The 54,832-nt window shown below is 66.1% G+C and carries 60 protein-coding genes and 1 tRNA gene (2 of these 61 running past the window's edge); 27 read left to right on the forward strand and 34 right to left on the reverse strand.

What is annotated here, in order from left to right; translation table 11 throughout:
* Both AC5L38_RS24905 and AC5L38_RS24910 read right to left on the reverse strand, forming a co-directional pair.
* Window positions 1-1,263, reverse strand: the 5' portion of a protein-coding gene (locus AC5L38_RS24905) for a helix-turn-helix transcriptional regulator (RefSeq protein ID WP_495245228.1). 177 nt of this gene lie to the left of the window's left edge; 1,263 of the gene's 1,440 nt are visible here — the first part of the coding sequence; the start codon lies at window positions 1,261-1,263; its stop codon lies off the left edge, out of view.
* A 21-nt stretch (window positions 1,264-1,284) separates the two neighbouring features.
* The gene (locus AC5L38_RS24910) at window positions 1,285-2,154 is read right to left on the reverse strand and encodes a hypothetical protein (protein ID WP_495245229.1); all 870 of its coding nucleotides are present in this window, start codon (window positions 2,152-2,154) and stop codon (window positions 1,285-1,287) included.
* Between the two features lie 987 nt (window positions 2,155-3,141).
* Here AC5L38_RS24910 and AC5L38_RS24915 point away from each other — a divergent pair.
* The 6 genes from AC5L38_RS24915 to AC5L38_RS24940 all read left to right on the forward strand — a co-directional run bounded on the left by AC5L38_RS24915 (window position 3,142) and on the right by AC5L38_RS24940 (window position 7,060).
* Window positions 3,142-3,702, forward strand: coding sequence for a hypothetical protein (locus AC5L38_RS24915; RefSeq protein WP_495245230.1), 561 nt, complete (start codon window positions 3,142-3,144; stop codon window positions 3,700-3,702).
* Window positions 3,703-3,943: 241 nt separating this feature from the next.
* Window positions 3,944-5,182 (forward strand): DUF4365 domain-containing protein, encoded by a 1,239-nt coding sequence (locus AC5L38_RS24920; protein ID WP_495245231.1) that lies wholly within the window; start codon window positions 3,944-3,946, stop codon window positions 5,180-5,182.
* 26 nt (window positions 5,183-5,208) lie between these two features.
* Window positions 5,209-5,496, forward strand: coding sequence for a hypothetical protein (locus AC5L38_RS24925; RefSeq protein ID WP_495245232.1), 288 nt, complete (start codon window positions 5,209-5,211; stop codon window positions 5,494-5,496).
* Window positions 5,497-5,580: 84 nt separating this feature from the next.
* Window positions 5,581-6,108, forward strand: coding sequence for an Imm21 family immunity protein (locus AC5L38_RS24930; RefSeq protein WP_495245233.1), 528 nt, complete (start codon window positions 5,581-5,583; stop codon window positions 6,106-6,108).
* A 152-nt stretch (window positions 6,109-6,260) separates the two neighbouring features.
* Window positions 6,261-6,689 (forward strand): SCO4402 family protein, encoded by a 429-nt coding sequence (locus tag AC5L38_RS24935; RefSeq protein ID WP_495245234.1) that lies wholly within the window; start codon window positions 6,261-6,263, stop codon window positions 6,687-6,689.
* Window positions 6,690-6,799: 110 nt separating this feature from the next.
* Window positions 6,800-7,060, forward strand: coding sequence for a hypothetical protein (locus AC5L38_RS24940; protein WP_495245235.1), 261 nt, complete (start codon window positions 6,800-6,802; stop codon window positions 7,058-7,060).
* A 321-nt stretch (window positions 7,061-7,381) separates the two neighbouring features.
* On the opposite strand, the gene AC5L38_RS24945 is transcribed toward AC5L38_RS24940, so the two are convergent.
* Entirely contained in the window at window positions 7,382-7,600 is a 219-nt protein-coding gene (locus AC5L38_RS24945) for a tyrosine-type recombinase/integrase (protein ID WP_495245236.1), read from the reverse strand.
* A gap of 211 nt (window positions 7,601-7,811) precedes the next feature.
* Between AC5L38_RS24945 and AC5L38_RS24950 the strand changes: the two genes are divergently transcribed.
* A complete protein-coding gene (locus AC5L38_RS24950; protein WP_495245237.1) occupies window positions 7,812-8,408 on the forward strand; it encodes an RDD family protein in 597 nt (198 codons plus the stop codon).
* A 189-nt stretch (window positions 8,409-8,597) separates the two neighbouring features.
* The gene (locus tag AC5L38_RS24955) at window positions 8,598-9,137 is read left to right on the forward strand and encodes a DUF6461 domain-containing protein (RefSeq protein ID WP_495245238.1); all 540 of its coding nucleotides are present in this window, start codon (window positions 8,598-8,600) and stop codon (window positions 9,135-9,137) included.
* Window positions 9,138-9,482: 345 nt separating this feature from the next.
* Here AC5L38_RS24955 and AC5L38_RS24960 read toward each other — a convergent pair whose 3' ends face one another.
* Window positions 9,483-9,998: a winged helix-turn-helix transcriptional regulator gene (locus AC5L38_RS24960; protein WP_495245239.1), complete on the reverse strand. Its 516-nt coding sequence runs from the start codon at window positions 9,996-9,998 to the stop codon at window positions 9,483-9,485.
* Here AC5L38_RS24960 and AC5L38_RS24965 point away from each other — a divergent pair.
* Window positions 9,967-10,830, forward strand: a complete 864-nt coding sequence (locus tag AC5L38_RS24965) for an SDR family NAD(P)-dependent oxidoreductase (RefSeq protein WP_495245342.1) — start codon at window positions 9,967-9,969, stop codon at window positions 10,828-10,830. The two genes, AC5L38_RS24960 and AC5L38_RS24965, sit on opposite strands and share 32 nt — an antisense overlap.
* A gap of 56 nt (window positions 10,831-10,886) precedes the next feature.
* Here the strand turns inward: AC5L38_RS24965 and AC5L38_RS24970 are convergent, their stop codons facing one another.
* The 4 genes from AC5L38_RS24970 to AC5L38_RS24985 form a co-directional block, all read right to left on the reverse strand.
* On the reverse strand, window positions 10,887-11,138 hold the full coding sequence (locus tag AC5L38_RS24970; RefSeq protein WP_495245240.1) for a Clp protease N-terminal domain-containing protein: 252 nt from the start codon (window positions 11,136-11,138) through the stop codon (window positions 10,887-10,889).
* Window positions 11,139-11,541: 403 nt separating this feature from the next.
* On the reverse strand, window positions 11,542-12,051 hold the full coding sequence (locus tag AC5L38_RS24975) for a hypothetical protein (protein ID WP_495245241.1): 510 nt from the start codon (window positions 12,049-12,051) through the stop codon (window positions 11,542-11,544).
* A gap of 467 nt (window positions 12,052-12,518) precedes the next feature.
* Entirely contained in the window at window positions 12,519-13,937 is a 1,419-nt protein-coding gene (locus tag AC5L38_RS24980; RefSeq protein ID WP_495245242.1) for a WD40 repeat domain-containing protein, read from the reverse strand.
* 130 nt (window positions 13,938-14,067) lie between these two features.
* Window positions 14,068-15,084, reverse strand: coding sequence for a TrmB family transcriptional regulator (locus AC5L38_RS24985; RefSeq protein ID WP_495245243.1), 1,017 nt, complete (start codon window positions 15,082-15,084; stop codon window positions 14,068-14,070).
* Window positions 15,085-15,205: 121 nt separating this feature from the next.
* On the opposite strand from AC5L38_RS24985, the gene AC5L38_RS24990 reads away from it, so the two are divergent.
* Window positions 15,206-18,514 carry a S8 family serine peptidase gene (locus tag AC5L38_RS24990; protein ID WP_495245244.1) on the forward strand — a complete coding sequence of 1,103 codons (3,309 nt, stop codon included), beginning with the start codon at window positions 15,206-15,208 and terminating at the stop codon, window positions 18,512-18,514.
* A 159-nt stretch (window positions 18,515-18,673) separates the two neighbouring features.
* Here the strand turns inward: AC5L38_RS24990 and AC5L38_RS24995 are convergent, their stop codons facing one another.
* From AC5L38_RS24995 to AC5L38_RS25010, 4 genes are read right to left on the reverse strand one after another with little or no spacing between them, the layout of a single operon-like run.
* A complete protein-coding gene (locus tag AC5L38_RS24995; RefSeq protein ID WP_495245245.1) occupies window positions 18,674-19,897 on the reverse strand; it encodes an ABC transporter permease in 1,224 nt (407 codons plus the stop codon).
* Window positions 19,888-20,694 (reverse strand): ABC transporter ATP-binding protein, encoded by an 807-nt coding sequence (locus AC5L38_RS25000; RefSeq protein WP_495245246.1) that lies wholly within the window; start codon window positions 20,692-20,694, stop codon window positions 19,888-19,890. The genes AC5L38_RS24995 and AC5L38_RS25000 overlap by 10 nt, the downstream gene beginning before the upstream one ends.
* Complete coding sequence (locus tag AC5L38_RS25005) at window positions 20,691-21,806, reverse strand: efflux RND transporter periplasmic adaptor subunit (protein WP_495245247.1); 1,116 nt, start codon at window positions 21,804-21,806, stop codon at window positions 20,691-20,693. The genes AC5L38_RS25000 and AC5L38_RS25005 overlap by 4 nt, the downstream gene beginning before the upstream one ends.
* Window positions 21,806-22,318, reverse strand: coding sequence for a hypothetical protein (locus tag AC5L38_RS25010; protein WP_495245248.1), 513 nt, complete (start codon window positions 22,316-22,318; stop codon window positions 21,806-21,808). Before AC5L38_RS25010 ends, AC5L38_RS25005 begins: the two co-directional genes overlap by 1 nt.
* Window positions 22,319-22,516: 198 nt before the next feature.
* Here AC5L38_RS25010 and AC5L38_RS25015 point away from each other — a divergent pair, with 198 nt between their 5' ends.
* Both AC5L38_RS25015 and AC5L38_RS25020 read left to right on the forward strand, forming a co-directional pair.
* Window positions 22,517-23,173, forward strand: coding sequence for a response regulator transcription factor (locus AC5L38_RS25015; RefSeq protein ID WP_495245343.1), 657 nt, complete (start codon window positions 22,517-22,519; stop codon window positions 23,171-23,173).
* Window positions 23,170-24,375 carry a sensor histidine kinase gene (locus tag AC5L38_RS25020; RefSeq protein WP_495245249.1) on the forward strand — a complete coding sequence of 402 codons (1,206 nt, stop codon included), beginning with the start codon at window positions 23,170-23,172 and terminating at the stop codon, window positions 24,373-24,375. The genes AC5L38_RS25015 and AC5L38_RS25020 overlap by 4 nt, the downstream gene beginning before the upstream one ends.
* 200 nt (window positions 24,376-24,575) lie before the next feature.
* On the opposite strand, the gene AC5L38_RS25025 is transcribed toward AC5L38_RS25020, so the two are convergent.
* From AC5L38_RS25025 to AC5L38_RS25035, 3 genes are all read right to left on the reverse strand, one after another.
* The gene (locus AC5L38_RS25025) at window positions 24,576-25,295 is read right to left on the reverse strand and encodes a hemerythrin domain-containing protein (RefSeq protein ID WP_495245250.1); all 720 of its coding nucleotides are present in this window, start codon (window positions 25,293-25,295) and stop codon (window positions 24,576-24,578) included.
* A 1,947-nt stretch (window positions 25,296-27,242) separates the two neighbouring features.
* Window positions 27,243-27,665 carry a hypothetical protein gene (locus tag AC5L38_RS25030; protein ID WP_495245251.1) on the reverse strand — a complete coding sequence of 141 codons (423 nt, stop codon included), beginning with the start codon at window positions 27,663-27,665 and terminating at the stop codon, window positions 27,243-27,245.
* A gap of 252 nt (window positions 27,666-27,917) precedes the next feature.
* Window positions 27,918-29,192: an esterase-like activity of phytase family protein gene (locus AC5L38_RS25035; protein ID WP_495245252.1), complete on the reverse strand. Its 1,275-nt coding sequence runs from the start codon at window positions 29,190-29,192 to the stop codon at window positions 27,918-27,920.
* A 171-nt stretch (window positions 29,193-29,363) separates the two neighbouring features.
* Here AC5L38_RS25035 and AC5L38_RS25040 point away from each other — a divergent pair, with 171 nt between their 5' ends.
* Genes AC5L38_RS25040 through AC5L38_RS25050 form a run of 3 tightly spaced genes read left to right on the forward strand, consistent with a single transcriptional unit; the run spans window position 29,364 to window position 31,742 of the window.
* The gene (locus AC5L38_RS25040) at window positions 29,364-29,840 is read left to right on the forward strand and encodes a SigE family RNA polymerase sigma factor (protein ID WP_495245253.1); all 477 of its coding nucleotides are present in this window, start codon (window positions 29,364-29,366) and stop codon (window positions 29,838-29,840) included.
* Window positions 29,840-31,267 carry a hypothetical protein gene (locus AC5L38_RS25045; protein ID WP_495245254.1) on the forward strand — a complete coding sequence of 476 codons (1,428 nt, stop codon included), beginning with the start codon at window positions 29,840-29,842 and terminating at the stop codon, window positions 31,265-31,267. Before AC5L38_RS25040 ends, AC5L38_RS25045 begins: the two co-directional genes overlap by 1 nt.
* Before the next feature lie 10 nt (window positions 31,268-31,277).
* Complete coding sequence (locus tag AC5L38_RS25050) at window positions 31,278-31,742, forward strand: MaoC family dehydratase (RefSeq protein WP_495245255.1); 465 nt, start codon at window positions 31,278-31,280, stop codon at window positions 31,740-31,742.
* A gap of 123 nt (window positions 31,743-31,865) precedes the next feature.
* Here the strand turns inward: AC5L38_RS25050 and AC5L38_RS25055 are convergent, their stop codons facing one another.
* The 3 genes from AC5L38_RS25055 to AC5L38_RS25065 form a co-directional block, all read right to left on the reverse strand.
* Window positions 31,866-32,501, reverse strand: coding sequence for a response regulator (locus AC5L38_RS25055; protein ID WP_495245256.1), 636 nt, complete (start codon window positions 32,499-32,501; stop codon window positions 31,866-31,868).
* 43 nt (window positions 32,502-32,544) lie between these two features.
* Window positions 32,545-33,675: a sensor histidine kinase gene (locus AC5L38_RS25060; RefSeq protein WP_495245257.1), complete on the reverse strand. Its 1,131-nt coding sequence runs from the start codon at window positions 33,673-33,675 to the stop codon at window positions 32,545-32,547.
* A 145-nt stretch (window positions 33,676-33,820) separates the two neighbouring features.
* Window positions 33,821-34,450, reverse strand: a complete 630-nt coding sequence (locus tag AC5L38_RS25065) for a nitroreductase family protein (protein ID WP_495245258.1) — start codon at window positions 34,448-34,450, stop codon at window positions 33,821-33,823.
* Window positions 34,451-34,541: 91 nt separating this feature from the next.
* Here AC5L38_RS25065 and AC5L38_RS25070 point away from each other — a divergent pair, with 91 nt between their 5' ends.
* The gene (locus AC5L38_RS25070) at window positions 34,542-34,841 is read left to right on the forward strand and encodes an ArsR/SmtB family transcription factor (protein ID WP_495245259.1); all 300 of its coding nucleotides are present in this window, start codon (window positions 34,542-34,544) and stop codon (window positions 34,839-34,841) included.
* Between the two features lie 123 nt (window positions 34,842-34,964).
* Window positions 34,965-35,037: transfer RNA gene (locus tag AC5L38_RS25075), tRNA-Arg, on the forward strand.
* Window positions 35,038-35,173: 136 nt separating this feature from the next.
* Here the strand turns inward: AC5L38_RS25075 and AC5L38_RS25080 are convergent.
* The 9 genes from AC5L38_RS25080 to AC5L38_RS25120 all read right to left on the reverse strand — a co-directional run bounded on the left by AC5L38_RS25080 (window position 35,174) and on the right by AC5L38_RS25120 (window position 41,933).
* On the reverse strand, window positions 35,174-35,797 hold the full coding sequence (locus tag AC5L38_RS25080; RefSeq protein WP_495245260.1) for a hypothetical protein: 624 nt from the start codon (window positions 35,795-35,797) through the stop codon (window positions 35,174-35,176).
* Between the two features lie 354 nt (window positions 35,798-36,151).
* The gene (locus AC5L38_RS25085) at window positions 36,152-37,393 is read right to left on the reverse strand and encodes a site-specific integrase (protein WP_495245261.1); all 1,242 of its coding nucleotides are present in this window, start codon (window positions 37,391-37,393) and stop codon (window positions 36,152-36,154) included.
* On the reverse strand, window positions 37,393-37,578 hold the full coding sequence (locus AC5L38_RS25090; RefSeq protein ID WP_495245262.1) for a helix-turn-helix domain-containing protein: 186 nt from the start codon (window positions 37,576-37,578) through the stop codon (window positions 37,393-37,395). Before AC5L38_RS25090 ends, AC5L38_RS25085 begins: the two co-directional genes overlap by 1 nt.
* A complete protein-coding gene (locus AC5L38_RS25095) occupies window positions 37,575-38,963 on the reverse strand; it encodes a replication initiator (RefSeq protein ID WP_495245263.1) in 1,389 nt (462 codons plus the stop codon). The genes AC5L38_RS25090 and AC5L38_RS25095 overlap by 4 nt, the downstream gene beginning before the upstream one ends.
* A 98-nt stretch (window positions 38,964-39,061) precedes the next feature.
* Window positions 39,062-39,220, reverse strand: coding sequence for a hypothetical protein (locus AC5L38_RS25100; RefSeq protein ID WP_495245264.1), 159 nt, complete (start codon window positions 39,218-39,220; stop codon window positions 39,062-39,064).
* Window positions 39,210-39,554, reverse strand: coding sequence for a hypothetical protein (locus AC5L38_RS25105; protein ID WP_495245265.1), 345 nt, complete (start codon window positions 39,552-39,554; stop codon window positions 39,210-39,212). The genes AC5L38_RS25100 and AC5L38_RS25105 overlap by 11 nt, the downstream gene beginning before the upstream one ends.
* Before the next feature lie 18 nt (window positions 39,555-39,572).
* Window positions 39,573-40,229 (reverse strand): DUF2637 domain-containing protein, encoded by a 657-nt coding sequence (locus tag AC5L38_RS25110; protein WP_495245266.1) that lies wholly within the window; start codon window positions 40,227-40,229, stop codon window positions 39,573-39,575.
* Between the two features lie 35 nt (window positions 40,230-40,264).
* Window positions 40,265-41,587, reverse strand: a complete 1,323-nt coding sequence (locus tag AC5L38_RS25115; RefSeq protein WP_495245267.1) for an FtsK/SpoIIIE domain-containing protein — start codon at window positions 41,585-41,587, stop codon at window positions 40,265-40,267.
* Window positions 41,580-41,933 (reverse strand): SCO3933 family regulatory protein, encoded by a 354-nt coding sequence (locus AC5L38_RS25120; RefSeq protein ID WP_362899569.1) that lies wholly within the window; start codon window positions 41,931-41,933, stop codon window positions 41,580-41,582. Before AC5L38_RS25120 ends, AC5L38_RS25115 begins: the two co-directional genes overlap by 8 nt.
* Before the next feature lie 127 nt (window positions 41,934-42,060).
* Between AC5L38_RS25120 and AC5L38_RS25125 the strand changes: the two genes are divergently transcribed.
* On the forward strand, window positions 42,061-42,399 hold the full coding sequence (locus AC5L38_RS25125; RefSeq protein WP_362899571.1) for a winged helix-turn-helix domain-containing protein: 339 nt from the start codon (window positions 42,061-42,063) through the stop codon (window positions 42,397-42,399).
* Window positions 42,400-42,407: 8 nt separating this feature from the next.
* Here AC5L38_RS25125 and AC5L38_RS25130 read toward each other — a convergent pair whose 3' ends face one another.
* Window positions 42,408-42,584, reverse strand: a complete 177-nt coding sequence (locus AC5L38_RS25130; protein WP_364237547.1) for a hypothetical protein — start codon at window positions 42,582-42,584, stop codon at window positions 42,408-42,410.
* Window positions 42,581-42,802 (reverse strand): hypothetical protein, encoded by a 222-nt coding sequence (locus AC5L38_RS25135; RefSeq protein ID WP_495245268.1) that lies wholly within the window; start codon window positions 42,800-42,802, stop codon window positions 42,581-42,583. The genes AC5L38_RS25130 and AC5L38_RS25135 overlap by 4 nt, the downstream gene beginning before the upstream one ends.
* Window positions 42,803-42,955: 153 nt before the next feature.
* Between AC5L38_RS25135 and AC5L38_RS25140 the strand changes: the two genes are divergently transcribed.
* Both AC5L38_RS25140 and AC5L38_RS25145 read left to right on the forward strand, forming a co-directional pair.
* On the forward strand, window positions 42,956-43,696 hold the full coding sequence (locus AC5L38_RS25140) for a DUF5919 domain-containing protein (protein WP_362899577.1): 741 nt from the start codon (window positions 42,956-42,958) through the stop codon (window positions 43,694-43,696).
* A 3-nt stretch (window positions 43,697-43,699) separates the two neighbouring features.
* Entirely contained in the window at window positions 43,700-44,176 is a 477-nt protein-coding gene (locus AC5L38_RS25145; protein ID WP_495245269.1) for an NUDIX hydrolase, read from the forward strand.
* On the opposite strand, the gene AC5L38_RS25150 is transcribed toward AC5L38_RS25145, so the two are convergent.
* The 3 genes from AC5L38_RS25150 to AC5L38_RS25160 form a co-directional block, all read right to left on the reverse strand.
* Complete coding sequence (locus AC5L38_RS25150) at window positions 44,144-44,710, reverse strand: HD domain-containing protein (RefSeq protein ID WP_436758303.1); 567 nt, start codon at window positions 44,708-44,710, stop codon at window positions 44,144-44,146. The two genes, AC5L38_RS25145 and AC5L38_RS25150, sit on opposite strands and share 33 nt — an antisense overlap.
* A 67-nt stretch (window positions 44,711-44,777) precedes the next feature.
* Window positions 44,778-45,254: a GntR family transcriptional regulator gene (locus AC5L38_RS25155; protein ID WP_495245270.1), complete on the reverse strand. Its 477-nt coding sequence runs from the start codon at window positions 45,252-45,254 to the stop codon at window positions 44,778-44,780.
* 4 nt (window positions 45,255-45,258) lie between these two features.
* Window positions 45,259-45,603, reverse strand: a complete 345-nt coding sequence (locus tag AC5L38_RS25160; protein ID WP_495245271.1) for a hypothetical protein — start codon at window positions 45,601-45,603, stop codon at window positions 45,259-45,261.
* A 163-nt stretch (window positions 45,604-45,766) separates the two neighbouring features.
* Here AC5L38_RS25160 and AC5L38_RS25165 point away from each other — a divergent pair, with 163 nt between their 5' ends.
* The 6 genes from AC5L38_RS25165 to AC5L38_RS25190 all read left to right on the forward strand — a co-directional run bounded on the left by AC5L38_RS25165 (window position 45,767) and on the right by AC5L38_RS25190 (window position 50,894).
* Window positions 45,767-46,501 (forward strand): XRE family transcriptional regulator, encoded by a 735-nt coding sequence (locus AC5L38_RS25165; protein ID WP_495245272.1) that lies wholly within the window; start codon window positions 45,767-45,769, stop codon window positions 46,499-46,501.
* Window positions 46,502-47,290: 789 nt separating this feature from the next.
* Window positions 47,291-47,800 (forward strand): TIR domain-containing protein, encoded by a 510-nt coding sequence (locus AC5L38_RS25170; protein WP_495245273.1) that lies wholly within the window; start codon window positions 47,291-47,293, stop codon window positions 47,798-47,800.
* Window positions 47,797-48,657 (forward strand): macro domain-containing protein, encoded by an 861-nt coding sequence (locus AC5L38_RS25175; protein WP_495245274.1) that lies wholly within the window; start codon window positions 47,797-47,799, stop codon window positions 48,655-48,657. The genes AC5L38_RS25170 and AC5L38_RS25175 overlap by 4 nt, the downstream gene beginning before the upstream one ends.
* On the forward strand, window positions 48,654-49,109 hold the full coding sequence (locus AC5L38_RS25180; RefSeq protein WP_495245275.1) for an HIT family protein: 456 nt from the start codon (window positions 48,654-48,656) through the stop codon (window positions 49,107-49,109). Before AC5L38_RS25175 ends, AC5L38_RS25180 begins: the two co-directional genes overlap by 4 nt.
* 397 nt (window positions 49,110-49,506) lie before the next feature.
* Window positions 49,507-50,289, forward strand: a complete 783-nt coding sequence (locus AC5L38_RS25185) for a hypothetical protein (RefSeq protein WP_495245276.1) — start codon at window positions 49,507-49,509, stop codon at window positions 50,287-50,289.
* Window positions 50,286-50,894 (forward strand): metallophosphoesterase, encoded by a 609-nt coding sequence (locus tag AC5L38_RS25190; protein ID WP_495245277.1) that lies wholly within the window; start codon window positions 50,286-50,288, stop codon window positions 50,892-50,894. Before AC5L38_RS25185 ends, AC5L38_RS25190 begins: the two co-directional genes overlap by 4 nt.
* Before the next feature lie 21 nt (window positions 50,895-50,915).
* Here the strand turns inward: AC5L38_RS25190 and AC5L38_RS25195 are convergent, their stop codons facing one another.
* Entirely contained in the window at window positions 50,916-52,349 is a 1,434-nt protein-coding gene (locus tag AC5L38_RS25195) for a tetratricopeptide repeat protein (RefSeq protein ID WP_495245278.1), read from the reverse strand.
* A gap of 921 nt (window positions 52,350-53,270) precedes the next feature.
* Between AC5L38_RS25195 and AC5L38_RS25200 the strand changes: the two genes are divergently transcribed.
* A complete protein-coding gene (locus AC5L38_RS25200; RefSeq protein ID WP_495245279.1) occupies window positions 53,271-54,251 on the forward strand; it encodes a hypothetical protein in 981 nt (326 codons plus the stop codon).
* 256 nt (window positions 54,252-54,507) lie between these two features.
* Here the strand turns inward: AC5L38_RS25200 and AC5L38_RS25205 are convergent, their stop codons facing one another.
* Window positions 54,508-54,832 carry the end of a hypothetical protein gene (locus AC5L38_RS25205; protein WP_495245280.1) on the reverse strand. The gene runs 1,400 nt beyond the window's last position, so 325 of the gene's 1,725 nt are visible here — the last part of the coding sequence; its start codon lies beyond the right edge, outside the window; it ends in the stop codon at window positions 54,508-54,510.

Consider the following 54,832-nt stretch of genomic DNA (forward strand, 5'->3'; position numbering starts at 1 on the left):
GTAGGAGGGGCCAGTGCCGGAGTAACCCCATGTGGCCGTGATGCCGTCAGAACCACCAGGGGCAAGGTATGTTCTTCCGTCGTAGGTGCAGATCCATACATCCTTGTCCAGAACAATAGATTGAAGAGGTGATGTCGATGGTAGCTTTTGTGGAACAGCTGCGAAATAACGCCCGTCATTGGCGCGGTAGGCCGGTAGGTTTGTTAATGGATCTCGAAGGAGGATGTCGTCGGAAGACGCGCCCAGCCATACAAATTCAGCACACCATGGGGTTTCGCAGAGAGATCCCAACCAGTTATCGACTATGGTGGAATTCCCAGGAATCAGTTGGGTTACAGAGGAAAACGAAAGAATTTTTTTATCGATCCATCCCTTTGTTTCATCGATGCATTGAGCTGCGAGCTCATCGGTTCGCGCACCGATTTTCACCCATGCTTGCCTGCGAATCTCTAGACTTGGAACAGGGGAAGGTTCGGGCTCGGGAATTGGTTTAACTGGAAATGTTACATCTTTGAAGTCCTCGTATTTTTCCCAGTGACTCAGTTCCCATTCGGCTGACTTCATTGCTTGATAGCGAATGCGACTAACGAAATGGCGAAGCGTAACTGAAACAGGATCATCCTCTTGATAAGCATTGGCGAGCCTAAGGAGGAGTTTCTCGTCAAGACTGTTTTGTGCGCGCCCCATGATAGTGGGGCTACCTGGCACCCAACGCATCATCAAATCATGATCCTGTAAAGCTGTTGGCCAAAAGGGTGCAGGATAACCTAAGGCCCGTTTTAGCTCTGCCCAACTAGGGAGATTGCTGTACTCGGGATCAGCGGGACTGAACTCCTGTAGCGTCTTACCAGTGAAGCCCCAGTCGGGACCCACGAGCAATATAGAGAAAGCGTGGGAAAGAAGGCGAAGAATTTTTGATGATTTATGGTAAAAACTTGGATGGGTTGGGTAGACCAGGCATATTTCGCCATACTCGGTGTCCCAGGACAAAACCGCGTAATCCTCGATGATGCGAAGACCAAGGTATGGGCGTGGAGTCGGTGGTGGTCTTAGGTCTTTGAGCTTATAAGGATTAGCCATAAGATGACCACGACGTCCTGCCCACTGTTCTACTGCACGTTGCGGCCAACGGTCGTGCCCCTCCTCGTCACGCACCGGGAGAGGGAATCCAAGCTGCCCTACAAGCTTCCAGGTATCGGGCTGTGACAGCTTAAGAAGAGATGCAACCTGCGCGACTGTCAAAAAGTCGGGCTGGCCCGCCATACGCTGCTCCTAACTGTGGCTCTATAAGACAGTATGCTCATGTCCAATGTAAGATGAGATCTGTTCATGTAGCTGGAGTGCTGCATTATTCAATGTCTCGTACATGGCGTTCGCTTGTTCGCTATCCATGATTGCGGCATGCAATCGGTGCACAATCCCGTCAAGGTGTGATTCCATAGATTCGAGCTGATCGCCATGTTGCTCTAGCTCGTCGAGTGCAATCCCGGCGGATATTGTCCAATTGCGAGGGCTGTTTGTTGAATCCCCTCTAGGTGGTGCGATCCAGTCTAGGACTTCCTGGAAGTGGTCGAGTATCTCGGCGTCTATTAGAGCTGTGTCAGATACAGCATGCAGTCGTGGCTGAACGTACTCGCGCAATATCGTTAAGTTGCTACGCATACCTTCAACCGTATCTGCGATAGTCGTCGGAGAAGCCCAAACATGGGTCCAAGCATCGCGACACCTAGAGCCTAGATCTACAATAGTAGAAATATTTTTTTCTGTTATCCTGCGCTTCTCTGGCGGGTTGATTAATATCTCTTCTATGACATCTAACGCCTGGCCGCGAAGCTTAAAGAATAGAGATGATCCTTGTTGGAAAGTTATGTGATATGGCCGGGCTTGAAGTTGATTCGAATGAGCTACTATTCGAGTGGAGGAATCAAGTGCAAGGCTAGCAAGCGAGCGTCTCTGTTGCAGTTCTTCTCGATGAATCGTAATCTGATAGAGGATGATCACACCTACAGGTACAGCAAATAGAAATCCAGTGAGTGAGGATAGTAGGTTAGTAAAGAAAGGGCTGTTTTCCCATGCGCCCAGTGCATCTCCCACTAGGCCTGCCAGGCCGAGGGCTAACCCAATCCCCAACATGAAGGCTGCTATGGTCTTCATGTTGGTAGGGCTATTCAGCCAAGCTGATCTTATGAACAGCCCAGCTCGTTTGATAGACTCGACTGCCTGAGCTCCACGGTCAACCGTCACATACATACACTAGATCGACCATGGCGCTGTGGGGTACGACTTCCCTCTGTACGTGCCGAAGTCGGTCAGGGCAGTGCCGATTACCCGTTCGTTACTCGGCGGCTTGTAGTAAGACGATCGATGCCGAGGCCCTACTTCTGCTCATCCTGGCATCGGGTGACTTCAGCTAAGGCGACAGCAGCGCTGGAGATGGGGCCACCCACTGGAACGAAGCATCTCGCAGATGTCATGCTACCCGTGGGGTATATCTGGAATGATCTTGTGTATTAGGGGTGAGGAGCGTGGTTTTGCCCAGGTGGGAGGACCCGTCCCCGTTGGGAACGCAGCCCTCTTGAAAACCGCTAAGCCTCCGGCGGGGGCACTTCGGCTCCGGGATGATCGACGTTGCACCACGAAGGCCGTAGGTGGTTGAGGTGGAAGCTGGATCTTCCCGTCTGCCTCGTCCCAGGCAAGCCCAACATCTCGACTCCTCCGGATCAAGGCCGTCTGTGATCGTTGGCATCCCATGGCCGAGGAACGTCTACCGGCCGGCGTACACGCGAAGACGGCCTTGATCCTCCGTCCCTGAGCTGTTGCCCCTCCGGGGTGGGACGAGGCAGACGGGAAGATCCGGCGGGGGAAGTGTGCGCGTCCGCGCATGATCCGAAGCTTGATCGCGTGCCAGATGCGTGCCAGAACAGGCGGGGAACCACGGCCACTCACGGGGAATCATGGGGGCTGGACTCGCCCGGACCTGCACCCCTGTTTTCCCAGCTCAGGGCGGCAAGGTCAGTAGATGATTCCCAAGCTGACAGCGCGGGTTCGATTCCCGTCACCCGCTCCACCTCAGGAAAATGGCATCTTCCCGGCCGTATAACCCACATGCTCCAGACCATGCCCTGATGTCACACTGTCGCGGTGTCCCGAACCGACCTCAGCGATATTGAGTACCTACGCCACATCGAGCACCTGGCGTGCAAGATCGTGAACGCGGCGGATAACGAGGGATGGCTCACTCTTGCCACTATCTCCGATGAGGCCACGCCACTTCAGCGAGCAGTGATCGAGACAGCCCGCCACCTCCGCCACTATCACTTCGACGGGGACGGATGTCTTGACGAGGACCTTCCCCTGATGAAACTCGCCGGGGTGGTCATCCTCCGGCCGAACGCCCTTCCCGTCGGCATGGAAGAGAGCTACAGCGAGATCTGCGGCCGTCTGGACGTGGAAGCCCGGCCCGAAGGGTGGGCGATCTGGAACACCTGGGCCAAAGACGGCCAGCCCATTGCGATCGTCCTGATCGACTCCAGCGGCACCGAAGGACTGCTCATGAACTGGGCACAAGGCATCGAGGTCTACCCGATCACCCCTCTTCCCTCCCAAGTGGTCCTGACACGGCAGGGATGGCTCACCCCCATGACCCTGTCCCCTGCCAGTGCCCGGAAACTGGGGGCGACTCGGTCCACCCGTACTCAGTGATGCCGGGCCATTAGCGGGCTATTAACCAGGGTGACGAGGGTCAACCACGGTCACTCACGACCAGCCAAACGCCCAGCTCGGCCACCTCACCTGCCGTACTCGATGCACTTCCCAAGCTGACGGCGTAGGCTCCGACGTCCCTCTCCTCCGGGGTCCGATGTCATAGGCGTGAGGCAGGGTGATTGAAGACAACGCTGAACCGGATTGCCCCAAGCCGGCGAGGAACCTGTAGGAGGGTGGTATGCCGAAGATTTCGAAAGGGCGGCGCGTAGGGCAGGCTGCCGTGAACGCGCTACGCACCCTGCTCGAAGATCACGATCACATCGTGCAAGAGATATCTGGGCAGAACGACTTCGGCGAAGACTTCTACGTCACCTTCACCGACAACGGGGATGTCACAAGCGACACGATCAAGGTCCAGGTCAAGGGTGGGGACAAATGGAGGCGAGGCAATGGCTATGCGGTTCCTATCGGCCAGCACGTTGACACCTGGGCGAATGGGAACATCCCCGTCTACTGCGTAGTGTACGACCCGGATACCAAGAGACTGCATTGGGCGAACGGCACCCAACAGCTCCGCCAGTTCGGCCCTCTCAATCCGCCACGCTTCATCGGTGTTAGCCCAAACGCAATACTGGACGACACCACCATAGATTTTTTCGTGGCCCAAGCCCGCCGCTATGTCGGACGCTACCGAGGCCGACAAGCAGTCCTTACCCATCTAGGCGAGATGTCTGGAGTCGAATTCGATCCTACGGACCACGTTCTGCACTTCGTCAATGGCGACGACGAGGACCTCATTTTCTGGAAACGCCCGGGGGAGGTGGTGGCGACTCTGCTGCTCAGCACCCAAGACTGGGAACCGGTTCTCGTCAGCCTAGAGTCCTTAATGCGCTCCGAGCTTTCGATACCCGATGATGAAAGAGGCAGGGGACCCATCGACCCGGACCTATGGGACGCCGAAGACCTGAGGTTGAGCCGATCCGAGATCATGTGGGTGATTTCCTGTTTCATCGCTACTCAGCAAGCCGACGAAGGGCCGGAGGACGACTTCGTTGGGCCTGCCGAGTGCGAGGGGTGTCCAAGTTGCACGGGTGAGGAGCCCGAGGAACATGCCAAAATCAACGCAGACGTAATTCACGGTTACGTCCTCACCCGTATTCTCAGTCGAATCGAAACCGAGCCTGATCTGGTGCAACGCTCGATCCTGGCCATGCGCGGGGACGTCGAACTCGAACCGGAGATCATTGCCGAGCTCGGCCCTCTCGAATCCGACCCGCGCATCGTTCGCCGGGTGAACAAGCTGACTCGGGCGACAGTAACGACGATGGACGACATCGAGCCGGAGGCGTTCAGGCTGGCCGTCCTCTACCTCATTCACCGCATCTACATCGGTGGACCCTCGCTCCCTCTTGATGAGCAAGTCAAAATTTTATGGCGCATTCCCGAACTTGAGTCCACATCATCCAAAGAGGTCTGAAACAGGGAGACTTCAGCCGCTCAGACGTGACAAGCTCAAGTCAGTTCACCTCGCGCCGCACGGCTGCTTCGATCATCGGTGAGGTGCAGTACTGCGGCAGAGACATACGATCGCTGACACTCACACCTGTGCAGCGCCATTCAAGACTGAATCGCGAGCCCCTGATTGAGGGGTTACCTGATCCCGGCAAGGAACAGATCACTCTTTCTGGCTTGGGAGCAATTCTGGGAGCCATCCGAATGGATGATCACGAACCGAGCTGGACGTATTTGAACGGTCAAAGCCGCAGTGAGCAGCAGGGCGAACGGCTCTGAATGGTCCTTGACTTCGTTTGGGGATCTACGGATCAGAAGGTTAGGCTGCACCTTCTGTCGGATTCTCGCCGTACTCTGACTGTCATGTCCCAGCCGTACATGGAGCAGTCGGGTGATGGAGATCCGTTCTGGGTCACTACGCTGGGCGGGCCGCACATCGTTGTTCCGGAGTCAGCCTGTCAGTACTGGAACGGCGTACCGGAGGATTACCCCGACGATGGGGGAGACTACGGCCGAGCTTGCGAGGTCGACGGCTACATCGGTTTGATCGATGTTGGACCAGACGAGGCTCTCGTTCTCGGCGACCATCCCGCTGGCACCACGTTCCTGCCCGAACACAACCTTTTCGTCCGCTGGATCGCTGCGGACTCGGCCGAGGAAATTCTCCAGGACGCTACCGATGTGGCCGGTTCTGCGCAGTGGGAGGAGGAGCTGGTGTGGGACATCAAAGAGCCCGTGATCCTTTTCGACTCCGTCCACGGACACGACTACATCGGCAGCGAGGAGCATCTAAGGGTGGACCTACCACCGGGGCGCTACACCGTCCGTGCCGCCTATGCTGAGACCGAGGCCGCCTACTTGGTGATCGTTCAGCTTGTCCAGCAGATCTAACCTTGCGGGATATGCGCGAAATGATCTTCCAGTTCCCGCGCTGAAGCACATGCATCACAGCAGCTCAGAGTCGTGGTCGATGTGGGGAACGTAGCTCTCTTGAAAACCGCTGGGCCGGATCCTGGCGATCAGCTCCTCGATACCCTTGACGAGTGATCGATCATGGCATCGAGTTTCCTCAGTACCGCCTGCATGTTGTCCCTGCGGTCGTCGCACTTGCGAGCTCATCCTGGCAACGTGAGGTGTGGCTGAACCCCGACGAGTTCGAGAATCTCGGTTACGTGGCGCACGTCCTCTTCGATGACTTTTGCGATGCACGCGAGCCGCGGTCCTGGCTGGGAAAGAGCCTGCGTACAGACGAGGAGGTCTCGTTGATGGCAGACCTCGGCGCAGCTTATTCCGAAGTACAGGAGTCAGTGGGTGTGACCGCCAGGGACGAGACGTACCTGGAATCGCCCAGCTGGCCGGCTGTGCTGGCTGCAGCGGCGCGACTGGCTCACGTGCTGGTGACGAACGACCTCACCGCTTTGAGCAGGTTGCATGACGCCGGGCACCGCTGGCCTCCTACCATGATCGAATGAGTGATCGCCGAAGCGATAGGGAAGCAGCCGAGGGGAACTGGAGCTTCCTACGGGAGGCTGTGCACCGCCTCGCTTCGCCCGCCCATGAACAGCTCCAGTGGACCGGCTCCATGTCCATCGACGAACTGGCCCTCGACTTCGATGCCGTCTATCCCGCCTCGTGGCAGTCTCGTGAAGCCGGATGGATCTCCGAACGAATCGCCACCCTGCTCAGTGCCATCGACCAGAAGTTGATCGACCTCACCGAGCAAGGCCCTTCGGCATGGACCGAGGGAGCCTTGCGTTCCCATCCCGGATGGGAGGAACTCAGAGGATTCGCTCACCGTGCGCTCGCCCTCATGCCGGCCCAGCCCTGGTCTCGCCCCTTTTGATCGAGTCGTGCCACCCGCTCATCAGACGACCGGGGAAAGAGCCATGCTCACGGGGATGCACAGACGACATGGAGCGGCCGGCCTAGTTGCAGTTCTAGTTGCAATCCAGCCCCGTTCAACCCCGTTCCGGAAGGACCGGCCGCGCCCGTTGGTCCAGGCGGAACTGATCTGAACGGGGAAGATCAGAGCTGCTAATGCGGTTTGGGTTTACCGCCCATCCGGGGTTCAAATCCCCGAGCCTCCGCAGGTCAGAGGCCCTCTCCCGAGATACGGGGAGAGGGCCTTTTTGATCTTCAATGGCGTCATAGTTGCAACGAGGGTTCAGGGCTTCCCCCAGAGCGCCGAGGCCAGGCGCTCGCCGGCATCGCGCATGAGCGGTGTGGACACATGTGCATAACGCTCGGTCGTGGTCACCCTCGTGTGGCCCAGGAGCTCCTGAACGACCCGGATGTTCACACCCTGCTCGATGAGCGGGGTCGCGGCCGTGTGGCGAGCGCCTGGGGGTTTCGAACGCCGGCCTGCTTGAGGATGGTTTTCCACACCTTCCAGCCCTCGGTGCGCTCGATCGGGCCGCCGTGGCGGGTGGCGAACACGAGATCGTGATCCTCCCAGCGGTCTCCCGCCCCACGCGTGTCGCCCGGCAGTTGGGCGTCGGATCGGAGTCCCCGCGCGACCGGGTCAAGCAGGCCGAGATCGTCTCCCTCCCGCCCCCTGGTCTCACGCGTCAAGGTCATCCGGCACACTGACCTGCATGACAACCGCCCCCCGAACCCTGACGCCGGAAACCCTCGCCGCGAGACGTCACCGTTTCGCGGCTGCTCTTATCGACGGCCTGATCTGTTTCATAGCGATCTCGCCGGTCTACTCACTGTTCGAAGATGTCGAGGTGTCCGACGAATCGGTTCTCGTCAGTTATCTCAACCCCTACGCGGGGAATCCCAACTGGCCGATCGAAGTAGCGATCACCGTCCTCCTCGCCGTCTACTTCTGGGTGCAGCACGCGCTGTGGGGTCAGACGCCTGGTAAGCGACTCTGCCGCTTGAAGGTGGTGTCCAGCGCGACCGGAGAACCGCCGAGTCTCCGTCATGCGGGAATTCGCGCTCTTGCCTACCCTGTCATGACGTCGGTGCCGTACATCGGGGTGTTGATCAACCTGGTCGACATGCTGTGGATATTCGGCGATCCGAAGCGTCGATGCCTACATGACGTGATTGCCAAAACCGTGGTGATCGACCTCAGCGGTCCCAACAGGAAAGGGGGCGGAGGATCCAGCCTCCTGTTCGGCCTGGGCATCGTCATCGCCCTCTTCGCCGCTTTCGTGCTCATCTCCGTGCTGGTGGCCCTGTAGTCGACCATGCCGGGGCCGGGGAATCATGGACAGGGTGAGGTCGCCTCCGGCCGGCACCACAGCGGCTCACGGGGTCGCGTACCGTGATCTTCCGAACCGGTGATGTGGATCGCTCCCATGACCGCCTCACATGTCGGCCCTGCCGGTAATCATCACCTCGGTTCGGTCGAGTACGGGAAGGGATCGTCGATGAGCGGTGCGACAGCGGCGGACTATGACTGGTTCGTCAAGGAGTGCGAGGAGCGCAGCGACGGCTTCTGCGTCACTTTCGTGCGAGACCTGTCTCCCGAGGAGAGCCTGCATCGAATCGGCGCCATCCCCGGCGACATCTCCGGTGAATGGGGCATCGAAGCCTGCACTGCCTCTGGAGGCACGGTCCTGGTCGACTACGGCTACGCCGAGCTGCCGGACCTGCTCTCCCACGGGACCGCGACAGCGAGGGTGTTCACCGACGGCAGTCTCGACGAGGACTTCGTCTACTCGGTCGACGGGGTGGTGGTCACGAAGTTCGAACCGTGCCTCCCTGATTCGCGACAGGGCAGCGACCCCGATCGCCTTCTGGCCCATATGCGGGATCTGGGCATGCCCGTCGAGGAGGAGGCGGCCGATCACTTTCCGACCCGGGTCACGGGGGCCCTCGCTCTCGCGGAACGAGCCACCGGTGTGCACCTGTCACCTGCCCACTACGCCATGCCCACCGTCGTCGGATCGGTCGACCACCTCTACTGACGGCCGGTCCCGTTCGAGCGTTTCCGACGGGTCGTCAGGGGCGTCGACATCGGGGCCGAGAAGCGTCACCCCGTCACGAGTAACCGTGATGACGGCCCGGCAGTGCCGGCGCGAGACATCCCGCCGACGCAGATGCCGGATCACCCGTGATCGGCCCGGCGCCCGGTTCGGCGCTCCTACGAGCCGCCGTCCATGCGCTCCCCGACCTGGAAGCCGCTCATGATCTCACCCCGTCACGCGATCATCGAGTGATGAGAGCACGGGTGAGCGTCTTCCGAGGGCCGGACCTCGAACTCGGGCGGAGCGTCGACGCCCCTTGCCCATGCCTGCGAACTGCTGGCTCTGTCAGGCGCCGGTGCCATGGGAGCGGGCCTCGTTGATCTCGGCCTCGTGGCGTACCGCCCAGTCGGCCAGGGTCGACAGGGGTTCCAGCAGGGTTCGGCCGAGGGGGGTCAGGCTGTACTCGACGCCGGGGGGCACGGTGGGATGCACCTCGCGCAGCACCAGGCCGTCGTTTTCCAGGGCGCGCAGCGTGCGGGTCAGCATGCGCTGGCTGATGCCCTCGATCGCGCGGTGCAGCTCGTTGTACCGGTGAGGACGGCCGCCGAGCAGGATCAGCAGCAGCATGCTCCATTTGTCACCCAGACGTCGGAACAGGTCCCCGACCGGACACGTTTCGAGGTCGTCGACCGGCACCGGACGAGGTAACTCGTGAGCCAGCACCGAGGGAACACCCGTGTGCGTACCGGACATGAAAGTGCCTTCTTTCCGTCTCTGACGCGGCGGCCCGACGATTGGACCAGCCGATCGCAAGCCTATGGAGGACACGATGCCGGGCCAACGACGGAAAACCGTGATCATAAGTGGGGGGACCGACGGGATGGGGCGCGCGACCGCACTGGAACGGCTGGCGAGGGGTGACCACGTCACCGTGATCGGCAGCAGCGAGGCCAAGGGGCGCGCGCTGCTCGACCGTGCCGCGAACCCGAACCTGCGGTTCCTGCGGGCGGACCTGTCCTCGATCGCCGAGGTCGAGCGGGTCGTCGCCGACATCGCCGAGCGCCACGACGCCGTCGACGCGCTGGCCCTGTTCGCCAACCGGGTGAGCCCGAGGCGCAGGGAGACCGCGGACGGGCTGGAGTTCACGTTCGCCCTGTACTACCTGAGCCGCTATCTGCTCGGTTCTCGTCTGCGGACGCTGCTGAACGCCGCCCCCGCTCCGGTCGTCGTCAACGTCGCCGGGGTCGGCACCACCGCGGGCCGGATCTTCTGGGAGGACCCCCAGCTGACACGCCGGTACGGCCAGGTGCGTGCCCAGCTCCAGGCCGGACGGGCGAACGACCTGCTCGGCGTCGCCTTCGCCGATCAGGCGGAGAACAGGGCTCGCTACGTTCTCTACCACCCCGGCTTCACCCGCAGCGGGGCCAACCACCGGAATCCGCTGGTCCGCGGGACGATCAAGCTGCTCGCGGCCCTCTTCGCGCGCCCGGTGGCCGACGCGGTCCGGCCGATCGTCGGGTGGATCGACCACCCGCCGGCGGACCCGCTCTCCGCGATCGACCGGGGCAGGACGGTCGACAGGTCTTTGAAGACGCTCAATCCCGACGACGCCGCGCGCCTGGTCGCCTACACCGAGGACCGGCTTCGCCGTCTCCGTGACCTCCGGACGCCGGAGGCACCTCAAGCCGGGTGACGCGATCACACGGTGCGCGGGACGCGACCGCCCGCCGGATCGAAAGCGGAACCGGATCAGTTGCCTCTACCTTGGATCCCTTTGTACGAATCGGAATCCATCAGGGCCAGCAGGTCTCGTTCCAGATCCGAAACGCGTACGCCTGACGATGTGAGGATTTGCATGGGGACGGAGTACGGGTCCCGGATGATGGCGAGAAACAGGTGCTCGACGCCGACGTAATCATGGTCGAACCCTCGTGCGATCTCCCGGCTGGCCATTGTCGTGTTCTCGTAGCGGGGTGTCGGACGTGGATCGGTGGGATTCATGTGTTGTCCTCCTCCTGCAAGTGGAGCCGTACGAAATCGTCGGGTCAAGGGCGCCCGCGGTGTCACCGCGCGATCGGTTTCGCCACTCCGGGACTCCGGGAGCTCCGAGGCCGACGTGACGAAGGACCTCGAGCGAACGCCCGGGGTCCTCGTGTCGTGCTGTCAGGGTGTCATGTCGTGGGCGCCTGGCCGTGCCCGTGTGCCGGTCCCGCGGCGCCTCGTGACTTCTCGGACGCCCTCGCGTGGCTCAGGACCGTCGCCGTACGCTCGCCTCGAGTCGTGTCGCCGTCCGGACACAACCCGGCGATCGTCATGGGGGGCCGAGGTCCGCTGTCGCCGGAGGTGACCGGTGGATCGGGGGAGCGTGATGGACGACCGCCCCCGCGCTGACTCCCGGCCCCTGTCATTTCGCGAAATCGACAGGAACGGGGACCCCGCCCCAAGCCTCCAACACCGTGCGCCCGGCCAAGGGACGGCTGAGCCGCACAGTCGCCTGCCTGGTGTGTCCCTCCGCCGTGCAGACCCCTCCTCCCCACCGGTGCGAATGCTCCTCCACCACGATCAGGGCAGCGTGCTCGGACTCGACGGCTCGCGCGCTGTAGTCCGCGCCGCAGGGACCCGTGGGTTTTCCTCCGGTGAACTCGGCGGTGAGTGTCTTCCCGTCCGGGCGGACGATGACCTTCTCCACGAAGACGATGTCGGGAAAGGGATCGTGCCCGTTCCGTTGAGGAGGGGGCAGCGTGGCGCGGGCACCGTCTTTCGCGAATGCCCGCTCATAGCGCTCAAGAGTCTGCCGTGCGTGTCCGTCGAGTCGCCGGTCGTTCTCGGCCGCGATCCACCACCGCACCGTCAGGCCCAGAACGACGGCGGCGGAGATGATGAGAACGACCCAGCGCCTGCGCGTCATGTTCATTGGACGACGGTCATCAGGTTCCCGTTCACGTTCCAGCGGGGAGAAATCCGATTCGAACGGCCTTGCACATCGTGCGGGGCCTACGGACAAGAAGGTCGGACCGTGCCCTCGCGTGACAGCGCGAACACCGATGACGCGCCATCGCGACCGGGATCGCCCTCATGGCCGCCGCGCATGCCGGCCGTCTCCGTTCACGGAGGTGGACCGACGGCCTCACCCTCGCCCGACGGGCACCTATGGCGCTCCCGCTTCAACGGCGTTGCCGTGTGCAGGAACGAACGAAAAGGCCCGCGGCGGCGACGAGCAGGAAGACCAGCACGATGTCCAAGGGATTCACCATGCGCACCTCTCTGCCCCGGGGTCGCGGAGCTATCCGCTCCGGCCATGGGTATTTGCTCGCGGCGAGGGAGAGCCGTCGAAAGCGGGCGAGCGCCTACGAACGATCAGCGGCCGGGGGCGGCGGACGGTCAGGAGGAGTCCGGGCTGATGAAGCAGACGGACAGGAAGTCCATGCTCTCTTCCGTATAGTCCGACCAGTCCTCGCCGCCCGTGTATCGCGTCCAGTCCGCCTTGCCGATCACCGCGCCGGTGTGACCGTCGCAGGCCGCGTCCGCGGGGTCGGCGACCACTTCGGCGAGGTTCCCGAGATCCCACAGGGAGACCCCGCCGGGGCCGGCGGTCAGGGCGACGCCGCCGTCGGCGCTGAGAGCCACGGAATTGATCTCCTGTGTGTATCCCCGCAACGCGGCCATCCGGGCTGGGCTTGAGGGGTCGGAAAGGTCCCAGAGGGTCGCGGAGTCACTCTGCCCGGCGAGCAGGGCGGTCTTGCCGTCAGAGGTCAGGGCCATGTCGTGCATGTAGGCGAGGGGTACGTCGAACACGGCCCTGCGAACCGGGCGCGAACGGCCGTCGATGTTCCAGGCCTCGGCCTGACGCGCGTTCCCGAGGATGACGACGCGCCCGTCCGCGCTCACCGCCGCCGTCGCCGACCTGGCGTGCGGAGCCAGGTTGGCCGGCTCGATCGAACGGGAGGAGTCGGTGAGGCCCCGGAGCATCGTCCCTCCCTCGTCCTCCACGGTGACGACGATCTCGCCGTCCGCGCTGAGCTCGAGGTCGAGGACGGACGAGGCGTGCGCCGTCGTCGACAGGCGGGCCGGACGGGAGCGGTCGGTCAGATCCCACGCGGTCACGTCGCCGTCGTGTCCGGCGACCACCGCCATACGGCCCTCTCGCGGCAACGCCACCGCCTCCACGCCGTTGGCGTACTCGGCGTCCCTCTCGGTCACCATCGAGGCCGTCCGGATCGGCCTGGCCGGGTCGGTGAGGTCCCACACGATCGTGGTGCCGCCGTCGTCACCGGTCAGCGCGGTCCGCCCGTCGAAGGACAGCGCCATCGCGACCACGTTCTCCCCGTGGCCCTTCAGGGCGGCGATCCGATCGGGCTTCTGGACGACCTTGGGATCGAGCCAGGTCGTGAGGTCCCATACGCTCACCTCCCCGCCGTCGTCGCCGGTCAGGGCGATCCGTCCGTCACCGCTCAGCGCCACCTCGCCGGAGGCGTCCGGCGTGAGGTCGGTGCCGTGTTCCCTGACCAGCGTGTCGATCAGCCCCGCCCGGGTCTGCCCGTCGGAGTGGATTCTCACAGCGGCCATGCCGAGGGTCCGGGCCGTGCCGGGGTCCGCGTCGCGCAGGTCCGCGGCGTGCAGTGCGAGCCCGTGAGCCAGTGCGACGCGCCTGTGGGCCGACGCCCTGTCGTACTCGCGCTTCCACGCGAGTCCCGCGCCGGTCAGGCAGACGGCCAGGGACGCGGCGAGCACGATCGTGGATGTCCTCCAGCGGGTGCCGCCACCCGGATCCGCTCGCCGGGCTTCTGCCAGGTCGCTCACTCGGTCTCCACATCGTCGTTCGCGGGAAGCGTCCGGGCGAGTGTCCGGGTGAACGTTCGCGTGGCCGTTCGCGTGGATGCTCGCGAAAGGCGTTCACCGGTGTTCCCGGGTGTCCCGGGGCGCCGGGAGGTCACACGAGGCCCCGGCGGCTGGCCTGGGCGCCCGCCTGGAAGCGGGTCTCGGCGTTCAGCTCGTCCAGCAGGTGGCGCAGGCGGCGGCGGAGGCTGCGCGGGCTGGTGCCGAGCTGGCGGGCGATGGCGTCGTCCTTGAGCCCGGCCGAGAGCAGCGTCAGGAGGCGGCGGTCCTCCGCGTCGAGCCCCGGCCATTCCTGCTCCTCGCCCACGCAGGGTTCACCGGTCGGCTCGCCGTCGCGGGGCGCGGGTTGCGGGTACATCGGAAGCGCCTCCTGCCACAGGCGTTCGAACAGCTCCACCAGGGCCACCACCATGGTGGTCCCCCTGATCAGCACGCCGCGCGTCAGCGGCAGGTCCATGTGCAGCGGCACGACCGCCTGCCACCGGTCGACGATCGCCATCTTGAACGGCAGCTCGGGCAGGACCCGTGCCTCCTCGCCCGCCTTGACCAGGTTGCCCACCTCGTCGAGCGCCCCCGAGTGGTCGAACGCCTCGGGCACGTAGATGGTCCGGTAGCGGACACCCTTGCGGAGCAGGCCGGGCTGCACCGGGTTGTGATAGTCCAGCACGTACGGGGGCCGGTCGAAGGTCAGCACCTCCTCCTTGGCCTCCTGCTGCAGCCGGACGTACGACCTGGCCTGGTCCTCGGGACTCGCCAGGACCTCGAACTGGCCGCCCTCCTCCAGGTCCTGGCCGACGGTGCGGAAGGTCTCCTCCAGCTGGTCGGCCGTGTCGGTGAGCCGGTCCAGGTTGCTCTGCATGCCGCGTACCAGCGAGCGGATGGCGGTTCCCGGGTTCGTCGCCGTCCAGCGGGGCGACCGTCCCCACAGGCGGCTGACCAGGCCCTTGGCGCGGAGCCTGGTCAGCGACGTCTGGATGCGCCCCGTGCTCTCCCCGCTTCTCATGACGAGTTCCTGCACCGTGATGCCGGGGCAGGCCAGCACCTCGCGGTAGATCCGCTCGTCGAACGCGCTGATCCCCACGACCGCGAGTGCCGAACCGTCATCAAGCATGCCTACGAGCTTGGCCAATTCCGGCAGTTGCCGCAATAGGCCACACGAACCACCTTGTCACCAAAATTCGCATACCGTTAGAAATCGGGATGTGCTTCAGAGAACCGTCCTTATCGGCAGTGTGGTAACGGCCCTGATAGCGGCCGCCACGCCTGCCCAGGCGACCCCCACCCCCGCCCCCACCCCCAAGGCCTCGGCCTCCACCCCTCAGGCCGGGCAGGCCGCCGCCGCGAAGGCCGGACCGCCCAAGACGATCACTCTCATCACCGGGGACAAGGTCACGCTCCGCTCGCTCCCCGACAAGCAGACCCAGCTCGACGTCAAGCCGGGTCCCGGCAGGGAGAAGATCAACTTCATCCACCGCCGGGCCACGGAAGGGCTCAGCATCGTCCCCGTGGACGCGATGCCCCTTCTGGCCGCGGGCAGGCTCGACCCCCGGCTGTTCAACCTCACCCGGCTCGCCGAGCTCGGCTACGACGACGCCGCCAGTCCGGCGCTCCCGCTGATCGTGACGTACCCCGGCCGGACCGACGTCGCCACGCTGCGCGTCGCGGGCGGGCGCCCGCTGCCCGCGGTCAACGGCATCGCCCAGAGCGAGCCCCGCGCCGCCGCCGGCACGCTCTGGAAGTCCCTGTCAGGGCAGGCCAGAGCGGCGTCCGCGCCCGAGAAGATCTGGCTGGACGGCAAGGCCAGGCTGTCCCTCGACGTCAGCGTCCCGCACATCGGCGCGCCCAAGGCCTGGGAGGCCGGCCACACCGGCAAGGACGTCACCGTCGCGGTGCTCGACAGCGGCTACGACCCCGACCACCCCGACCTGAAGGGCCTGGTCACCAAGACCGAGAACTTCACCGCCGAGCCCGACGTCCGCGACCTCAACGGCCACGGCACCCACGTCGCCTCCACGATCGCCGGATCCGGCGCGGCCTCCGGCGGCAAGTACAAGGGCGTCGCCCCCGGCGCGAAGCTCCTGATCGGCAAGGTCTGCGAGCAGAGCGGTTACTGCCCGGACTCGGGCATCATCGAGGCCATGACCTGGGCGGCGGAGAGCGGCGCCCGCGTCGCCAACCTCAGCCTCGGCGGCCCCGACATTCCCGGCATCGACCCGCTGGAGCAGGCCGTCAACACGCTCTCCGAGCAGTACGGCACGCTGTTCGTCATCGCGTCGGGCAACGAGGGCCCCCAGACGCTCGGCTCGCCGAGCAGCGCGGACCGCGCGCTGTCGGTCGGCGCCTCCTACCGCGACGCCGACACGGTCGTCCAGTTCAGCAGCACCGGCCCGCGCGTCGGTGACGCCGCGGTCAAGCCCGACCTGATCGCGCCCGGCGCGGGCATCGTCGCGGCCAGGGCCGGGGGCACCTCGGGGGACGACGCGTACACGGAGATGAGCGGCACGTCCATGGCCACCCCGCACGTGGCGGGAGCGGCGGCGATCGTCGCGGGTCTGCACCCCGACTGGAAGGCCGACCGCATCAAGGCGGCGCTGATGGCCTCCACCGCGCCCGGCGACGAGCTCGGCGCCTACGTCCAGGGCTCCGGCCGCGTGGACGTCGCCCGCGCCGTCGGCCAGCAGGTCACGGCCGAGCCCGCCTCGCTGAGCCTGGGCGAGGTCGAGCTGCCCGCCTCCACGCCCAGGAAGAGCACGCTCACCTACCGCAACGACGGCGACGCCGCCGTGCGGCTGGACCTGAGCGTGAAGGCCAAGGACGGCAACGGTGAGACGGTGACGCCGTTCAAGCTCGGCGCCACCACGGTGGAGGTCCCCGCGCACGGCACCGCGCAGGTCGAGGTGAGCGCCGAGCCGGGCGTGGTCGGCATGTACAGCGGCACGGTCATCGCCGCCAACGCCGAGGTCTCCGTGCGCACCGGCATCGGCATGCGGGTCGAGCCGGAGAAGCGCGGGCTCAAGCTGGCCTTCGACGGCTCGGACGGGAAGCCCGTCCAGAACGCCTTCGCCGGGGTCATCGACCTTGAGACCAAGAAGCAGGTCAACTACGACGTCTCCGGCGGCACGCTGGACCTCAGGCTGCAGAAGGGCCACCGCTACACGGTCGTCGCCCTCATGCTCGACCACGACGGCACCCTGGTGATGTCCGCGGAGCCGGAGTTCACCCTCGACGCCGACCGCACCTTCACCGCCGACGGCCGCAAGGCCAAGCCGGTGGACGTGCGCACCGATGAGCCGACCGCGCGACTCGCCATCGGCATGCTCGGCATGCTCCAGCTCGCCGACGGCGTCCAGACCATGGGCGTGGACGTCGAGCTGGCGGACAGGTGGGGCGCGGACCGTATCGAGGGCATCAAGGCCATCCCCACGACCCGCACGGCGAGCAAGAAGTTCGCCTATTACCGCTGGACGCAGTGGGCCAAGCCGAAGGGCGACGGCACCTACGACGACAGCCCGTACTTCTACCACCTGATGAAGGCCGAGCCGCGCATCCCCGCCGACCCCGGCTACCGCCCGCGCGGCCGCGACCTCGCCAAGGTCACCTCCACGTACGCCACCCAGCAGGACGCCAAGTTCGGCGAGCACTTCGCCCTGCCCGTGCTGTACGGGACGGAACTGGCCTGGATGCCGTACGGCAGCGTGTCCCACTTCCCGCTCCCGTTCCAGCGGACCGAGTACTACACGCCCGGCGACACCGGCTGGTACCCGTCCTTCATCCAGTACAAGGCACTGGACGTCTGGGACAACATCGACCAGTTCTTCTTCGGCAGGACCACCGTCCACCGCGCCGGCGAGAAGATCTCCGACCGCTGGAACAACGGTGTCTTCGCGGCTGGGCTCAACCCCGGCGGGGACTACTCCAGGCGCGAGGGCGACATGCTCCAGTTCGCCACCGGATTGTTCGAGGACAGCGTGCCCGAACGCTACTCCTTCGGTGAGTACACCGCCCCGCGGGCCAAGCTCTACCGCGACGGCAAGGAGATCTACAGCGACGCCTACCTGCCCGGTGTCATCGACGTGCCCGCCGACAAGAAGGAGAGCGAGTACCGGCTCGCCGTGACCGCCGACCGCGATCCGGCCATGACCAAGTTCTCCACGCGGGTCAGTGCCGAGTGGCGGTTCAGGTCGAAGACCCCCGAGCAGGGCAAGATGCCGGCGCTGCCGCTGATGGCCGTCAGGATCAGCCCGGAACTGGACGACCGCAACCGCGTCGGCACGGGTCACACGCGCGTCCCGCTGCGGGTCCAGCGCCAGGCGGGCTCGCCCGACCTGAGGGTGAACAAGCTCTCCGCGGAGATCTCCTACGACGACGGCCGCACCTGGTGGCCCACGCTGGTGCTTCCGACCGGCAAGGGGACCTGGTCCGCCGAGACCTGGAACCCGGTCAGCACGCGCGGAAAGTTCGCCTCGCTTCGGGTGAAGGTCACCGACACCGGTGGCAACGCCTTCACCGAGACCGTCATCAGGGCCTACGGGATCAAGTGAGTCAGGGAAACCCCGCCGCGCCTCCCCGGTGCGGCGGGGTTTCCGCTTTCCGGCCGGTGTCCCGTCCCCGTCTTCCCTGCGGTGTGCGCTTGGACGAACCCGCGCGTTCACCGCTTTCCCGGTGGCGCGTCAGCGCGTCACGACGGGGACGAGCGCGCTCTACGGTGTGGCGAGTGCCTCCGTCGGGGCGAGCCGGGAGGCACGGACGGCGGGGTACAGGCCGGCGAGGGCGCCGACGACCAGGGTCGTCACGATGCCGCCGATCGTCGCCCAGGCGGGCAGCACCACCGGCCAGCCCTGGGAGAGCGCGTATCCGGCGGTGACGCCGGTACCGAGGAGGACCCCGCCCGCCCCGCCCAGCGCCGAGAGCAGCAGCGACTCCGAGAGGAACTGCGTGCGGATCTGCCCGCGCGTCGCGCCGAGCGAGCGGCGCAGGCCGATCTCCGGGCGCCGTTCCAGCACCGAGATGACCATGGTGTTGGCCACCCCGACGCCGCCGACGAGCAGCGCGACCGCGCCGACCCCGAGGAGGAGCCCGGTGAACGCCTGGCTGGTGGCCTGCTTGGCGGCGAGGGCGTCGGACGGGCGCGAGACCTCGACCTCGTTGGGCGCCTGCGGGTTCGCCGTACCGGCCAGGACCGAGCGGACGGACTCCAGCCGCGACTCGTCGGAGCGGGTGTAGAGGGTCGTGGGGTGCCCGTCGAAGTCGAGTGCCGCCTCCGCGATCGGCCAGCCGACCAGCGCCGCGTCGTCCAGTTCGGTGGCGAGCGGCACCGGGGCGAGGATCCCGACGACGGTGAACCGCGTGCCGCCGACGACCACCTGGGTGTCGGGTGCCGCCGAGCCCACCCCGAGCCGCTCCGCGGCCCGTGATCCGAGTACCACGGCCGGATAGCGTTCGGTGGCCCCGTTGAGCCAGGTGCCGTCGCGCACCGTCGCGCCCACCGTGGACAGGAGGTCGAGGCGGGCGGCATGAGTGGCGATCCCCCCGGTCTGCGCCTCGGGGATCTCCTCGGACCGGTAGACCTTGGCGTCACCGACGCGCCCGGCCGCGGAGACGGACTCCACGGGGCCGATCCGCTCGATCATCGCCTCGGCGTCCACCGGCATCCTGGCCGCCTCGCCCAGCAGCGTCTGGCCGGATGAGACGGTGAGCAGATTCGTGCCCAGTGCCGAGAGCGTTCGGTCGAGTTCGGCGCCCGACGAGGACGAGATGCCGACCACGCCGACCATCGCGGCGATGCCGATGGCCACTCCGAGCGCGGACAGGAACGCCCGCAGCGGGCGGGTGCGCAGGCCGACCGCGCCGACCCGCATCACGTCGCGGGGCCGCATCCTGGCCGGGACCGGTTTCGGCGGGCCCGCCCGATCGGTCACGGCCATCGCGCCACCCCGGATCCGGCGCGCCGCGGTGACCCGGCCGCCGAGGTCGTGGAGGGCGTGGGGGGCGTGGGGATCGCGGGCGCCGCGAGGGGCGTGGAGGTCGCGGAGGTCGCGGAGGTCGTGGAGGTCGTGGAGGTCGCGGAGTCGGAGACGATCCGGCCGTCGCGCATCCGCACCTGCCGGGGCAGGCTCGCGGCGATCTCCCGGTCGTGCGTGATGATCACGACGGTGGTGCCCGAGGCGTTCAGGTCGCGCAGCAGGTCCATCACCCCGGCTCCGGAGACGGAGTCCAGGGCGCCGGTCGGCTCGTCGGCGAGGAGCAGCGGGGGATCCCCGGCCACCGCGCGGGCGATGGCGACGCGCTGCCGCTCGCCACCGGACAGCTCGTGCGGCTCGTGGTCGAGGCGATGACCGAGCCCGACCCGTTCCAGCGAGGCCGAGGCCCGGCGCCGCCGGTCGGACAGGCCGAGTCCGGTGTAGAGGAGACCGTCGGCCACGTTGTCCAGCGCCGAAATCCTCGCGGCGAGGTGGAAGTGCTGGAAGACGAAGCCGATCCGTGTCGCCCGCAACGCGGAGAGCCCGCCGTCCGACAGCTTCGAGACGTCGTACCCGTCGATGCGCACGGTTCCCGAGGAGGGGCGGTCGAGCGTGCCCACGACGTTGAGCATCGTCGACTTGCCCGAGCCGGAGGGGCCGGCGACGGCGACGAACTCGCCGCGCCCGATCTCCAGGGAGACCGCGGCCAGCGCGGTGACCCCGCCGGGGTAGACCCTGCTCACATCCGACAACGAGATCATCTCGGCATCCCCACGATCATGCCCTCGGCGAGGCCGTCCCCGGAGATCTCGACCCGGCCGCCGGAGAACAGGCCCGTTCTCACCGCGAGGTAGCGGGACCCGGTGCCCTCGACGACCTCGACGCCGAATCCGCCCTCCCTCAGCGCCACGAGCGCGGAGACCGGCACGGTCAGCACGTTCTCGCGCCTGGACGCCGTGAAGGTCACGTCCACCGCGGCCTGGTCGAGGCCGGCCGCCGCCTTCTGGCGGCGGAGGGAGACGAGCGCCTCGAGCCTCGTCTCCGGATCCGCGTTCTGGCCCTCCCCGGGCTCGATGATCGTGGCGACCTCGGTCACCTTGCCGGCCACGCTCCTGCCGTCGGGCATGGTGACCGACACCTTGGCCCCCCGCCTCGCCATCCGCCGGTCCTCCGCCCGCAGCCGGACGGTGACCACCTTGGTGGTTCCGGTGTAGGTCAGCACCTTCTGGCCGGGGGCGACGGGCTGGCCCGCCTCGGCCTCCAGGCTGTCCACGCGGACCTTGCCGTCGGCGAAGACGACCCGGCCGAGCTCGACGACGCCGGTCTCCTCCAGGCCCCGGTCGTCCTGCCACCGCGCGACCGCCGAGGCGGTGGCACCGGTGTACTCGTCGTCCACGGTGAAGCCGGTGTAACCCAGCTTGCGAAGGTTGCGCTCCAGGCGTGCGACGTCCGGCCCCTCGGTGCCGATCCGCAGGTCGCGATAGGCCGGCGTCGAGCCGTACATCAGCACCACCGGCTCGTCGTCCACCCTGTAGAGCGGCTTGCCGCGAGTGACCCGGGCGCCGCTGTCCGGGAGCCAGGTGACCGTGCCGGGTCGCCGGCTCACCGCGGTGGTGGCCGGGCCGTGGCCGAGCTCGCCGTCGGCGTCCCGCGTGTCGGTGAGCGTCTGCCGCTTCACCGGGGTGGTGGCCGGAGGCAGGACGCCCGCCGCCCTGTCCGTCCCGGTGCCGCCCGGGCCGGCCATGCCGCTCATGGCCGCGGCGGCCGTTCCGAGGACGACGACCGCGACGACCAGTCCAGCGATCTTCCCGCCACGGCCGGGGCCGCGGCGTCGCCGCGCGAGGGGAGGGGACGCGTCCGTGTCCGTCCCCATCAGGACCCTCCCAGGCCCGCTTCGGGCAGGAACTTCTTCGCGCACTTCTCCTGCGCCGCCTGGAAGTCCGGGTCCTCGCCGACGGCCCCGGTCACGCGCAGCCCGCCGCCCTCGGGGTCGGGGAAGTCCTCCACGCCGCCGTCCCGCATGCACTGCGCGAACTTGCGCATCGACTCCGTCCTACGCGGGTCCGGCCCGTTCGGACCGGACCCGCCCACCGGGGAGAACTCCTTGCAGGCCGCCGTGGCCCTGTCCACCGTCTCCTTGCCGACGCTCTTGTCGATCCGGATGGTGACGCCCTTGCCGGGTTCGGGATCCGCCATGTCGACGCCGTTCTCCCGCATGCACTGGGCGAACTTGAGTCCCTTCTCATGCTGGCTCAGGCTCGGCGTGGCGCTGCTCACGGCGGGCTTGCCGCCGCCGTCCCCCGCGGACGCCACCTCCCCTCCGTCGCCGGTCGTACCGCACCCCGCCAGGACCAGGGCGAGCGCCAGCGCGCCGAGAACTCTCATGCTCTTCTCCTCTTCCACCGGCCGGCTCTCCACCGGCCGTTCGAGAGGCGATGCAACAGGGGAGCGCGTTTCGGTCGCGTTTCCGCCGGCGCTAACGGCGAGCAAACACGGCGTACGTCACCATCACCTCGTCCGTGTACGAAGCCGTACATGAAGCCGAACACGACGTCGTACACGACGAGGGGGCGCGAGAACGCGATGCGAGTGCTGGTGGTGGAGGACGAGCGCATGCTGGCCGGCGCGATAGCCGAGTGGCTGCGCGGCGAGACGCACGCGGTCGACACCGCGCACGACGGCGAGGCGGCGCTGGAGCGCATCGCGGTCAACGACTACGACGTGGTCGTCCTCGACCGTGACCTGCCCCTCGTGCACGGCGACGACGTCTGCCGGGAACTGGTCGAGTCTGAGTCGACCGCGCGGGTGCTGATGCTCACCGCCGCCGCGGAGATCGGTGACCGGGTGGCCGGGCTGTCCCTTGGGGCCGACGACTACCTGGCCAAGCCGTTCGCCTTCGCCGAACTCGCCGCCCGCGTCCAGGCGCTGGGACGGCGCTCGCGGCCGGCCGTGCCGCCGGTGCTGCGGCGGGCCGGGATCACCCTCGACCCCGCGCGCCGGGAGGTGTTCAGGAACGGGCGGTACGTGCCGCTGTCGAAGAAGGAGTTCGCCGTCCTGACCGAACTGCTGCGCGCCGACGGGACGCTCGTCTCCGCCGAGCGGCTGCTGGAGAAGGCGTGGGACGAGCACGCCGACCCGTTCACCGGCGTGGTGCGCCTCACCATACTCAAGCTCCGGCGCAAGCTCGGGGAGCCACCGGTCATCGAGACGATGCCGGGAGAGGGATACCGGATCGCATGATCGTCGACAGGTTTCCGCGCCTCACGCTGAGGATCCGGCTCACCCTCGTGTACGGCGCCCTGTTCCTCGCCGCGGGCCTGACCCTGCTCGGCGTCACCTACCTGCTGTTCAACCAGCAGCTGGCCCGGTCCTTCACCGACAGGCACGGTGACCCCGGGGACGGGCAGCGGAAAATGCTCGTCATCAACACGAACGGCAACGTGTTCACGGGCCCCGAGGCGGTCCGGTGGCTGCAGCGGCAGGAGGACGAACTACGCACCGCCGCGGTCACCTCGCTGCTCACCCAGGGGACGGTCGCGCTGACCGTGGTCGGCGTCGCCGCCGGGGGCTTCGGGTGGGTGGTCGCGGGGCGGGTGCTCGCCCCGCTGCGCCGGGTGACCGACACGGCGCGGCGGATCGCGGCCGCCACGGTCGCCGACCACGGCCTGCACGCGCGGATCGCCCTGCGCGGGCCGGAGGACGAGGTGAAGGAGCTCGCCGACGCCTTCGACACCATGGTCGAGCGGCTCGACCACTCCTTCGACGGCCAGCGCCGGTTCGTCGCCAACGCCTCGCACGAGCTCCGCACACCGCTGACGCTCAACCGGGCGCTGGTCGAGCTGGCCATGCACCGCAGGGCGGCGTCGCCCGACGTCAAACAGCTCGGCGAGAGCCTGCTGGAGATCAACGCCCGGCACGAGCAGCTCATCTCGGGACTGCTGCTGCTGGCCCGCGCCGAGCACGAGATCGTCGACCGGTCACCGGTGGACATGGCCGACGTGGTGTCCCACGTGATCGCGCAGACCGCCGGGCAGGCGGAGGACGCGAAGGTCACCGTGCACGAGGCGGCGGGCCCCGCACCCACCAGCGGGGACGCGCTCCTGCTCGAACGCCTGGTGCACAACCTGGTCGAGAACGGGATCCGGCACAACACCGGCGACGGCACCGGGTGGGTGCGGGTCGTCAGCCGTACCGCGCTCGACGGGCGTGTCGAGGTGGAGGTCAGCAACACCGGGCCCGCCGTGCCGCCCTACGACGTCCGGAAACTGTTCGAACCCTTCCGCCGCCTGGGCGCCGACCGCCTGGTCACGGCCAAGAGCGCGGGCCTGGGCCTGTCCATCGTGCGCTCCGTGGCCCGGGCCCACGGCGGCGACGTCACGGCCCGCCCGCGCGAGGGCGGCGGCCTGGTCATGACGGCGGTCCTTCCCCTAGCCGGGGAGTGAACCGCGCGTCCCGGAGCCGGGGAGTGAGCCGCCTTCCCGGAGCCGGGGAGTGAGCCGCGCGTCCCGTGAGCTCACCCGGCGCCCGGCACCCGGCACGCGGCACCTGGCACGCGGCACCTGGCACGCGGCGCCCGGCACGCGGCGCCCGGCACACGGCACCCGGAGCCCGGCGCCCGGCGCCCGGCTCCACCTGGCCGGGCTCACGCCGCCAGCGGTCCCCGGAGGCTCCGCACCTGCTTGGCGTACTGGCGGCGGCCGACGGTCCTCCACAGCAGCCGGGCGACGGCCGGCAACTTGCCGAGGAAGAACCTGCGCTCCTCCGGCGAGGCCTCCTCCAGGATCGCGCCCATCGAGATCAGCAGCTTCTGCTTGGGGATCTGCTCCACCGCGCGTGCGCCGACGGCCTCCCACTCCGCGACCGACATGTGCTCGGCGACGAGCGCCAGCACGTAGCGCTCCTCGTCGTCCAGGTGCTCGACCAGGGCGGCGCTGTGCTCCTCCATCGCGATCGCGAGTTTCTCGCCGGTCCCCTTCGAGGCCGTGCGCCGCCACTCGGGCAGCACCTCGCCGATCCGGGTCAGGGTCTCGGAGATCCGGTGGTGCTGGTCCTCCATCCGCACGACCATGTCCTTCTCCAGGCGGACGCGCTCCAGCAGCAGCGGCCACACCAGCTCGTCCTCGGCGCTGTGATGATGGTGCAGGCCCTCGGCGTAGTCGAGGTAGTGCTGGGCGATCAGGGCCGCGCGAGCCGTGTCGCCTTCGGGCACCGCCCGGACGAACCGTGGCATCAAACCGGACTCTCGCCGGAAGACGCGGTGGACTACCACCATCTCGTGGGTGTACGGGCGGTCTGTGGCATTCATCGCAGGCATCTCTCGTCCTCTTTGCCAGGGTCGGCGGACAAAGTCTGCGACAGCCATCTTGGGACTGACTTGTCATGCTCTTGGAGACGATGACGCTCTCACGGGTGGTGCTCTCCTGGAGGCGGTCACGCCCCCGTGGAGACGGCGACGCCCTCGTGGGAGACGGCGACGCCCTCGGGGAGACGTGGCGCTCGACGGCCGGGGCGCGACACCGTACCGGCACGGCCACCGTGTGAGCTCCGGTTTCCATCAGAGCTCACAGGTGGCCGTGCCGGTCGGTCACGGCCGCGCCGTCACCGGGTTTCGGGACGGCACGGTCCGCTGCCGTAGGGATTCCGCTTCCGCTCCCGCTTACGCGAGGTCGTTCCCGTATCGACGCGGCCCGCGTCCTGTCCCGTGCGGGTCACGAGAGCGCGCCGCCTCGCCACGGGCTACACGCATCCAACGCCTCCCGACACCTGGAGAACGTCGACGACACCGACCGGGCCGGGAAGACAGAGAGGTCCGGAGAGGCCGATGGGAGCGACGGGAAAGCCGACAGGAATGATCGGGAAGCTGACAGGGGCGACGGCGCACGTGGAAACGAGCAGATGACCTGCCATGGCGCAGTCCGGTGGGCCGGGCGGAGCCACGAGCGGCCCCGGTCCGGGAGGTCCTGCGGGTCCTGCCGGTCCCGCGGGTCCTGCCGGCCCTGCGGGTCCCGCCGGTCCCGCCGGTCCGTCCGCTCCCGGAGGTCCTGCCAGTCCGTCCGCTCCGGGAAGACCTGCCGGTCCGGAAGGTCCTGCCGGTCCTGCCGGTCCTGCGGGTCCCGGAAGTCCGTCCGCTCCATCTGCTCCGGCCGGGCCCGCAGGTCCTGCCGGTCCTACGGGTCCCGCCGGTCCTGCGGGGCCTGGCAGTCCGACTCCGGCCGGTCCCGCGGGTCCTGCGGGTCCTGCCGGGCCCGCCGGTCCTGCCGGTCCGGGAGGTCCTGCGGGTCCCGCCGGTCCTGCCGGGCCCGCCGGTCCCGCCGGCCCTGGGGTGGCCACGGTGGGATTTCCGGTGGGAGTCCTGGTGGGCAGGATGGGTGCGCGGATGGGGACGGGAAGGGCGATCACCGCGTCGTCGTCGTCATCGTCGTCGCGGTCGCGATCCCTGTCACGGTCCCGGTCGTCGTTCCTGCCGCAGCCGTTCCCGCCGCGACCGCCGTCCCCGCCGCGACCGCCGGGGCAGTCGCAGTTACGGGCTCCCCGGGGGCACCGGCAGGGCCGGCACGGCCGAAGGAGTGGTTTCTCGCCAGGGTGCGCGGATTGTTGAAGGCGGGCTTTGCCGCCGGCCCCCCCGGTGTCGCTGTAGGGGGCGAGGTCGAGAAGGTTCGTCCCCCCGGTGGCGTTCGCCGGCGCCTGATTCGACGAAATCATCAGGATGCTGGCCATCGCTGCGACGGCCAGAGCGCCGGCACGCTTACCGGAAAGGGAGGGCGCCCATTTGCTATTACGAGGAAGCACGTTATTTCCCCATATCGTTACTAATTCCGAGATTATTCGGATCTGTCATGCGGTCACGGAAGTGACGGCGGACAGGAGATACCCGAGGCTTATGTAGATAACGCGCCGCCATAGTTCGGGAAGAGCAAATAAACAGTGTTGTGAAGGAAAACTTGTGCCTCATCTATGATTTGATAGTATTTGTAATGATTATTCATCCATGGTGTTCAAGGGATGATTTCAGATGGCCGCCGAAAGGGGGCGCCGACAGGGGTCGGGCCGCTGTGCCGGGCCACTGTGCCGGGCCACTGTGCCGGGCCACTGTGCCGGGCCACTGTGCCGGGCCACTGTGCCGGGCCACTGTGCCGGGCCACTGTGCCGGGCCACTGTGCCGGGCCACTGTGCCGGGCCACTGTGTGCCGTACCGGTGTTCACCGGTACGGCACCCGCGTTTCCTCCCCGGCTCTCCGGAGCCTCGCCTCGCCGGAGCCTCGCCCGTCGGCGTCTCGTCACGGCCGGCGCGGGGTGCCGCCCGGCGGGCTCACTTCTCGCGGACGATGATCTCCGGGAACGACGGGTCCTCCTGGAGTTCCCTCATCATCCGCTCGGAGCGGGTAAGACGCTCGCGCCCGTGGGCCGCGTTGTCGCCCCTGCGGCCGCGGTAGCGGTCGTGGGGACGTCCCTGGTGACGCTCCGATCTTCCCCGCCACCTGTCGGAGGGCCTTGTCTCGTATCCGCGGTGCTGGCGGCGGGAGGGGTCCGGGCGGCCGGAGAACCGGTCGCCGGTGGTGCCGTCGGCATTCAGCTGTGAGATCGAGTCGGGTATCCGGGCCTGACCGATACCGGCACTGGCCGGTGCCTGATTCGACGTCATGAGGATGCCGGCGACTGCCGCGATGGCGAGGACGCCCACCTGCCTGCCGGGGTTCGCCCCCGGTGTCCGTCCGCTCTTTCGAGGAAGCACGTTATTTCCCCATCTCATTTCTGGTTCCGAAAACATCTGATATCCCTCGCTGCCCCATAAGTGGCAACAGGTAGGAGATACCCCTCGGACCATGAGATAGCGCATTGAAACGGTTGAGGCAGAGCAAATAAATGACGCTGTGAATGCTGATGAGATATTATCTATTGCTATTTACTGTTTTGTCGTAATTGTTCGTACGGCGAGAGAAGAAAGAGCCCTCCCTCCCGGAAAGGGAGGGAGGGCTCGCGGGCGTCACAGGTAGACGCGGACGTCGGCCCGGAGCGGGCGCGAAAGGCGCACGGTGATGAACTCGTTGTTGTCGGGCTTGCCCGGGGTACGGCCCGCCGAGGACGGGAAGTTGTTGTCGTCCAGCACGCCCAGGGTCCGGTCGTCGAGGATCACGACGTCCTCGATGGTCTGGAACGGGAAGCGGAAGGTCTCCCCGAACCCGCCCAGGCCGCGCGGGTTGGCCAGGTCGAGCAAGTCGGCGACGAGGGTCTTGCGCAGGTCCGCGTGGCGGGTGTCCACCATGTAGATGCGCTTGGTCTTGGCCGCGTCCCCCTGGAGGTTGTCGCGCTCGATGACGAGGAACCGGTACCGGTCGACCGCGATCATGTCGCCGATCGCGTTGTCGGGGCTCTCCAGCCGGTAGGTCCAGCGCTTGCCGGTGTAGGTCCGCCCGCGCAGGTCGAACTCGTTCATCCGCAGCGTCCCGGCCTCGTCGCCGGTCACGGTGCCTTCGAGCAGCGGGTACAGCGTGCGGCCGTCGACCGAGCGCGCCATGCCCTCGAAGCCCTTGCTCCGCCCCAGGTTCGGCTGCTCGCCGTTGAGGGTGGGGTTCTCCGGTGCCTTGACGCCGGGCAGCGGGATCGGAGCGTCGAGCAGCCTGCCCGAGGAGGAGAAGTGCAGCAGGAACGGGCCGAACTCGTCCCCGATCCAGTAGGTGCCGTCGATGGTCCGCACGATCGACTCCACGTCGAAGTCGGCGCCGGTCAGCTTCCGGTCCGGCCGGGTCAGCGGCCAGCTGACGCGCCTGTCGGGGTCGCTCAGGTTGAACCCGCCCAGCACCGACACCTTCTCGCGACGGAAGTCGGGCTTCACCCGGTGCACCCGCAGCAGGAAGTCGGCGCTGTTGTCCTTGGCGCCGAAGCCGTTGTCGGACAGCACGTCGAAGGTGCCGTCGTGCCGCCGCACGATGCCGCTGAAGCCCTGCACCGGCTGCCCGGCGAACGGCGGGGTCACCCCGTTGACGGGAGCCGTGCCGAGCTGGGACCCCGACGGCTCGCTGCCGGGGACGAAGGTCAGCGCCGGCAGGGAGGCGAATCCGGTGAGCGTGGCGCGCCCGAATCCGGGGTGACCGGAGCCGGGGTGACCGGAACCCGGCCGCTGTGAATCGGCCTGCTGTGAATCCGCCTGCTGGGTCCCGGCGCCGTCGGAGGTGGGCTGCCCGGGGTCGGCCACCGCCGGCGCGGACACCGCCAGTGCCAGCACGGCCGCGCCGATGGTGATCGTCATGCGTCGTCTCATGGCGGCACGCTAGGGAGCCCGCGTGAACGGCCGGTGTTGCGCCGCGGGCCGTACAGCGAAAACAAGATGCGGACCGTACGAAAAGCTGTCAGAGGTCGGCCGGAAAGCGAGATGCCGGAGATAGATGAAAAGGGATGCAACAGAACGTGTCCCTGAAGCGTCCCTGGATGCGTGGAGTTCACCGATTTCGTCGCCGCACGGGGCAGAGCGCTGTACCGGTACGGCTACGTACTCACCGGGAACGCCGAGGACGCCGCCGACCTGACACAGGAGGCCCTCATGCGTCTGGGGGACGCGTGGCCGAGAGTGCGCAGGAGGGAGGATCCGGAAGGGTACGTCCGCACGACCATGGCCCGCCTGCACATCAGCGTCTGGCGGCGGCTGCACAGGGAACGGCTGGTCGCGACGGTGCCCGAGGCGGCCTACACCGACGACCGTCTGGGGGACGACGTCGGTCTGTGGAACGAGCTCGAGCGCCTGCCCCCAAAACAGCGGGCGGTGCTGGTCCTGCGCTACTACGAGGACCTGTCCGACCAGGAGATCGCCGATCTCCTCGGTGTCTCGCGAGGCACGGTGCGCAGCCAGGCGGCCCGCGCGCTGGACAAGCTCAGGATCAGGGCGGCCGCTCTTGAGGGGGAGCGAGTGTGATGAGCCACAGGGACGAGGAGGCACTGGTCCGTACGCTGGCCAACGCGGCGCGGTCGGCGCCCGAGCCGGTCGAGGACCTGGTGGTGACGATCGGCAGGCGGCGCAGACGGCGCAGGCGCGTGCGTGCGCAGTCGGTGCTGGCGGTCGCCGCGATGATCGCGGTGGTCGGTGGCATGGCGGCGGTCAGGGACACCCTCCCCAGCAGGGGCGGAGAGGGTGTGAGCATGACCCAGGCGGCGCCGCCGGGCGACGCCGGCGACGCTGACGAGGACGCCGGGCAGCCGTTCCAGAACGGGGGGGCATGGAGGGGGGACACGGGAGAGATCGCGCCGGTCGACGTCCGGCCGGCCGCGGAGGTCTGGCCCATGGCGGTCTCCACGATCCCCGCCCGGTCCGCGGACGGTTACAGGTACCGCCCGGTCACCGGGTTGAGCGCCACCCGGCTGCTGCTCTCGGCCGAGTCGTCGTTCGAGAGATCGGGCCGCCTGGAGGTGTACGACACGGCCGACCGCAGCGGCACCGTGCTCACGACCATGCCCGACACGGGGGTGAAGGGCTATTTCGTGCAGGGCTTCGAGGTGGGCTCCGACCGCATCGCCTGGTGGGGGGAGACGCCCAACGACCCCGACGAGTGGGCCGACTTCTGGGTCGTCCCCCGTTCCGGCGGCGTCGCGACGCGGGTCGGCGAGGTCACCGGTGACCTCTCGAAGGTGACGCGGATCGCCGTCACCTCGGACTTCCTCCTGTGGTCGGTGAGCGGAGGGGGGATCTACCGCATGCCGGTGGGCGGCGGAGCCCCGGAAAGGCTCGAGAACACCGACGGGCTCCACCTGCTGACCTGGCCGCTGGCCGCCGACGTCGGGGAGAAGGAGGGCGAAGGCGGGACGGGGAACCAGACCAGGACGGTCGACCTGGAGACGGGCCGGACCACCGAGGTGAGCCTCCCCGAAGGGGCGAGAGGTTTCCGGTGCGGTCCCGTCTGGTGTTTCGGGCAGCAGGGGGGTGCGATGGTGGTCCAGCGGCCGGACGGTTCGGACCGCAGGCTCCTGCCGGGGCTCGGCGCGGGGGGCGGAGTCTTCGACAGGTTCGGGGTGATGGGCCCCCCCTTCACCGAGGAGCCGGACGGGTACGTTCCCGTGGCGACGGTGTACGACGCGGTCACCGGCCTCGCCGCCGGGATATCGCGGAGCGGGGAGGGGGGCGGGGGCTACGGGACGGGAATCTCCTCCTCGCCCAGCTCGATCCTCTACTGGGACGCCGACGAGAGGATCGTCGAGGAGTGCGAGACGGTCGACGCCGGCAGCATTCCCCGCCCGTCGGGCGCGCCCGCCCCCACCGGGAAGGACACGACGTGCAGGACGAGGCAGGGGGGCGGCGGCAAGGAGCTCACGGTGGTGAACCTTCTCGCCGTACCCTCAACGAAATAAAGTTCCGGACATGAGAACCTTCGCCAACATCACCGAGTTCAAGACCGCCGTCGGGGAGCATCTCGGCCACACCGAGTGGCGCGAGATCACCCAGGAGCAGGTCAACCTGTTCGCCGACGCCACCGGCGACCACCAGTGGATACACGTGGACGTGGAGCGGGCGAAGCAGGGCCCGTTCGGCGCCACCATCGCCCACGGATACCTGAGCCTTTCGTTGCTGCCCGCCCTGATGTCGGAGCTGTTCCAGGTGGGCGGCCTGGCCATGGGCATCAACTACGGGCTCAACAAGGTCCGCTTCCCCTCGCCGGTCCCGGTCGGCGCGCGGATCCGCGCCGGAGCCGAGCTCGTCGACCTCAAGGGCACTCCCTCGGGCTACCTGTCGAACGTGCGCATGACCGTGGAGATCGAGGGCGCGAAGAAACCGGCCTGCGTCGCGGAGACCCTCTCCCTGTACGTCCCCGCGGAGAACCCCTGACCCGGACTCCCGCGGAAGACTCCTGATCCGGACTCTCAGCGAGGGCTCCTGATCCGGACTCCCGCCGAGGGCTCCTGACCGGGACGGGGCACTCTTCGACGAGGAGCCCCGGGACACGCCGGATCACCTCTCGGCGGAGAGTTCCTGGGCCAGGATCGCGGCCTGAACGCGACTGCGAAGACCCAGCTTGTTCAGCAACCGGCTGACATGGGTCTTCGTCGTCGCCTCCGCCATGTCCAGCTCCGCGGAGATCTCCGCGTTCGACAGCCCCCGCCCGATGCAGGCCAGCACCTCGCGCTCGCGCGGGGTGAGACCGCCGATCTCGTACGACCTGCGCTCGGGCACCGACGCGCCGAAGGCGGAGATCAGCCGCCGGGTGACCGCGGGCGCGATGAGCCCCTCGCCCCTGGCCACCACCCGTACCGCGTCCACCAGGGCGTCGGCGTCGGTGTTCTTGAGCAGGAACCCGGCGGCTCCGGCCCGCAGCGCCCCGAAGACGTACTCGTCGAGGTCGAACGTGGTCAGGATCAGTACGTCGGCGATCCCGCTCAGCTCGCGCGTCGCGGAGATCCCGTCGAGCTTCGGCATCCGGATGTCCATCAGGACCACGTCGGGACGGAGGTCGAGAGCCATCGCGACGGCCTGCTCCCCGTTGGCCGCCTGGCCGACGACCTCGACGTCCTCGTGGCCGTCGAGGATGAGGACGATCCCGGCGCGGACCGCCGCGTGGTCGTCGGCGACGAGGACTCGGATGGTCATGCGATCTCCCGGGTGGTCGGTCGTGCGCTCCCCGGCCGGGCTGTCATGTGATCTCCCGGGTGGGCAGTTCGGCGTGGACGCGCCAGCCGTCGTCACGGGGCCCGGCCTCGAAGACCCCGCCGACGAGGGCCGTACGCTCCCGCATGCCGATGATCCCCGCGCCCGCGCCGGGAAGCCCCCGCCCCGCGCCGTCGACCGGGTTGTCCACGGTCAGCGTGATCACCCCGGGCCGGTACCCGATCACCACGTCGGCGGCCTTGCCGCCGTGCTTGAGCGCGTTGGTCAGCGATTCCTGGACGATCCGGTAACCGGCCAGGTCGACCGAGGCGGGTAGCTCCCTGGTCTCGCCGTCCACGCGCATCCGGACGTCGAGGCCCGCCTCCCGAGCCCGCTCGGCCAGCTCCCCGGCCTCGGCCACCCGCCGCCTGGTCGCCTCCGGCTCCTCGCCGTCCTGCCGGAGCAGCCCGATCATGGCGCGCATCTCCCCCATGCCCTCGACGCTGTTCTCCCTGATGGACGCCAGCACCTCCCGTACGGCCCGCGCGTCCAGGTCCCTGCGGGAGAGGACGGCGGTGGACTGGATGGCGATCGCGCTGAAGTGGTTGGCGATCATGTCGTGCAGCTCCCGCGCCATCCGGGTCCGCTCCGCCTGCACCGCCGCCGCCCGATCCAGCTCCGCCAGCCGCGCCACCTGCTCGGCCCTCGCGCGCTCGGACAGCGCCTGGTCCTGCAGCTGCCTCGTGAGCATGGCGGTGAAGACGGGGGTCACCCCGACCAGGCCGCCCTGGACGAGGAAGATGGCCGCGGCCGACCAGTGTTCGAAGAGGGCTCCCGCGATCACGCCCGCCACGACGGCGATCACCGAGGTGATGCCGAGCATCCACCTGCCCAGCGCCCGCGGGCCGTACCTGACCCCCGCGTAGAGGTTGTCCGTGACGATCAGGACCGTGCCCAGGGACGGGCCCATCGCGAAGTCGCCGAGGAAGGCCACGACCCCCAGTCCCAGCGAGAGCAGCGGCCTGCTCCGCCGTACCGCGACCCCCGCGCACGCGATCGTCAGCGGCCCGGCGAACAGCGGGGCGGGGGCCCACCGGTGCTCGTAGGCGCCCGCGGCGAGCAGGAGGAGACCGCAGACGAGGCACGCCGCGGCCCACAGCGCGTCGTCTCGTCTCATGCCTCCCATCTCATCACCCCGGCGTGGCCGGCGGGTCCGGCGCGGGACGGGTCACCCGTACACACAAGGATGTACAAGGCTCGTCGGCATCTCATCAGCGCCGACGATGCCTCCCGTGACGCCTTCTGTGACACCGGGGCCGGGGTCACCAGCGGTCCCAGTGCGTGACCTCCTCCATCGGCACCCTGCGCGCGGGCCTGAAATCGGTCCCGATCGTGTAGGCCAGCGGGACGAACGCCACCTGCATCACCTTCTCGTACGGGATGCCGAGCACCCCGGCCGCCTCCCGCTCCAGGCGGAGCGGTCCCAGCCAGGCCGTACCCAGCGACCTGGCCCGCGCGGCCAGCATGAAGCTCCAGACGGCGGGCATGATCGAACCGAAGGTGTTGGCCTGCTCGTGCACGCTCGCCCCCTCGGTACGCCCCGTGATGCACGGGATGAGGAACGCCGGAACCTCGTGGATGTGCCGGTACAGATGATCCGTTCCCTCCCACACCCGCTCCATCGAGCCGGGGAACGCGTACGCCCGCCGCGCGTCCTCCTCCGGCATCGGGGTTCCGGGGAGGTTCATCCCCTCCCGCCACAGCGCCGCGATCCGCTCGCGTCGCTCCCGCTCGGTGACCACGACGAAGTGCCAGCGCTGACGGTTGCGCCCGGTCGGAGCCTGTACGGCGAGCTTGAGGCACTCCTCGACGAGCTCGCGGGGGACGGGCCGGGTGAGATCCAGCCGCCGGCGCACGGCCCTGGTCGTGGAGAGCACGTCATCGGGGGTCATCCGGCCTCCTCAGGGATTTCGACATGCATCGAATTGTGTGACCGGCTTCGACGGTTGTCAAAGTCTCGAAGTCCTCGGTTAGGATCGGCCCATGCGAGCCCTCCACCACCCGGACGTGGCCTCCGTCACACTCCCCGGCATGCTCAACGCCCTCGCCGACGAGGTGCGCCTCTCGGTCGTCCGCCAGCTCGCCGAGGCCGGAGGCGTGGTCTGCGGCCAGTTCGACGTCCCCGTGAGCATGTCGACCCTCTCCCACCACCTGAAGGTCCTCCGCGAGGCCGGTCTCCTCCGCGTCACCCCGCAGGGCAGCTTCCGCCGCCACGAGCTCCGCCTCGCCGAGATGGAGACCCGTTTCCCCGGGGTCCTCACCTCGATCCTCCAGGCCGCCTGACCCATGCCCCCACCGCACCCCCGCCCCCACAGGCGAACCCGCCCTCGACGGGCGCATCAGAGGGCGATCGTTTAACCGATTCGAGGCATCGCCCAAAACCCGCTATGCTTGCTTACGCAGCGAGCGGCCGTAGCTCAATGGATAGAGCATCTGACTACGGATCAGAAGGTTGGGGTTTCGAGTACCTCCGGCCGCACAGCAGGTCAAAGGCCCTCCGGGATCATCTCGGAGGGCCTTTTTCGTGCCCGTACAGCAGCGTTGTACAGCAACGCAGCCTCACCCAGACAGTCTCCTACCGCAGCTCGTACCCTCCGAGCCGCCGGCTGCTCTGCTCAGACGCCGCCGAAGCCCTCCTGTAGACGGCGAACCCAGTCCGTAGGGAAGACTCGCTCAAGTCGCTCCTTGCTGGTCGCCAGCAGACCCTCTTTCGCCAAGGGAAGCAGGGCGCCGTCCTGGACGGCCTTGTGCTTCTCGGGTGCCGGGCAGATCAGTACGGCGAGGATCCGGCAGGCCCGTTGGATCTCCAGGATTCCGGTAGCGTCGACCATCTTCTTAATGGGCTCCCATGCAGTTCGCACGGCGAGGCGCACCAGTGCTTCCAGGAAGGGCTTACGATCATCGGCTTCGCGAGACTGCATGATGATCATCGTCACGTACTCCGGTATTCGGTCCATGACGTTTTCGAACCTCTTTATGGCGTCGGCCATGGCCACGAGAAGATCACACCAGAGATGATCATTGATTCGTCTTCTGGCCTCTCGTGGGTCGTTGCCACCGAACTCCTCGTCCAACTTCGTGATCACAGAGCAGACGAGGACGTCGCCAATTTCCTGGATGTGTTCGATGGTTTTTGGATTCTCGGACAACCAGTCAGCAAGATCTACTTTTGCGGTGTCCGTGGCAGCCTGTCTCGCCCTGGAGGGCTTTGGCCGCCCCTTAGGAGGTAGAGCTTGCACCCATCTGGAGTCGCACCGCTCTCTCGCCTCTTGACGGCGAACAGGGGATGAATCGCGAGCCAGGTCGAGGCTGTGGGACCAGCCGTGCTGTACTCCACCACACGCACATTTGCAAGAGTGTCCTTCGGCACTTTCGCAATTTTTCGGGTGCATCATACGCCCTCCGATTCGTTCGACACGACAGCAACCGAGTGGCCAACCGGAAGCCCAATTTCCTTTAAATCACAAATCGCGAATTGCGAAATGATCGCAGTGGCCAGGTCCGTCTGTCTCTTCAGATATCAGAAGACGTCGTGCACGCTAAAAGGCCCTTTGGGATGATCCCTAAGGGCCTTTGGGGTAATGCAAAATCGATTATGTCTCGTTTGATAAGTCAAGACTTTGGTTGAGTCGATCAGGCGCCTTACGGGTTTCGGGGTTGGGGATTTGTGTGTAGACGTCCATGGTCATCGAGATCTGTGAGTGCCGCAGGATGCGCATCGCCACCCGAGGGTGGACGTCGAGGGCAGCCAGGAGCGAGGCGCAGGTGTGCCGGGTGTCGTGGACGCGGATGCGCGGGACACCCGCCTTGCGGCACTGAACCTCGAAAGATCGGTTGAAGTTGCGCGGCTCGATCGGTGTGCCGTTCCTCGTGGTGAAGACGAGATCGGAGTCCTTCCACTTCGCCCCAGCCGCCTTACGGGCCTCCTCCTGAGCTCGCTGGCGGTGTCTGAGCGCGGTGATGCACAGGCCGAGCAGCGGAAGCGATGCGGTGGAGTCGTCGGTCTTGGTCGTCTCGCGATGGAGGAGTTTCCCCCTGACGCGGTTGAGCTGCCGAGAGATCCACACTTGTTCTCCACCGAGGTCGACGCAGTCCCAGGCGAGCCCGAGCACCTCGCCCCGCCGCAGGCCCAGAACGAGGATCAGCACGTAGGCCGCGTAGAGCGGGTCATCCTCCGCCCGCAGGTGTTCAAGGAACCTCCGCGCCTCATCGACATCCCATGCCACGTGCTGACGCTTCTTCTTGGTCTTGCTCGGGTTGGGCAGGGTGGTCAACGCCGCGACGTTCTTGGAGATCAGCTCTTCCCGGATGGCGTTGCCGAGCGCGGAACGCAGAACACGGCGAATCCCCGCGATCGTGCTCCGAGACGGATACCCCTTGCAGCACTTTCCGATGGCGCAGCATCGCCGCTTGGCCTCCGCCCGCCGGTGATCCTTCTTCTGGTCACAGCAGGTGCAGAGGGTGGCCAGCGCGTTCAGCCACGTCTGCACCTCGCGGACCGTGAGCTTGTCGAGCCGCTTTTTGCCCAGGCCAGGAACGATGTAGAGCCGCACCAGCGGCTCATAGGCCACGTAGGTCGTCGGCTCAAGGTTGGGCTCGACCACCTCGGCGAGCCAGCGCGTCAGGTACGCAGCAAGGGTGGGGTGCTTGGTCGGCACCGGCCCCTTGCTCGCCATCTCGTGGAGCTTGAGCCACTTCTCGTGGGTCTCCTCGCGGGTCTTGCCGTAGGCCCATTTCCGGGTCTTCTTGCCTTCTGGGGTGACGACCCAGACGTAGCCGGCCCAACCGTCCTTGTATGGGAAGACTGAGCCCTCACCGTTCGAGCGCTTGCCCATCAGGCGGCCTCCTCGCAGAGCCGGGTCACGTAGTCGTTGAATGCGGATTCCGGGATGCGGCGGCACCGCTCGCCGACCATGACGGAACCGAGTTCTCCGGAGCGGATGAGCTTGTAGAGGGTCCACCGGCTGACCTTGAGCTTGGCCATCACCTCAGGGACCGTGAGCATGTCATCGGCGTTCATCGGCCACCTCCGCCGTCCGCCGAGACAGGTAAGGGCGTGCCGGTCAGTGCCGCGAGGAGAAGCGCGTCACCGACGGAGAGCCCCTTGCCCACGTACTCCCAGTTGGCGATCACGAGGACGGTGTCCTCGTCGAAGAGGGGCAGGCGTCCGGTGGTGGTCTCTTCGGTGCGGGCGAAGTCGCGGCGTTCGTCGCGGATGGAGCCGATGGTGGTGGAGTAGTGGCGAGAGCGGGTGGAGAAGTGGCCGCGGAAGCCCAGCATGTGGGACCAGTGGGCAAGGCGGAGGTCGGCCAGCTCGTCGAGGGCGCCCAGGCGCTGGCATTCGGCGATGAGGCGGCGAGGGTGGTCGCGGAGGTTGAAGGCGGCCAGGTCGTCGAGGGGGTTGATGCGTCGGTCGAGAGTGCCGACGCATTCGGCGGCTTTGGTGGCGTACTTGGCGATGTAGCCGGCCACGGCCTGTTCGGAGAGTTCTCCGTCCGTGGTGATCTGGCGGACGTCGAGCTGTCGGCCCCAGCGCAGGGTGCGCGCGGGTTCGTCGCCTGCCGCGGGAACGGTCACGGTCACCGCTCGGACGGCGTGCTGTACGGCGTGCGTCAGCATCTCTGCCGTCGCCCAGGCCGGGGGCGGTGAGGCCGGTCCGTCAGGGCCGTCGAGACGGATGACGGCGTGGAAGTGGACGACGCCGCGCTTCTGATACTCGGCGACTTTGGCGAAGGAGATCGTCAGGCGCTCACGGAGCTCCCGCAACGTGAGACCAGCCGTCTTAGCGACGCGTCGTCGCAGGGCGTCTGTGAAGCGCTGCCAGAGCTTCGGGGAGACGGCGTTGAACAGCACCGATCCCGTGTACTCGTAGCAGTCCGGGCAGAGCGGCTCACCGAGGCACGACTCGTCGGCGCCGTGTCGGGCGGTGCAGGACATGACGCGCCCGTGCGGGCAGGTCTGCGCGTCGCGGCGGGCGTGGCAGGGCAGGGTCTTGCCGTTCTTCTCTCGCCGAGTGTGGACGACTCCGAATGACGGAGCGGTCAGGGTGATGAACAGGCACGGGTGTGCGGTGACCGAGGCCGGGACGCCCTTGCCACCGACCAGGCCCGCGCGGATGAGTTGGTAGGTGTCGGCGCGGTAGACCTCGGCGCACGCCGGGCAGCGGGAGGCGCGGCGGGTCTTGCACGGCAGGTGTAGGACGCCCTCGGGTTCGGTAGCGGTGGTGTAGCGGTGCAGGAGCCGGCCGGTGGCGCGGTCGACGTGCAGGACGCGGCCCCGCATGTGGATGGGCTGGCGACAGCCGCCGGTGGCGCGGAGTCGGGCGGCCCAGCGGGGGTACTTCGGATCGTTCAGGCGGGTGATCATGCCTGCGATCGCGTGCGTGTCGGGGCGTGTTGTGGGCAAGATGGTCTCCTCCTTTCACTCGTTGGGTGAGGGGGGATGGCCCCCGACCTGGTAGGCGTCTTGGCGGATGTACGGCCAGGCCGGGGGCGCCGACGGTTTCAGCAGAAGCCGAGACCGTCGCAGGACTCGCAGGTGATGCCGTGGCTGTCGAGGCCGGTGGCGCCGCAGTCGCAGCACCGCCACCGCTTGGGCGCGATCAGCGCGGGCGGTTCCTGCTCGCCGTTGTGCTGGGTGGTCGGTGGGGTGTCAGGCGGCATGGGCAGAGTCGGGTTCGACGCAGCCGATGTAGCTGGTCTCGGCGTCGTACCGGGCGCGCCGGTGGGCGAGGACGGCGAGCGCTCCGTAGCGGACCGGGCCGAAGCTGATGCCGGTGCGGTAGTGGCCGTAGGAGGCGTCCTCGGCGTCGACTTCGGCGCCCAGGAGGGTGGCGATCCGGTCGACCTCGGCGGTCATCTCAGCGTCGGTTCCCCGCGCGGGGAAGCACAGAGCGCTCACCTCGTAAGGAATGGGGAGCTCGGGGTTGGCCTCCAGAAAGGTGGCCAGTTCCCGCAGGCCGGTGATCATTGCGGTGTGCTTGTCGGTGGTGGTCACGATGGTTCTCCTTTCGGTTCAGGCGGTTTCGGAGGTGGTGCGCAGGGTGCGCAGCAGGTCGGAGGCGAGTTGGTTGGACACGCCCAGGCGGGCGCGCAGGGTGTCACGGCTGATCGGCTTGCCCTGGGCGTTCTGGTACTCGGCCGCCACCCGACGGGCGTAGTCGACGAGTTCCGAGGACGGACCGTCCGCGGCTTGGTCCTGGTCGTCCTTGCCGTCCTGGGTGGCGGGGACGAGCGCGGGCACCGGGGTCGGCTCGGAGGACGGGGCCGGGGACGGTTCGGGACGAGGGCCAGAAGCGCGGCGTTCGAGCATGGAGACGGCGATCAGGAATGCGCCTGCGGGGGTGGCGGCGGTGATCCAGCCCCAGGTGGAGGCTTCGGCTTGGTGGAGGTTGGCGGACAGGGACAGGACAATGCCGAGGATGAGGACGAGGGTGGGCCAGGAGGCCAGGCCGTCCCGGACGCGTCCGGTCTTCTTGTCGCGCTGGCGTTCACGGGCGGCCATGACACAGGTGAGGTCGACGCACACGGCGACGGCCCAGGCCATCCAGCCGCTCTGTCCGTGTTCGGTGGCGGTGTCGCGGATGTGGGTGAACGAGCCGGCCCCGGCGATCGCGGCCAGGACGATCACCGGTCCGGAGTCGAGCAGTGCGGCGAGCAGGTTTCGCGTCATGGTTCCTCCCTTCAGAAGTCAGGGGGTACGGGGTGTTAGGCGGGGACGTCGACCGGTTGGGCGGCGGTGAGGTCGTCCCAGGACGGGGTCAGGTGCGCGTAGGCCTTGGCGGCGTGTTCGGCGGTGTTCTCGGCGACGTAAAAGGAGCGCGCCCGATACCACTGGCCGTCCTGGGAGGCGACGATCGCGACGCCGGGGGTTTGGGCGGGGATCGCGCGAGCGGAGACCAGGGCGGCCGGGTCGAGGTCGCCGAGGGTCATGGTCGCGGTTTCGGGGTCGTTGACCCGGTGGCAGATGCGTCCCGAGCACTGGGCGCGCAGTGCGGTGACGCCGGGGCCGAGGTCGGAGCCGATGCGCTGGCCGGAGCAGAACAGGTAGATCCCGAACGCGCGGCCGAGCTGTCCGATGCGCAGCAGCGCGGTGGAGGTCCTGGCGATGTCGTCCTTCTCGGACTTGTCGGCCATCAGGTACAGCTCGGCCAGCTCGTCGACGAGCACCACGACCGGAACCGGGCGGACCGCTGCGGGGAGTTGCCAGATGTTGCGGGCGCCGGTCATCCGGCACAGGCCCATCCGGTCGATCATCATGCCGATCAGGTCGGCCAGCAGCCGGGCGCATTCGGCGCGCTCGGTGGCCAGCGCGGACAGGCGTTCGGCGTAGGGGGTGAACTCCACGCCGCCCTTGAGGTCGAAGCCGACCAGGGCGACCGGCTGCGGGGCCAGGCCGACGAGCAGGGCATTGGCGAGGTTGGACTTGCCGGACTGGGTGGCTCCGGCGTTGATCCAGTGCGGCACGGTCCGGAAGTCGATCACCCAGGGTTTGCCGGTCTCCAGCCGTCCCACGGTGACCTTGAGCAGGTCGGTGGAGGGCGGCAGCCGGTCGACCTGGACGAGGGGGTCGCGGATGGTGGTGTTGATGACGAGGCGTCCGGGGCGGGGTGAGGAGACGCGGACGGCGTGCACGCCCCAGGAGTGGGCGAGGCGTTCGGCGGCCTGGGCGTAGTCATCGGGGATCTGGCCTTCCAGCAGGTGCAGGGTGGCGCGCCAGCCGTGCCGGGTGGGCATGGGCAGCCACATCCAGGGTTTGGTGTCGACGGCGACCCGTCGGAAGCGGCGCCGTACCTTGACGGTGCCGGTGGAGACGAGGGCGCCGGGGGTGAGGGTGAAGGCCCAGCGCGCCCGCTTCTTCGTCAGCCCGCACCCCAGTGCCACTTTGCGCCAGGTGGCGCGGACGCTGAGCGCGGTGAGCGGGTAGGCGGCGATCAGCCAGAACGACCGGCGATGAAAGCGCCGCCACGCCCACAGAGTGACCGTGATGCAGGCCAGGACGATGAGGGCGAGCCTCAGGGAGTCAGGCACCCTGCTCTCCCGCGGGGATGCCGGAGACGGGGACGATGGAGGTGGCCTTGTAGCTGATGCCCCATCGCGAGGCGCCGTTCTGCGGGATCTCCCAGACGTAGCCGACCATCGCGGTCGGTACGACGTCCTGGCCGGGGGCGATCGGGGGTTGTCCGGAGGTTCCGACCTTGACCAGTTCGATTCGGCCCAACTCGTCTTCGGCGAGCAGGACGGACTCGTAGATCTTGTTGCCTTCCTTGTCGGTCTTGATCTTGCCGGTGTCCTGGTCGACCACGCGGGGACGGGCGGCCTTGACGCAGGTGAAGCGGAGCCGGTGGACATCGACGGGGATCGGGATGTTGCGCATGGATGTACCTCCTTATTTGGCTAGGACAACATAGTCAGCCTAGTTGGCATGGGTGTCAATGGTCGCGTGGTTGGCTTGGTCGCGCCTTTGTGCTGAACTAGGGAGCACTCGCGACAGAAGAGGGGCGATGGTCAAGAACACCGGGCGACCCGGCTATCTGCAGATCGCCGACGACCTGCGCGAGCAGATCCGGCGCGGCACCTTGGCACCCGGAAATCCGCTACCGTCCACGACCCAGCTCGCCACAACGTACGAGGCGTCATTGAGCGTGGTGAAACTCGCCGTCGGGGTGCTACGCAACGAAGGGCTGGTCATCGGCCAGCAGGGCAAGGGCGTCTTCGTCCGCGACGACGCCGCCCCGGCTTTGCCGCCGGCTGCGGAGGAGTTGGCCGAGATGCGGGCCACGCTGCGGGATCTGTCGCAGCGCCTGGAACGGGTGGAGTCGAAGTTGGCCGAGCGCGAGTAGTTCGCCGCTCATCCGCGCACGTGGCAGCCGGTGACCCGCCGAGCCAGGCCCGCCGCCCGGGTCGGAGGAACGCCCCCCAAGGACATCCGCCGGTCCTCCTGGCGCATGCCGACCATGACGAGCACGTAGCCGACCACTACGGCCGCCCCGAGGACGAGGCCGATGATCAACGGGATCGTGGTCACGTCCAGCTCACCCCCACCTCGGCGAGAGTGCGCGGACGGCCGGCCGGGCGCCTGCTCTGCCCGCGCCGCTTACTCGTCCGGCGCTTGGCCGCCTGCCCCTGACGCCGGATCCACCGGTCCCGGGCCAGGCACTTGCGGCAGGCGATCCGCCCCTCCTCCAGGGCCGCGCCACACACGCAGGCGGGCCTCTCGTCGATCGGCCGAATGTCGTTGATCACTGTGTCTCTCCTCTCGATCGCTGCTGTTGCTGCCTTGCGATATCGAGAGTGCGACAGAGAGGTAGGACGAGATCACTACAGGATGGGACATGTTCAGGACGTCCGGTCTACGATTGCCACGTCCCTGGACGTCCCTTCTTACGGGCAGGTGAGATGGCGAACGAGCGATTGCGCACGGCACTGCTGGAGCGGGGAACGACGATCGCCGAACTGGCCGAGGCTATCGAGGTGGACGCCAAGACCGTGGAGCGGTGGATCACCCAAAGCCGCACCCCTTATCGCAAACACCGCTTCGCCGTCGCCAAGTACCTCGACGCCGAAGAGGCCTACCTGTGGCCCAACGCTCTGACGCCCAAACAGGCCGCCGCGGTTTCGGAGACTGAGATCGTCACCGTCTACCCGCACCGCTGGGCCGTACCTCGGGACGCCTGGGGACGTCTGTTCTCCGCCGCCAGAGAAGAGATCGGCGTGCTGGTCTACAGCGGCACCTTCATCTCCCAGGACACCGGCCTCATGCGCCTGTTCGCCGACAAGGCCAAGGCGGGCGTACGGGTACGCATCCTGCTCGGCGACCCCGACTCACCCGAGGTCGCCCAACGCGGCGCGGACGAGGGCATCGGCGACGGCATGGCCGCGCAGATCAGGATGTCGCTGGTGCTGTACCGGCCGCTGCGTCAGGTCGAAGGGGTGGAGATTCGGCTGCATCGCACGGTGTTGTACAACTCCATCTACCGCGGTGATGACCAGCTGCTGGCCAACACCCACCTGTACGGCATGCCCGCCGGAGACGCACCCGTCCTGCACCTGCGCAAGGTGGTGGGCGGCGGCATGGTGTCGACCTATCTCGACAGCTTCGAAGCCGTCTGGGCCGGAGCGAGGCCGGTAGAGTCCTGACCCATGGCCCGCCGGATCGACTTCTACGACGACCCCTCCGCGCCCGCGCCCAACAGCTTGGTCCCCTCGGTCAACGTCGTCGTCACCAACGACGCCGGGGACATCCTGATGATCCGCCGCACCGACAACGACAACTGGGCCGTCCCCGGCGGAGCCATCGACCTCGGTGAGTCCCTCCCAGCCGCGGCCATCCGCGAGACGCTGGAGGAGACCGGCATCACGTGCGAGATCACCGGCATCGTCGGCACCTACACCGATCCCAGGCACGTCATCCTCTACACCAGCGACGGCGAAGCCCGACAGGAGTTCTCCATCGTCCTCACCGGCCGCCCGCTCTCCGGCGAGCCAACGCCGAGTGACGAGTCCCGCGAAGTGCGGTGGGTGCCGCGCGGCCAGGTCGACTCGCTGACCATGGACCGCTCGATGCGTCTGCGAATCGGCCACTACCTAGCCGGCACCACCGGGCCGTACATCGGCTAGCGCGACCTGGACCGCCCGCACCGCCGAGGTGATGCACGGCGTCGCGTTGGCGATCGACCGGCTCACCAGATGCTCGGGACCGTACCGGGAATGGATCTCCGCCAGCCGAACATCGACCTCCAGGGGAAGCCCGTCCGGGCTGGTGGTCATGTCGCAGTAGGTCAGCGCCTCCACCAGCTCCGGACGCTCCCGGTCGAACTCCTCGTTCAGCACGTCCAGCAGGCCGCGCTCGGTGGCCTCATAGACCGCGCACGAGTGATGCGCCACCAGCCGGACGAGCTTGTCATCGGCCTGATGCACCTCGCGCAGGTAACGGGCACCGTCGAGCGGATGGAACCCGGTGTCGACCAGCGGCGGCGCGTACCCGATGTCATGCAACCAGGCCGAAGCGGTCAGCAGGTCGGACTCCTGACCGAGGATCGGCGCCAGCGACTCGGCACGCGCGGCCACCCCCTGCGTGTGCGCCCACCGGCGCGGCAACGGCTGCTCCAGCAGCTCTTTGGCCAGGTCACGTGCCCACTCAGCTTGTCCCATGCGGTTCACGATAGACGCCGTCCCCCGAGGCGAATCCAGTACGCGAGCCGAGACGTCCCAGGACGTCTCAGTCCGGGAGAGAACGGACAAACCGGCCCTTGCCATGCGCGGTCACGATCAACCCCTCGCGCTCCAGCTCACCAAGGGCATGGCGCACTGTGTTGCGCGAGGCCGCGTATTGGCGCCGGAGCGCGTTCTCACTCGGCAACGCCGCCCCGACGGCCAGGACGCCCCCGCGGATCTGTGTCCGCAGATCCCCAGCGATCACCTGATACCGGTAAGCCGCCGCGCCAACCTGATGCCCCTCCTCCTTCACCACGCGCCCCTTGCCGGGCATCGTGACGATCAGCCCTTCGCTCTCCAGCATGGCCAGGCTGCGACGGACGGTCGTGCGGGCCACGTGGAACTCCGCGACAAGGGCAGCCTCGGACGGCAGAGTGCCGCCGACCGGATACTCGCCGGAAGTGATCTTTTCGCGGAGCCGGTCGGCGATCTGGGGATAGACCAGCCCGCCGGTCAGCCACCTGCTCGTCTCAGAGATCATCGAGTCAGGCGCGGTACGCGTCGGCGATCTTGTCCAGATCCACGGTCAGCGGCTCCTGCTCACCCTGGCGCCAGCCCTCCCGGGCCGCGGTGGAGATCCGCTTGGCCGCACTCGCCAGACGCAGCGAAGAGGTCCGCTCGTCGAGCTGGTCGCCCCAGTAGAACCAGTGAAACGCCGTCTGGACATAGACCCGCCGGGTCCGGAAATGCCAGTCGACGACCTCCAGGCAGGGCTGTCCGCTGTTGTCGACGATCAAGACGGTGGTGATCTCCAGCGAGGACAGTTGCTCGCGCAGCAGGGTCAGCAACTCCTGCTGGTGGGCGCGCTGTCTTTCTCGTGCGGTGGTCATGGATGTGCTCCTGTCAGCGTGGCGGGCGTAGTCCCTTGGGTGGGAGCCCGTGCCGACGAGCTTCGTCTTCGGGGGGCGGAGATCGACACCGCAACTTAGGGACGTCTAGGGACGTCTTATGTTAACGTCGCAGGCACTGACCGTGCCACGGGAGGTGCCACCCATGAACGAGAACCTGCGCCACGCCCTCATCCGCGCGCGGCTCCAACCCCTCGACGTCGCCACCCACCTGACCGTCGACCCCAAAACCGTCACCCGCTGGCTGGCCGGCCGCATCCCCCACCCCCGCCACCGCCTGGCCGTCGCCGACCTCCTCGAAGTCGACGAGAACGACCTGTGGCCCGACAGCATCCGCCAACGCTCAGGGCTCACCCATGAACTCAAAGCCGTCTATCCCCACCGATGGGCAGTGCCGGCGGACACATGGCGCACGTTCTTCGCGTCCGCCACCGCCAACATCGACATCCTCGTCTACAGCGGCCTGTTCCTCGCCGAAGACTCCGGACTCCTGCGCATCCTCACCGACCGAGCACACGCTGGGGTACGCGTACGCATCCTGCTCGGCGACCCCAACAGCCCGCACGTGACAACCCGCGGCACCGAGGAAGGCATCGGCGGCGACGTCATGGCCAGCAGGGTCAAAAACGCCCACGCCCTCTACCGGCCACTCCAAGACGTCGAGGGAGTCGAACTCCGGCTACACCGCACGGTGCTCTACAACTCCATCTACCGCGCCGACAACGAACTCCTGATCAACCTGCACGCCTACGGCACCCGAGCCCCCGAAGCACCCGTCATCTACCTAACCCACACCGAAGCCAACAGCACCGCAACGACCTACCTGACCAGCTTCGAACACGTCTGGACCAGCGCCGAGCCCGCAGGCCGAAGCCGCTGACAGGCAGTCTGCCCAAGATCGAAAGAAACTTATCTGTTCGTCTTTAAAGGCGGCCCGCTCCGCGGCCCGCCGAGGCGCGCCGGTCGGCACGCGTGCCCGGCTGCGGCTCTTCGGCCGGTCCGGGCACGCACCGCCCTGCGCGCCCTGATGCCGTCAGACGTGACGAATTAAGACAGGCACGATTTGTCATTTCGATCTTCGCTGTGAGGGGCGGGGTGATCGATCGCTGCAGCCCTTCCGTGTTGGCCTTGCCATCAGCATGCGTGGAACTCTCCCCGGCTCGCGAGTCTCACCGGCAATAGCAATTAAAGGGGGCAATCCAGTGCATCCAAGGGCAGTTGTCAACCCCCCTATGACGACCCAAGCCTTCGACAGAGCGCTACGGGGAAGAGCCCTGCCTAACCTGACTTGTTCCGACTGAAAAGCGAGAACCGGCTGCCGCGCCGCTTCCGGTGCTCGGGCCTGGCGGCCCTGCGCTCCGGATCAGCTTGCCACTGAGCATGAGAGCTGAGGACTGCTCTACCAAGGGCCCACGCTGACTCCCGTGCCTGGCAACTTGTCCGCCCCCCGCCTTGCCGATGCCGTCTGTGTCACTGGAACGCTTCCTTTTGGATATATTTCTTCGAGACCTAGCCGCTAAAAGCGGTCAAATCCGGCGAAACCCCCAAGCTTCCCAAGTCGGTATTAATGGGAACAAAGATTCCTTCACGGTGCGGAGGGTTAGAATCATCTAGTGACCGGTCTATTGCTGATGCTAATATATAAAACATAGAGCAGCGAGGTCCCCCTGTGAGTTACCGCAACAAAACGTATGTAGCCTTCGCCAGCGAAGACATTAGGTCCTATAGGCTAATGGAAGCCTGGCGTGAAAATAAGAACATCGATTTCAACTTCTATGATGCGCATGACCTGTACATCTCGCGCGACACCAGTAGTCGAGAGACGATTAAGCGTAATCTGCGAGAGCGGATGAAAAACGCCAAGCAGTTCGTATTGCTCGGCAGCGCTAACGCCAAGAAAAAAGGCGGAGACGGCTATTCATTCTTGGCATATGAGATCGAGGCGATAGTTAACCTTGACCTGCCGGTAGTGATCGCCAACCTTGATGGTGGTCGGACAGTTAATCGGAATTTCATTCCCAAACCGCTATTGGACGTCGACTACTACACCATGTCAGTGTCGTTCCAGCCGGCGATCATCAAGTACGCTTTGGACAACTACGCCGAGGCGTACGCCCGCAGCTCCAATACGGGGTGCTACCAGTACAAGCCAAGCGTCTACGAACAGCTCAGCCTATGAGCAGGGCACTGCTTAATGACCTAAAGGGTCAGCGCTTCTGGCAACACTTCGCGGTCCACGCTCTGTCGGCAGTTGGTCTTATAGCGGTGCTCGCTGGCCTCTACGATGTCTTCTTTCCTGACGTGGCTGAAGGTGTCGGGACATGGATGACCGTCATAACGGTCGTAATTGCACTGATTTATGCTGCCGTCAGGTCTTGGCCTCGGCCGATTGAGCAGCAGTACGAGGCGCCGAATGTGAAAATAAGCTTAGTCCGGGGAGACATCCTTGAGCAGGATGCGGATCACCTGGTGATCGGTATGCAGACAACCTTCGATACGGAGATGCCGCGAATCATCGCTCGGACGAGCCTCCAGGCCCAGTTCGTTGACAAGATTTACGGCGGAGACGTGAAGCGCCTGGATGGTGAGCTAGATCAGGCGCTTAGTGATAAAGTCCCGGTGGGCACGATCACGAAACCGGGAAAGACGAAGGTTTACGAAGTGGGAACGGTGGCGGTACTGGAGCAGGCCACTCGGAGCTTCTTCTGCGTCGCGTACTCGGAGATGGATGCGAAGAACGTTGCTCGAAGCTCAATTGAGAATCTCTGGCGAGGTCTCGATCAGCTCTGGCGCGAGGTCGCCGATCGCGCGAATGGCGGTACGGTTGCTGTCCCGGTTCTTGGTGGCGGACTAGCGAGACTGTCGCAAATTCTGCCCGCCCAGGATTCGGTCCGGTTCATCATCTTGTCATTCGTGTTCGCCTCTCGCCGGGAGCGAGTATGCGATGAGCTAAAGATCGTTGTACAATCAGAGCAGTACGACCGACTCGACCGCTTGGAGATCCAAGCCTTCCTTATGTCGCTGAGGGCGTCGTGATAGCGGATTCAATTCAGCTCCCAGACGATGGTTCTTGTGCTTTCTGCGCTTACCTCAATGGCACACGCCCGTACACCATCTTGGCTCGCGATGAGGTCACGGCCATGTTGATTACACGGGAACAGCGCGGTGTGGCCCACTTGCTCGTCATCCCCGTCCGCCATGTCGAGACCATCCTCGATTTGAGTGACGAGGAGGCAGGTGCTGTGATGATCGCCGTGCGTGAGGCGGCTCGCGTGATCGACCGCGCCGAAAGACGGCCAGGCATTGCAGTCTGGCAGAACAACGGAGTGCCTGCGGGGCAGTCGATCGGCCATGTTCACTTCCATGTGGCTGGCACACTGCCCGGCGGGCGAACCGAGTGGGGTGACGTGCCCGAGTTGCCTATCAGCGAGACGGAAGCGCTCGCTGACAAACTGCGGGCAGTGCGTGACGATCTAGCAAGCGAGTAAAGGTAGGACGTATGAGAGTTCGCGATCCTGCTTTGGAGCTTCTGCTTTTGGTTGTGTCGATCGCCAGCGAGGCCCCATCGTAGGGTCTTGTCATCGGATGCCTATGGCTCAGGTGACAGTAACGTTCCCCCACGCTGACACATTCGCGCCACCGTCGACACGCGGCTGACTACGGTCTAGATCAGCGGAGCAGGGCGATTGCTCAGCCTGAATAGCGGGGCCGGGCTGCCGCGGGGCTTCCGTTCCTCGGGCCTGGCAGTCCTGCGGTACGAGTCCCCTTACCACCGGATAGCTACCTTGATAAGCGATCACACTGCCACCTCATCGGGGCCGACACGCGTAGGGTGCTAGTCGTTGTCTGTCTCAAGAGCGGGCAGGTCGCAGGAATTGGGGGAACGTGATCCGTGATGATGTGGTTAGTGCCCTGCTGGGGATGAACGTTCCGGCCAGGGTTTTGGAGGACTTCCCTGAACTACCTGCGGATACTGAGGGATTGTTGATCTACGGGAGTCAGGCCCGCCAAGACGCCGGCCCCGATTCGGACCTAGATGTGCTGGCCCTGGTGACAACTCAGCGACCCAGCACTGACGCCGGTTACGTACACGTGAGTTACTACACCCGAAAACAGCTCTCGACTGGCATCGGTACTCTTTTTGGGGCTCACCTCAAGCGTGACGCCAAGATTGTTTGGGACAGACATGGCTATCTAACCCGCGCTGTGGAGGACATGGCTGAGGTCGACACTAAGCGACTCCTTGCCCGCGCTCGGAGCCTGTCTGAGCTGTTCACGAGCTTGGAGCGAGACTTGCCGAAGTACCTCCCCGGCCTTTTGCGTCAGGCCCGGTACCTGCTGCGCAGCTGCTTATACGCGCAGGCCATCGCTGACGGTGCTCCCTGCTTCTCGGTGCGGGAGCTGGCCGTTCGGCATGAAGATCCTTGCCTGACCAGCCTCCTGGCCTCACGGCAGCCAGGTGAGGCGACTACATCGGACCTTGAGCAATGCCTGTCCCGGCTGCGCAGGATAATCGGCGAGTTCCCGCCCAGCGAACATGGTTCCCTTGAGGCTACAGTCGTCAATGAATGGGGACGTCCCAGTGACATCCTCTCGATGGCGTTCATGGCCCTGGGTGTTACCGGCAAGACCTCCGACTACGCCGAGGTGGAGAAGATCCTGTTGTGAGTGCCGAGATCGCATTTGTAGGCGACATCCACGGAAATCTGAGTGCTCTCCGGGGACTATGTGAAGTCCTCGCTGCGCGAGGTGGACCGCACGCGATTTTTCTTGGTGACTACATCAACAAGGGGGCACAGTCTGCCGAGGTGATGGAAGAGCTTCTTACGTATTCCGGATCCGGACGCGCGACCCTCCTCAGGGGGAACCACGAGGCAGCGTTGCTCGACGCGTTGGACACCGAAGACTTGACGGCCTTTCTCAAAATGGGCGGGGCGATGACCATTCGATCGTACGTCGGTGCGAAAGTTGGACCCGACGTACTCAGTGACTTTCGCGCTAGGTTCCCAAGCGAGCATTTAGACGGGATGCGGCGTATGCCCGAAACCTACGAGTTGAATGACTTCATCGCCCAACACACCCCTCCGTCAGCCTCGACGCGCAAGTTCCGGGTGAGTGCGCACGTTACAGTCGGCCAGCTTCCAAGGATTGGTCCTAACTCGGCGCAGCTGGATACCGGCTGTGGGTCCGGTGATGGTCGTCTCACGGCTCTGCTGTGGCCCTGCCTCGACTACGTCCAGGTTGACGCTGATGGCGCCATCGTGACCAGCTGACCGGGTGAAACCAACGCTCAGTCACTCGTCCAGCTGATCGAGAAGCCACTGGGCTCGCTGCTCGCCCGCCTTATTTCCCATCGCCCTGTTCACTTCAAGACAGGCGCGCGCGTGCTCTCCCGCTTTGCGTTCCATACCGGCCGCGCGGCAGCACTGCGCAAGCAGGAGCAGGGAGATGGCCTCTCCCCGCCTGCTTGCGATCTGCCGGTTTAAAGACAAAGCGCGCTCGGCATATGGCAGGCCCTCGTCAGGCCGGCCTTGGCGGAGGCGCACCTGCGCGGCCAACACCTCGGCATTGGCATGTAGTGCCGACGGTGGTGTGCCACGTAGAGTTGAGACCACTTCGTCCGCATGGGAAGCCGCGGTCTCTAAGTCCCCCACGCCAACCTCAAGCCTTGCCAGATTAACGAGAGACTGACACACGTCCAGATGGTCTTCCAAGCTGCGCCTTGAATCGAGAGCCTTTTGGAAGGCGCGCCGAGCTGGCTCCAGGTCGCCGATTCGCTGGTGCGCAAGGCCGAGGTCGTCAAGGATCCGACAGCGGACTTTCTGTGCATAGGCGTCATTCTCGTTGAGAAGAGTCAATGCCTGGTCGAGCCGTCCTATTGCATCGACGTCGCGTCCCTGCCTGCGCAGCACCCCAGCCTGGGCAGCGAAGGCTTCGGCTGCGAGTGGTGAGTGCAGGTGCGAGGCTGTACTGATGAAGTGTTCGATGGCGCGCTGCGTCGCGGCGTAAGCCTCGTCGAGTTCACCGTAACGAGCCAGGGACCGGGCGTAGGCCAAATGTTCGGCCGGACCGCCCATCGCGGCTGCCTCTCGGAGGTTTGCCCGTCCCGCCTCAGCCTGACCGAGGTCGATTAACTTCTCACCGCGCAGGCGCAGGTTCGCAGCCCGCAAGACGTCTTTTCCTGATGACGGCAGCAGGTCGACGTGCCTAGGAACCTTTGATCCGGCCAGAGCTTTCCACGCCTCAAGACGCTCAGTTAGCTTCGTCTTGAGGTCGCGCATGTCCGCAATGGACTCGTACATCATCGCGTGGTGCCGGGACATCTGCTCTCGGAGCTTCACGATCCGCTCGGCGGGCGCAGGATGATCGAGGAAGGCTACCCACACATCCCGCATCGGCTGCTCGGTGCGGCCGAGCTCAAGCAGGCCCGTGAACAGTTCCTCTTCGCTACCGGACGTGTATCCCCATGGACCGCCCGACTCGCTACCCCAAGATCCCTTGAACAACGCGACCAGGAAGTGGCTCTCCCCGATGAGTTCATTGATTGCCTCCTGCGGTCGCCGAGCAGTTCCTCGTGCGCGTTCCCAGCCGACGATTTCGTAGGTCACGTTGCTCTCGCCTCTGCAACGAGCGTTGTGCTCGTCGACACAGGCGCGAACACTTGCCCGCTCGTCCGGGAGATCGCCGGGCGAGGCCAGAAAAATACGGAGCGGTAGCGCATCAGCCATGCCCCGACGATATCCGGTGTATTGACGGGACACTGGCGAGAAGCGAACGTGTGTAGCCTAGTTGAGGCCTCGTAGTCCCAAGCCTCCCAAGAGCTGGGCACTCGCTCGCACGAATCGGTTTCCTCTCGCCGTTCGGTAGAGTTCCGTGTCTTCGAAGGTCTCGATGACGAGGCCAAACAGCACTCCGTCGACGTTATGGCGGAAGGGCCGGATGGCGATGTCACCGAAGCGGAGGCCGGGAAGTTCGCTGAGCCATCCGTTCAACCGGTCGCGTGCGGTGGTGACGGCGGCCCAGTGATCGTCATCGGTCCCGGTGCACTCGACGTGGGAGTCGAGGTGGCGGCCGGTGGCGTCGAAGGTATGCAGGATGGCATGCCAGCGCTTATGCGGGTGACAGCAGCGCTGACAGCAACGTCCCCACACGCGGACTCACTTCGGCTACCGTCCACCACTCTCTGACCACGGTCTCCGCCACCCCACCAGGTTGATTGGTCCGACTGAAAAGCGGAAGGTCGTGGACAGGATTGCGGCGTCGCTTCTGGGAATGTCGTACGACGTCCAGTCGCCTGCGGTAGCATCTCGGCAGGTGCATTCGGTCACCTGCCTGTGCTAGTGCTCCCGGTCATTCACTGGCGGTCAGGCCCACAACCGACATGAGTTGCTCCACGTAGGCCGTCGTTCCTGATTGCGACTGAGACCGGGCAGTCCTGATCGGTGTGCGATGGTTGCCAATCCGCAGCTCCCTGACCTTTTCCAGCCACAGGCTATTCTTGCAGTGGCGTGGGCACGTACAGCTGTTGCTGTTTTCGCCCACATTCCCCTTGTTCTGATTATCCTGCCGATGCTTCCCGCTCTCGCAATTCTCCCTTTCATAGGGAGCCGGAGGAATGACCTCAAGGCGATCATCAATCTCCTCCAGGGGTGGAGCGCAGATATTCTGGACCGCTGCTCACAGGGAAAACCGCCACGACGATGAAGCACTTCCACATCCACGACATGGCGCGGAAGCGAGCCGCATACACAGGGGAGCCGTTTCGCGCGGCGCTTCAGTCCCTCGAAGGAAGCTCCTCACGCACTATTCCAATACCGTATGCAAATTCCCTCGATCAAGAAATTCTGGAAACAGATTTCTTGCTTGCCATGCACAGAACGCTGTCGACCAGCATTTTCACGAACGACGCGCCAAAGTCGAGTCGTAGCAATTTGGCCCTCATATCGTACGTGCAGCCGGAAGCTGAGCGTCTAACTGTAGCTGTAACTAGGGAGGATCTCCCGGGAGTTTTATCCGCAATCATCCCTAACGCTCAATCGGCAGACGATGACAATATAATTGGCATACCGGGTTTAAGATTTGAGATTCATGAGCGACATATGAGCCTCTACCGCCCTGGCGGCAACTCATATATATGTCTTCGCGGTGCTCGTGAGACGATCATGCGATCACAATGGCGCAAGGCACTGAGGATCGCGGAGGAACTTCTCCAAAGTCCCTACTACGTTCATAGAGAGTCGCCGGATTTAGTGACGAAGCATGAAACTGAGACTATCGAGTTCTTTCGTGACGATCGTATAGGTAGTTCTCGCCTCTGTAGCGGAATTATGCGTAGAGTACATGTCTTCTATCCGGAACTGAGAGGCGACAAGAAGCCTAGATGGATTGATGTATGGGACAATGGCGGAATGAGGCATGGAGTGCTTTTGCAGCTTGAGTGGATTAACGGCAGAACAGCGCCAGAAGTCTGCAGAGAGTTGCTGGACGAAAAATTTGGAATGTCTCTTAAGGTCTCACGCAATACATCTAACTGGACGACCAAGGACTGGATTACCTTAGAGCAGCGTGGAAAGCATACGAGAATGCGCGGGAATATATCGCTCCGCTACAATCGCGCACTGAACGACTGAAGTGAAGATGAAGTTTTCCCTTTACGTAGAGGTCTGCTCCAGCTCCAGTCACCGTTCTCCCTGCCCCAATGAGAACGGCGGCGCCCCTTTAAATTATTGCGGATGAGATTGAATGGGCACGAGGCAGTTGGTCTTGATCTCGCTGATCGCAATAACCGGGCGACGTCTGGCCTAAGAGGGTCGAGACTTGGAACTTTCGAAATCCGCCGACGTGTAGACACGGCCGAACAAGTCTAGAACTCGAAATCCATCGAGATCATTCGCCGATAAACAGCCCGGCAGTGCGGACCAGGACTGTGAGTTGTTCTTTTGCGAGTGCTGTCGATTCCGGAGCGCTAAGTGTTCCGTCTGCATGAGGATGCAGTCCGAGTAAAGCGCCCTGGATCGGGGCAGACAATTGCCGTAACTCGTTGATGAGGCCGCGCAAATAATCTTCCGCAATGGTCAGGATATCCGTGCCCCACTGCTGGATTGCCTGCTCGCTGGTGTCGACAGTCGCGCGGTCGTCATCGCCGGTAAGCACACCATCGTCGGCCAGGAGATCGAGTATGCCATCGAGATGGGGCTTGCCATCGGCCAAT

It is taken from the genome of Streptosporangium nanhuense, from assembly GCF_059358815.1.

Excerpts from the sequence above, each read along its gene's own strand:
- AC5L38_RS24910 (WP_495245229.1), bottom strand. The coding sequence starts at position 2,154 with ATGAAGACCATAGCAGCCTTCATGTTGGGGATTGGGTTAGCCCTCGGC.
- AC5L38_RS24920 (WP_495245231.1), top strand. The coding sequence starts at position 3,944 with ATGCCGAAGATTTCGAAAGGGCGGCGCGTAGGGCAGGCTGCCGTGAAC.
- AC5L38_RS24930 (WP_495245233.1), top strand. The coding sequence starts at position 5,581 with ATGTCCCAGCCGTACATGGAGCAGTCGGGTGATGGAGATCCGTTCTGG.
- AC5L38_RS24940 (WP_495245235.1), top strand. The coding sequence starts at position 6,800 with ATGTCCATCGACGAACTGGCCCTCGACTTCGATGCCGTCTATCCCGCC.
- AC5L38_RS24950 (WP_495245237.1), top strand. The coding sequence starts at position 7,812 with ATGACAACCGCCCCCCGAACCCTGACGCCGGAAACCCTCGCCGCGAGA.
- AC5L38_RS24955 (WP_495245238.1), top strand. The coding sequence starts at position 8,598 with ATGAGCGGTGCGACAGCGGCGGACTATGACTGGTTCGTCAAGGAGTGC.
- AC5L38_RS24965 (WP_495245342.1), top strand. The coding sequence starts at position 9,967 with ATGCCGGGCCAACGACGGAAAACCGTGATCATAAGTGGGGGGACCGAC.
- AC5L38_RS24960 (WP_495245239.1), bottom strand. The coding sequence starts at position 9,998 with ATGATCACGGTTTTCCGTCGTTGGCCCGGCATCGTGTCCTCCATAGGC.
- AC5L38_RS24970 (WP_495245240.1), bottom strand. The coding sequence starts at position 11,138 with ATGAATCCCACCGATCCACGTCCGACACCCCGCTACGAGAACACGACA.
- AC5L38_RS24975 (WP_495245241.1), bottom strand. The coding sequence starts at position 12,051 with ATGAACATGACGCGCAGGCGCTGGGTCGTTCTCATCATCTCCGCCGCC.
- AC5L38_RS24985 (WP_495245243.1), bottom strand. The coding sequence starts at position 15,084 with ATGCTTGATGACGGTTCGGCACTCGCGGTCGTGGGGATCAGCGCGTTC.
- AC5L38_RS24995 (WP_495245245.1), bottom strand. The coding sequence starts at position 19,897 with ATGGCCGTGACCGATCGGGCGGGCCCGCCGAAACCGGTCCCGGCCAGG.
- AC5L38_RS25000 (WP_495245246.1), bottom strand. The coding sequence starts at position 20,694 with ATGATCTCGTTGTCGGATGTGAGCAGGGTCTACCCCGGCGGGGTCACC.
- AC5L38_RS25005 (WP_495245247.1), bottom strand. The coding sequence starts at position 21,806 with ATGGGGACGGACACGGACGCGTCCCCTCCCCTCGCGCGGCGACGCCGC.
- AC5L38_RS25010 (WP_495245248.1), bottom strand. The coding sequence starts at position 22,318 with ATGAGAGTTCTCGGCGCGCTGGCGCTCGCCCTGGTCCTGGCGGGGTGC.
- AC5L38_RS25015 (WP_495245343.1), top strand. The coding sequence starts at position 22,517 with ATGCGAGTGCTGGTGGTGGAGGACGAGCGCATGCTGGCCGGCGCGATA.
- AC5L38_RS25020 (WP_495245249.1), top strand. The coding sequence starts at position 23,170 with ATGATCGTCGACAGGTTTCCGCGCCTCACGCTGAGGATCCGGCTCACC.
- AC5L38_RS25025 (WP_495245250.1), bottom strand. The coding sequence starts at position 25,295 with ATGGCTGTCGCAGACTTTGTCCGCCGACCCTGGCAAAGAGGACGAGAG.
- AC5L38_RS25035 (WP_495245252.1), bottom strand. The coding sequence starts at position 29,192 with ATGAGACGACGCATGACGATCACCATCGGCGCGGCCGTGCTGGCACTG.
- AC5L38_RS25045 (WP_495245254.1), top strand. The coding sequence starts at position 29,840 with ATGAGCCACAGGGACGAGGAGGCACTGGTCCGTACGCTGGCCAACGCG.
- AC5L38_RS25050 (WP_495245255.1), top strand. The coding sequence starts at position 31,278 with ATGAGAACCTTCGCCAACATCACCGAGTTCAAGACCGCCGTCGGGGAG.
- AC5L38_RS25055 (WP_495245256.1), bottom strand. The coding sequence starts at position 32,501 with ATGACCATCCGAGTCCTCGTCGCCGACGACCACGCGGCGGTCCGCGCC.
- AC5L38_RS25060 (WP_495245257.1), bottom strand. The coding sequence starts at position 33,675 with ATGAGACGAGACGACGCGCTGTGGGCCGCGGCGTGCCTCGTCTGCGGT.
- AC5L38_RS25065 (WP_495245258.1), bottom strand. The coding sequence starts at position 34,450 with ATGACCCCCGATGACGTGCTCTCCACGACCAGGGCCGTGCGCCGGCGG.
- AC5L38_RS25070 (WP_495245259.1), top strand. The coding sequence starts at position 34,542 with ATGCGAGCCCTCCACCACCCGGACGTGGCCTCCGTCACACTCCCCGGC.
- AC5L38_RS25085 (WP_495245261.1), bottom strand. The coding sequence starts at position 37,393 with ATGGGCAAGCGCTCGAACGGTGAGGGCTCAGTCTTCCCATACAAGGAC.
- AC5L38_RS25090 (WP_495245262.1), bottom strand. The coding sequence starts at position 37,578 with ATGAACGCCGATGACATGCTCACGGTCCCTGAGGTGATGGCCAAGCTC.
- AC5L38_RS25100 (WP_495245264.1), bottom strand. The coding sequence starts at position 39,220 with ATGCCGCCTGACACCCCACCGACCACCCAGCACAACGGCGAGCAGGAA.
- AC5L38_RS25110 (WP_495245266.1), bottom strand. The coding sequence starts at position 40,229 with ATGACGCGAAACCTGCTCGCCGCACTGCTCGACTCCGGACCGGTGATC.
- AC5L38_RS25120 (WP_362899569.1), bottom strand. The coding sequence starts at position 41,933 with ATGCGCAACATCCCGATCCCCGTCGATGTCCACCGGCTCCGCTTCACC.
- AC5L38_RS25125 (WP_362899571.1), top strand. The coding sequence starts at position 42,061 with ATGGTCAAGAACACCGGGCGACCCGGCTATCTGCAGATCGCCGACGAC.
- AC5L38_RS25140 (WP_362899577.1), top strand. The coding sequence starts at position 42,956 with ATGGCGAACGAGCGATTGCGCACGGCACTGCTGGAGCGGGGAACGACG.
- AC5L38_RS25145 (WP_495245269.1), top strand. The coding sequence starts at position 43,700 with ATGGCCCGCCGGATCGACTTCTACGACGACCCCTCCGCGCCCGCGCCC.
- AC5L38_RS25150 (WP_436758303.1), bottom strand. The coding sequence starts at position 44,710 with ATGGGACAAGCTGAGTGGGCACGTGACCTGGCCAAAGAGCTGCTGGAG.
- AC5L38_RS25155 (WP_495245270.1), bottom strand. The coding sequence starts at position 45,254 with ATGATCTCTGAGACGAGCAGGTGGCTGACCGGCGGGCTGGTCTATCCC.
- AC5L38_RS25160 (WP_495245271.1), bottom strand. The coding sequence starts at position 45,603 with ATGACCACCGCACGAGAAAGACAGCGCGCCCACCAGCAGGAGTTGCTG.
- AC5L38_RS25165 (WP_495245272.1), top strand. The coding sequence starts at position 45,767 with ATGAACGAGAACCTGCGCCACGCCCTCATCCGCGCGCGGCTCCAACCC.
- AC5L38_RS25175 (WP_495245274.1), top strand. The coding sequence starts at position 47,797 with ATGAGCAGGGCACTGCTTAATGACCTAAAGGGTCAGCGCTTCTGGCAA.
- AC5L38_RS25195 (WP_495245278.1), bottom strand. The coding sequence starts at position 52,349 with ATGGCTGATGCGCTACCGCTCCGTATTTTTCTGGCCTCGCCCGGCGAT.